Source organism: Nocardia sp. NPDC059236, from assembly GCF_042754085.1.
Taxonomy (GTDB): Bacteria; Actinomycetota; Actinomycetes; order Mycobacteriales; family Mycobacteriaceae; genus Nocardia.
In genome coordinates, this window is record NZ_JBHZAF010000001.1 from 52,693 (window position 1) to 110,363 (window position 57,671).

General features: G+C 69.2%; 49 protein-coding genes (1 of these 49 running past the window's edge). 28 read left to right on the plus strand and 21 right to left on the minus strand.

From position 1 onward, the window contains the following. Positions 1-135 carry the 3' portion of a hypothetical protein gene (locus ACFXIV_RS00355; protein ID WP_379401548.1) on the plus strand. The gene continues 120 nt to the left of window position 1, outside the view, so 135 of the gene's 255 nt are visible here — the last part of the coding sequence; its start codon lies off the left edge, out of view; its stop codon occupies positions 133-135. Positions 136-165: 30 nt separating this feature from the next. Here ACFXIV_RS00355 and ACFXIV_RS00360 read toward each other — a convergent pair whose 3' ends face one another. Next, positions 166-1,203: a YbhN family protein gene (locus tag ACFXIV_RS00360; protein WP_379401549.1), complete on the minus strand. Its 1,038-nt coding sequence runs from the start codon at positions 1,201-1,203 to the stop codon at positions 166-168. A 505-nt stretch (positions 1,204-1,708) separates the two neighbouring features. Between ACFXIV_RS00360 and ACFXIV_RS00365 the strand changes: the two genes are divergently transcribed. The 5 genes from ACFXIV_RS00365 to ACFXIV_RS00385 all read left to right on the plus strand — a co-directional run bounded on the left by ACFXIV_RS00365 (position 1,709) and on the right by ACFXIV_RS00385 (position 6,590). Further along, positions 1,709-2,656 carry an acyl-ACP desaturase gene (locus ACFXIV_RS00365; RefSeq protein ID WP_379401550.1) on the plus strand — a complete coding sequence of 316 codons (948 nt, stop codon included), beginning with the start codon at positions 1,709-1,711 and terminating at the stop codon, positions 2,654-2,656. Positions 2,657-2,760: 104 nt separating this feature from the next. Beyond that, the gene (locus ACFXIV_RS00370; protein ID WP_379401551.1) at positions 2,761-3,069 is read left to right on the plus strand and encodes a hypothetical protein; all 309 of its coding nucleotides are present in this window, start codon (positions 2,761-2,763) and stop codon (positions 3,067-3,069) included. A gap of 279 nt (positions 3,070-3,348) precedes the next feature. Then, positions 3,349-4,947: an alpha/beta hydrolase gene (locus ACFXIV_RS00375; RefSeq protein ID WP_379401552.1), complete on the plus strand. Its 1,599-nt coding sequence runs from the start codon at positions 3,349-3,351 to the stop codon at positions 4,945-4,947. Between the two features lie 256 nt (positions 4,948-5,203). After that, positions 5,204-5,995 (plus strand): hypothetical protein, encoded by a 792-nt coding sequence (locus ACFXIV_RS00380; protein WP_379401553.1) that lies wholly within the window; start codon positions 5,204-5,206, stop codon positions 5,993-5,995. Between the two features lie 130 nt (positions 5,996-6,125). Further along, complete coding sequence (locus ACFXIV_RS00385) at positions 6,126-6,590, plus strand: DUF2231 domain-containing protein (protein WP_379384090.1); 465 nt, start codon at positions 6,126-6,128, stop codon at positions 6,588-6,590. Between the two features lie 70 nt (positions 6,591-6,660). On the opposite strand, the gene lexA is transcribed toward ACFXIV_RS00385, so the two are convergent. Then, a complete protein-coding gene (gene lexA, locus ACFXIV_RS00390) occupies positions 6,661-7,449 on the minus strand; it encodes a transcriptional repressor LexA (protein ID WP_379401554.1) in 789 nt (262 codons plus the stop codon). 221 nt (positions 7,450-7,670) lie between these two features. Between lexA and ACFXIV_RS00395 the strand changes: the two genes are divergently transcribed. The 3 genes from ACFXIV_RS00395 (at position 7,671) to nrdR (ending at position 10,068) form a co-directional block, all read left to right on the plus strand. After that, entirely contained in the window at positions 7,671-8,075 is a 405-nt protein-coding gene (locus ACFXIV_RS00395) for a hypothetical protein (protein ID WP_379401555.1), read from the plus strand. A 186-nt stretch (positions 8,076-8,261) separates the two neighbouring features. Next, a complete protein-coding gene (locus ACFXIV_RS00400; RefSeq protein ID WP_379401556.1) occupies positions 8,262-9,485 on the plus strand; it encodes a hypothetical protein in 1,224 nt (407 codons plus the stop codon). A gap of 106 nt (positions 9,486-9,591) precedes the next feature. Continuing rightward, positions 9,592-10,068: a transcriptional regulator NrdR gene (gene nrdR, locus ACFXIV_RS00405; RefSeq protein WP_354848181.1), complete on the plus strand. Its 477-nt coding sequence runs from the start codon at positions 9,592-9,594 to the stop codon at positions 10,066-10,068. A gap of 187 nt (positions 10,069-10,255) precedes the next feature. Here the strand turns inward: nrdR and hrpA are convergent, their stop codons facing one another. Continuing rightward, positions 10,256-14,665, minus strand: coding sequence for an ATP-dependent RNA helicase HrpA (gene hrpA, locus ACFXIV_RS00410; RefSeq protein ID WP_379401557.1), 4,410 nt, complete (start codon positions 14,663-14,665; stop codon positions 10,256-10,258). 137 nt (positions 14,666-14,802) lie between these two features. On the opposite strand from hrpA, the gene ACFXIV_RS00415 reads away from it, so the two are divergent. Further along, complete coding sequence (locus ACFXIV_RS00415) at positions 14,803-15,426, plus strand: Pr6Pr family membrane protein (RefSeq protein ID WP_379401558.1); 624 nt, start codon at positions 14,803-14,805, stop codon at positions 15,424-15,426. A 7-nt stretch (positions 15,427-15,433) separates the two neighbouring features. On the opposite strand, the gene ACFXIV_RS00420 is transcribed toward ACFXIV_RS00415, so the two are convergent. Together ACFXIV_RS00420 and ACFXIV_RS00425 are read right to left on the minus strand one after the other, a co-directional pair. After that, positions 15,434-15,889: a GNAT family N-acetyltransferase gene (locus tag ACFXIV_RS00420; RefSeq protein WP_379401559.1), complete on the minus strand. Its 456-nt coding sequence runs from the start codon at positions 15,887-15,889 to the stop codon at positions 15,434-15,436. Positions 15,890-16,266: 377 nt separating this feature from the next. Next, positions 16,267-17,784 carry an APC family permease gene (locus ACFXIV_RS00425; protein WP_379401560.1) on the minus strand — a complete coding sequence of 506 codons (1,518 nt, stop codon included), beginning with the start codon at positions 17,782-17,784 and terminating at the stop codon, positions 16,267-16,269. 278 nt (positions 17,785-18,062) lie between these two features. Here ACFXIV_RS00425 and ACFXIV_RS00430 point away from each other — a divergent pair, with 278 nt between their 5' ends. The 4 genes from ACFXIV_RS00430 (at position 18,063) to ACFXIV_RS00445 (ending at position 23,231) form a co-directional block, all read left to right on the plus strand. Then, on the plus strand, positions 18,063-19,502 hold the full coding sequence (locus tag ACFXIV_RS00430) for an APC family permease (protein ID WP_379401561.1): 1,440 nt from the start codon (positions 18,063-18,065) through the stop codon (positions 19,500-19,502). 5 nt (positions 19,503-19,507) lie between these two features. Beyond that, on the plus strand, positions 19,508-20,236 hold the full coding sequence (locus ACFXIV_RS00435) for an IclR family transcriptional regulator (RefSeq protein WP_379401562.1): 729 nt from the start codon (positions 19,508-19,510) through the stop codon (positions 20,234-20,236). Positions 20,237-20,338: 102 nt separating this feature from the next. After that, positions 20,339-21,397, plus strand: a complete 1,059-nt coding sequence (locus ACFXIV_RS00440; RefSeq protein WP_379384109.1) for an ATP-binding protein — start codon at positions 20,339-20,341, stop codon at positions 21,395-21,397. A gap of 4 nt (positions 21,398-21,401) precedes the next feature. Next, positions 21,402-23,231 (plus strand): hypothetical protein, encoded by a 1,830-nt coding sequence (locus ACFXIV_RS00445; RefSeq protein WP_379401563.1) that lies wholly within the window; start codon positions 21,402-21,404, stop codon positions 23,229-23,231. A gap of 31 nt (positions 23,232-23,262) precedes the next feature. Here the strand turns inward: ACFXIV_RS00445 and ACFXIV_RS00450 are convergent, their stop codons facing one another. After that, positions 23,263-24,357 carry an MspA family porin gene (locus ACFXIV_RS00450; RefSeq protein WP_379401564.1) on the minus strand — a complete coding sequence of 365 codons (1,095 nt, stop codon included), beginning with the start codon at positions 24,355-24,357 and terminating at the stop codon, positions 23,263-23,265. A 377-nt stretch (positions 24,358-24,734) separates the two neighbouring features. On the opposite strand from ACFXIV_RS00450, the gene ACFXIV_RS00455 reads away from it, so the two are divergent. Both ACFXIV_RS00455 and ACFXIV_RS00460 read left to right on the plus strand, forming a co-directional pair. Then, positions 24,735-25,355, plus strand: coding sequence for a DUF5134 domain-containing protein (locus ACFXIV_RS00455; protein ID WP_379401565.1), 621 nt, complete (start codon positions 24,735-24,737; stop codon positions 25,353-25,355). Between the two features lie 105 nt (positions 25,356-25,460). Then, the gene (locus ACFXIV_RS00460; protein WP_379401566.1) at positions 25,461-26,687 is read left to right on the plus strand and encodes an aspartate aminotransferase family protein; all 1,227 of its coding nucleotides are present in this window, start codon (positions 25,461-25,463) and stop codon (positions 26,685-26,687) included. Positions 26,688-26,713: 26 nt separating this feature from the next. Here ACFXIV_RS00460 and ACFXIV_RS00465 read toward each other — a convergent pair whose 3' ends face one another. Continuing rightward, positions 26,714-28,273: an MFS transporter gene (locus tag ACFXIV_RS00465; protein WP_379401567.1), complete on the minus strand. Its 1,560-nt coding sequence runs from the start codon at positions 28,271-28,273 to the stop codon at positions 26,714-26,716. A gap of 126 nt (positions 28,274-28,399) precedes the next feature. On the opposite strand from ACFXIV_RS00465, the gene ACFXIV_RS00470 reads away from it, so the two are divergent. Then, positions 28,400-28,765 (plus strand): VOC family protein, encoded by a 366-nt coding sequence (locus ACFXIV_RS00470; RefSeq protein WP_379401568.1) that lies wholly within the window; start codon positions 28,400-28,402, stop codon positions 28,763-28,765. A gap of 46 nt (positions 28,766-28,811) precedes the next feature. Here ACFXIV_RS00470 and ACFXIV_RS00475 read toward each other — a convergent pair whose 3' ends face one another. The 3 genes from ACFXIV_RS00475 to ACFXIV_RS00485 all read right to left on the minus strand — a co-directional run bounded on the left by ACFXIV_RS00475 (position 28,812) and on the right by ACFXIV_RS00485 (position 30,826). Beyond that, positions 28,812-29,504: a PhzF family phenazine biosynthesis protein gene (locus ACFXIV_RS00475; RefSeq protein ID WP_379401569.1), complete on the minus strand. Its 693-nt coding sequence runs from the start codon at positions 29,502-29,504 to the stop codon at positions 28,812-28,814. Positions 29,505-29,675: 171 nt separating this feature from the next. Further along, a complete protein-coding gene (locus ACFXIV_RS00480; protein WP_354848140.1) occupies positions 29,676-30,215 on the minus strand; it encodes a carboxymuconolactone decarboxylase family protein in 540 nt (179 codons plus the stop codon). A 23-nt stretch (positions 30,216-30,238) separates the two neighbouring features. Then, positions 30,239-30,826, minus strand: a complete 588-nt coding sequence (locus tag ACFXIV_RS00485; protein WP_379384129.1) for a peroxiredoxin — start codon at positions 30,824-30,826, stop codon at positions 30,239-30,241. Between the two features lie 108 nt (positions 30,827-30,934). Here ACFXIV_RS00485 and ACFXIV_RS00490 point away from each other — a divergent pair, with 108 nt between their 5' ends. The 4 genes from ACFXIV_RS00490 to ACFXIV_RS00505 all read left to right on the plus strand — a co-directional run bounded on the left by ACFXIV_RS00490 (position 30,935) and on the right by ACFXIV_RS00505 (position 34,863). Then, on the plus strand, positions 30,935-31,843 hold the full coding sequence (locus ACFXIV_RS00490; protein ID WP_379401570.1) for a hydrogen peroxide-inducible genes activator: 909 nt from the start codon (positions 30,935-30,937) through the stop codon (positions 31,841-31,843). 113 nt (positions 31,844-31,956) lie between these two features. Continuing rightward, on the plus strand, positions 31,957-32,733 hold the full coding sequence (locus tag ACFXIV_RS00495; protein ID WP_379401571.1) for an MBL fold metallo-hydrolase: 777 nt from the start codon (positions 31,957-31,959) through the stop codon (positions 32,731-32,733). Beyond that, positions 32,730-33,233 carry a gamma-glutamylcyclotransferase family protein gene (locus tag ACFXIV_RS00500; protein WP_379401572.1) on the plus strand — a complete coding sequence of 168 codons (504 nt, stop codon included), beginning with the start codon at positions 32,730-32,732 and terminating at the stop codon, positions 33,231-33,233. Before ACFXIV_RS00495 ends, ACFXIV_RS00500 begins: the two co-directional genes overlap by 4 nt. Before the next feature lie 34 nt (positions 33,234-33,267). Continuing rightward, a complete protein-coding gene (locus ACFXIV_RS00505; RefSeq protein WP_379401573.1) occupies positions 33,268-34,863 on the plus strand; it encodes an acyl-CoA synthetase in 1,596 nt (531 codons plus the stop codon). Here the strand turns inward: ACFXIV_RS00505 and ACFXIV_RS00510 are convergent. The 3 genes from ACFXIV_RS00510 to ACFXIV_RS00520 form a co-directional block, all read right to left on the minus strand. Next, on the minus strand, positions 34,825-35,301 hold the full coding sequence (locus tag ACFXIV_RS00510; RefSeq protein ID WP_379401574.1) for an RpiB/LacA/LacB family sugar-phosphate isomerase: 477 nt from the start codon (positions 35,299-35,301) through the stop codon (positions 34,825-34,827). The two genes, ACFXIV_RS00505 and ACFXIV_RS00510, sit on opposite strands and share 39 nt — an antisense overlap. A gap of 34 nt (positions 35,302-35,335) precedes the next feature. Then, the gene (locus tag ACFXIV_RS00515) at positions 35,336-36,319 is read right to left on the minus strand and encodes an aldo/keto reductase (RefSeq protein ID WP_379401575.1); all 984 of its coding nucleotides are present in this window, start codon (positions 36,317-36,319) and stop codon (positions 35,336-35,338) included. 112 nt (positions 36,320-36,431) lie between these two features. Further along, positions 36,432-37,016 (minus strand): TetR/AcrR family transcriptional regulator, encoded by a 585-nt coding sequence (locus ACFXIV_RS00520; protein ID WP_379401576.1) that lies wholly within the window; start codon positions 37,014-37,016, stop codon positions 36,432-36,434. Positions 37,017-37,113: 97 nt separating this feature from the next. On the opposite strand from ACFXIV_RS00520, the gene ACFXIV_RS00525 reads away from it, so the two are divergent. Next, positions 37,114-38,151 (plus strand): beta-ketoacyl-ACP synthase III, encoded by a 1,038-nt coding sequence (locus ACFXIV_RS00525; RefSeq protein ID WP_379401577.1) that lies wholly within the window; start codon positions 37,114-37,116, stop codon positions 38,149-38,151. Between the two features lie 113 nt (positions 38,152-38,264). Here the strand turns inward: ACFXIV_RS00525 and speD are convergent, their stop codons facing one another. The 4 genes from speD to ACFXIV_RS00545 form a co-directional block, all read right to left on the minus strand. Beyond that, positions 38,265-39,479 (minus strand): adenosylmethionine decarboxylase, encoded by a 1,215-nt coding sequence (gene speD / locus ACFXIV_RS00530; RefSeq protein ID WP_379401621.1) that lies wholly within the window; start codon positions 39,477-39,479, stop codon positions 38,265-38,267. A gap of 12 nt (positions 39,480-39,491) precedes the next feature. Beyond that, positions 39,492-40,592 (minus strand): type III PLP-dependent enzyme, encoded by a 1,101-nt coding sequence (locus ACFXIV_RS00535; RefSeq protein WP_379401622.1) that lies wholly within the window; start codon positions 40,590-40,592, stop codon positions 39,492-39,494. 228 nt (positions 40,593-40,820) lie between these two features. Continuing rightward, positions 40,821-43,289: a DEAD/DEAH box helicase gene (locus ACFXIV_RS00540; RefSeq protein WP_379401623.1), complete on the minus strand. Its 2,469-nt coding sequence runs from the start codon at positions 43,287-43,289 to the stop codon at positions 40,821-40,823. Between the two features lie 88 nt (positions 43,290-43,377). After that, complete coding sequence (locus ACFXIV_RS00545) at positions 43,378-44,331, minus strand: PAC2 family protein (RefSeq protein ID WP_354837060.1); 954 nt, start codon at positions 44,329-44,331, stop codon at positions 43,378-43,380. Positions 44,332-44,535: 204 nt separating this feature from the next. On the opposite strand from ACFXIV_RS00545, the gene ACFXIV_RS00550 reads away from it, so the two are divergent. Further along, positions 44,536-45,243, plus strand: coding sequence for a sensor domain-containing protein (locus ACFXIV_RS00550; RefSeq protein ID WP_379401578.1), 708 nt, complete (start codon positions 44,536-44,538; stop codon positions 45,241-45,243). Positions 45,244-45,288: 45 nt separating this feature from the next. Here ACFXIV_RS00550 and ACFXIV_RS00555 read toward each other — a convergent pair whose 3' ends face one another. Together ACFXIV_RS00555 and ACFXIV_RS00560 are read right to left on the minus strand one after the other, a co-directional pair. Then, positions 45,289-45,861: a hypothetical protein gene (locus ACFXIV_RS00555; RefSeq protein ID WP_379401579.1), complete on the minus strand. Its 573-nt coding sequence runs from the start codon at positions 45,859-45,861 to the stop codon at positions 45,289-45,291. Positions 45,862-45,985: 124 nt separating this feature from the next. Continuing rightward, positions 45,986-46,933 carry a helix-turn-helix transcriptional regulator gene (locus tag ACFXIV_RS00560; RefSeq protein ID WP_379401580.1) on the minus strand — a complete coding sequence of 316 codons (948 nt, stop codon included), beginning with the start codon at positions 46,931-46,933 and terminating at the stop codon, positions 45,986-45,988. Positions 46,934-47,030: 97 nt separating this feature from the next. Between ACFXIV_RS00560 and ACFXIV_RS00565 the strand changes: the two genes are divergently transcribed. Beyond that, on the plus strand, positions 47,031-47,435 hold the full coding sequence (locus ACFXIV_RS00565) for a VOC family protein (protein WP_356998227.1): 405 nt from the start codon (positions 47,031-47,033) through the stop codon (positions 47,433-47,435). 310 nt (positions 47,436-47,745) lie between these two features. Continuing rightward, positions 47,746-48,963 (plus strand): DUF4192 domain-containing protein, encoded by a 1,218-nt coding sequence (locus tag ACFXIV_RS00570; protein ID WP_379401581.1) that lies wholly within the window; start codon positions 47,746-47,748, stop codon positions 48,961-48,963. A 22-nt stretch (positions 48,964-48,985) separates the two neighbouring features. On the opposite strand, the gene galE is transcribed toward ACFXIV_RS00570, so the two are convergent. Both galE and ACFXIV_RS00580 read right to left on the minus strand, forming a co-directional pair. Next, a complete protein-coding gene (galE, locus tag ACFXIV_RS00575) occupies positions 48,986-49,966 on the minus strand; it encodes a UDP-glucose 4-epimerase GalE (protein WP_379401582.1) in 981 nt (326 codons plus the stop codon). Between the two features lie 3 nt (positions 49,967-49,969). After that, positions 49,970-50,656 (minus strand): iron dependent repressor, metal binding and dimerization domain protein, encoded by a 687-nt coding sequence (locus ACFXIV_RS00580; protein WP_354837046.1) that lies wholly within the window; start codon positions 50,654-50,656, stop codon positions 49,970-49,972. Positions 50,657-50,875: 219 nt separating this feature from the next. On the opposite strand from ACFXIV_RS00580, the gene ACFXIV_RS00585 reads away from it, so the two are divergent. The 3 genes from ACFXIV_RS00585 to ppc are packed head-to-tail and all read left to right on the plus strand — an operon-like array spanning position 50,876 to position 57,665. Beyond that, positions 50,876-52,150: an acetoin utilization protein AcuC gene (locus tag ACFXIV_RS00585; protein ID WP_379401583.1), complete on the plus strand. Its 1,275-nt coding sequence runs from the start codon at positions 50,876-50,878 to the stop codon at positions 52,148-52,150. After that, complete coding sequence (locus ACFXIV_RS00590; RefSeq protein ID WP_379401584.1) at positions 52,143-54,845, plus strand: GNAT family N-acetyltransferase; 2,703 nt, start codon at positions 52,143-52,145, stop codon at positions 54,843-54,845. Before ACFXIV_RS00585 ends, ACFXIV_RS00590 begins: the two co-directional genes overlap by 8 nt. Before the next feature lie 57 nt (positions 54,846-54,902). Further along, positions 54,903-57,665, plus strand: a complete 2,763-nt coding sequence (gene ppc / locus ACFXIV_RS00595; protein WP_379401585.1) for a phosphoenolpyruvate carboxylase — start codon at positions 54,903-54,905, stop codon at positions 57,663-57,665. The last annotated feature ends 6 nt before the right edge of the window (positions 57,666-57,671 follow it).

The following is a 57,671-nucleotide window of genomic DNA, read 5'->3' on the forward strand; positions in this document are numbered from 1 at the left end:
ACGTGGGCGGGGGAGCAGTTGCCCGCCGTGACGGTGGAGGCCAAACACGGGAAGTATCAGGCGCAGGGCGTCGCACAGACCATGTGGGGCGGGGTCGCCAAGTTCGCGACCATCGACTGCAAGACCGGCAACTGATACCGCGAGATCGGTAACCGAGGGCCGCGCTCAGATGGCGCGGCGATGGTTCAGGTAGGCGAAGGAGGCGAGGCCCAGCGGGATCTGGCACCAGAAGGTGAGGAGCCGGAATCCCAGGGCCGCGCCGACCGCCACCCCGCCGGTCAGGCCCGCGACGGCGGTGAGGCCGGCCGCGATGGTGATCTCCTTGGTGGCGACCCCGTTCGGAGAGGGCAGCAGCGGGGCCAGGGCCACGGTCACCAGTTCCACCACGAACGTGTCGGGCAGGCTGAGGTTCGCGCCGACCGCGTGCAGCACCGCCCACAGCGCCACCACCATGAGCAGCGGCTGGATCAGCGCACAGATCCAGAGGGCCGCCGCGCGGCGGGGACGGACCGCGGTGGCAGCCACCGATTTCCAGGCCAGTTCGGCGTCCGAGCGCGCGTGCCGCATGCGGGCGGGCAGCTGCCGCCAGCCGCCGTGCGCCTGCACCCGGCGGTTCATCGCCCGGCCGGCCACCGCCAGGACGATGCCTCCCACGAGCACGGCGATGATCATGATCGCCGCTGTGTGCCAGAGATTTCCGCCGATCAGGTGGTGCCACCACGCCGAAGCGCGGGTACCCAGGTCGTGCCACGGGGGTTGCGCGCCATTGCGGCTCATCAGGCCCGGCGCGGCCAGCGCCGCGATCACCACCAGCGGAACCCGCACCACCAGCGCGGCGAAACCCATCAGCGCGATGGACGCCACCGCGCCGGCATGACTGAGTCCGGTGCGGCGCAGAAACCGCATCCGCAGCAGCAGTGAGGCCGCGGGCACCAAGCCGATGGCCGGCACGGCGAGCTGGAGGGCGAACAGCTGCCGGGCGGAGGTGTCGGCGGGTATCGAACCACGCAGCATGAAAACCGAGGTGGGCCAGAGGGCGAGGGTGGCGAGCGCGGCCAGGAGCAGCCAGCGCGGGTCGGCTCCGGCGAGGGCGTGGACTCCGGTCAGGACCGCATCCCGCTGCCAGAACGCCGCGGCCATCACCAGCACGGTGAAGACGATGGTGGGTAGTGCCTTTCTCGCAGATGCGGGAACGGCCGCCATCTGCCCTCCTAGGTATCGCAGATATCTTCTTTCGCCGGTGAATCGCATTTGCACAGATCAACATCAACCCGGTCGGTGGCGCGTCGACTCGCGTCGCCCGATTGGTCCGTGGCGTGTTGCCGGGGACCAGCCTCGTGATCACGGCGCTGCCGGACCGGCGCTTCCTATCGGGCTGGTCGTTCTGCTGGCGTTGGGTGTAGCCGGCACCTGGCGGGCGAGGACTACCTGGTCCGGACCACAGTCGCGGACCCATCGGTGATTCGAACCGAAGGCAATGGATTGCCGGGTTCATTGAACACGATTTGAAGATCGAAAACGAGTGCGGTGTTGCAGACGGAGAAAATCTTTACAGGCCATCGGTATCGATCACCCGGGTTCCGCTAATCGACAGAACGGTCGTCTTCCAAGAGCGCCAGGGCGATTCACCGCAGATCCGGGTAGGCTCGCTGGCAATGGGGAGTGCCGAGATCAAGTCGTAGGGCAGGGACACGACGTGGCGAATTCCATGACCGCGAGCGCAGTGCTTGCCGAACTCGAACCGGTGGCGGAAGCGAATCTGAACCGGCATCTCTCGGTGGCCAAGGAGTGGCATCCGCACGACTACGTGCCCTGGAACGAGGGGCGCAACTTCGCCGCCCTGGGCGGAATCGACTGGGAACCCGGGCAGTCCCGGCTCAGCCCGGCGGCACGGGCCGCCATGATCACCAATCTGCTCACCGAGGACAATCTGCCCTCCTACCACCGGCTCATCTCCGAATCGTTCACCCGCGAGCGCGCCTGGGGCACCTGGGTGGACCGCTGGACCGCCGAGGAGAACCGGCACGGGATCGCCATGCGCGACTACCTGGTGGTCACCCGCGGCGTCGATCCGGTGGCGCTCGAGCACGCCCGCATGATCTGTGTCGGGACCGGTGTAGACGACCCCACCGGCACCGGTGACCACGCCGTTCTGCACGGCGTCGCCTACGTGACGTTCCAGGAGCTGGCCACCCGTGTCTCGCACCGCAATACGGGCAAGGCCTGCCACGATCCGGTCGCCGACCGTCTGCTCGCCCGTATCGCCACCGACGAGAACCTGCACATGGTCTTCTACCGCAATATCTGCGGCGCGGCCCTGGACCTGGTCCCCGACGACGCCCTCGCGGCGATCGCCGCGGTCATCGAGAACTTCCGCATGCCCGGCGCCGGCATGCCCGACTTCCGCCGCAACAGCGTCCTCATCGCCAAGCACGGCATCTACGATCTGCGCCAGCATCTCGACGAGGTGATCCTCCCGGTGCTGCGCAAATGGAACATCTTCGAGCGCACCGACTTCACCGCGCGCGGCGAGCGGATCCGGGACAGCCTGGCCACGTACCTGGACAAACTCGGCAAGGACGTGGTCCGGTTCGAAGAGCAGCGCGACCGTGCGCTGGCCCGCGATGCCGCCCGCCGGGCCGCCGCGACCACCTGAACCCACCCATGTGAACAGCCACCGCGCTGTCCACAGCCCCCGTCTTTTCGCCGAGCCCTCCCGTCCCGCCGCCGCTAGGGTGTGGTCCACACGAAGGGGGAGGCATGACAGACATGCTGCGCGCCGACATCACGGCGCTTCGAATCATGGCGGCGGGCATCCACTCCGAAGCCGGGGCCATCTCGGCCATCGACCCGGTCGACCTGATCGCGAAAGTCGGTCGGGCCATGCCGAATTCCGCGATCGGCGCTGCCGCCGTCACCGTCGGCGACCCACTCCTCGCTACCCTCCGCAGGCTGGCCAACCACCTCCACACCTTCGCCGACACCACCGCCCGTACCGCAACCACGTATGAGGCCACCGAACTAGCCCTCGAAACCCAGCTGGACGGCTACCTGCACGGCGCTTCCTGACCGGCCCCGCCGGTCCGGCGGCCGCACGAACAACGAACTCGCCTCCTGCTGAACGGTATTCGCCGTTGGCACCTACCGATGCGGCGTTCCTCGCCGAGGGTGACCAGTGGCGCGCTGGACGGAGTCGGGCGCCCAGCGCGGGACGCTTGCGCCCGGCGGCAGTGCAGGTTTCGTGAATCGGAAGAGATTGTGTGGGGAGGCGCGTTGGTGCGAGCGGGGTTTTCGCAAGTGCGAGGGTGGGAGCCGGGAGCTGCGATCCGCGCCAGTTCCGGTGTGGCGGTGGCTGATTCGGCGTTCTCCGGGGCGATGACGCGGGTGGGGCGCCTGGCCGATGTCACCGTCGCCGGGTGGCAGGGGGCGGCGGGGACGGCGGCCGCGCTGCGGGCATGGGAGTCGCAGCTGGCGGCGAACCATATCGGTGCGGCACTGCTCGACATCGCCGACGCGTTCGCCGAGGCGGGCGCGCTCGAGCGAGTGTGCGCGCTGGTCGGGCAGCTCGCGGACGAGGCGCGGGCCACCGGCTGCCGGATCGCGGAGGACGGCACGGTCCGCGGGCCGCGCTCCGATACCGGGAACTCGGCGCTGGACTTGATCTTCCAGGCGGGCTTCGACGCGAAGGCGAAGCAGGTGCAGGCCCGGCTGGTGCCCCTGCTGGATCTCGCGGGGGAGATCGACGAGCGGGTTGGGGCCCGCCTCGGCGCGGTGGCGGAGGCGCTGGCGGGGTTGGCCGTGGATCCGACGGGTGGCGGGCCGAGCACTCGGGTCGCCGGGATTCTCGACGGGACCGCGAGTCTTCCGGAAGACCCCACAGTGCTCTGCGCGCTGTGGAAGTCGCTGACACCCGCGGATCAGGACGCGCTGTTCGCCGCCGATCCGTTGCTCGGGGACCGCGATGGGATGCCGGCGTTGGCCCGCGACCACTACAACCGGATCGCCTTACAACGGTTGCGGGCCGAGGCCGCGGCGGAGGATCGGCGGCTGGCCGACCGGCACCGGGACTGGACGCGGCACCAGAACCTGCCGACCACCAGCGCGGGCTGGATTCGGTTGCGGGAGTGGGAAGCCGCGCGGGAGGAGGCGCAGCAGCGCGATGCCGGGTACGCGGCGCTCGCCAATCAGGCCGGGGATCCGGGCTCGGGCCGATTGGTGCTGGCGGTGGACCGGCACGGGCACGGCGCGATCGCACTGAACAATCCGGATCTCGCGGTCAATGTCGCGACCTTCGTTCCCGGTACCGGATCGTCGCTGACCGATATCGGTGTCGGGGTCGACCGCGCGCGGGCGCTACTCGATGCGGCCGAGCGAGCCGATCCGGCCGCGCGGACATCGGTCATCGCGTGGTACGGGTACGACGCACCGCCGGATCTGGCCGAGGCGGTGCGTGATCGCCGGGCTCGGGCGGGCGCGCCCGCGCTGGATCGGTTCGAGAGTGGCCTGCGGGCCGGCCACCCGGGACTCGCGGCCCATCAGACGGTCGTCGGGCACAGCTACGGGAGCGCCGTGATCGGAGCTGCGGCCAGCGGAGCGAACTCTCTGGCGGCCGACGATGTGGTGTTCGTGGGAAGTCCTGGGGTGGGTGTTGATGATGTTTCGAAATTGCGTTTGACGGGTATTCCTGCGGGCCACAACGGTGCGCATGTCTATGCCACTGCCGACCCCGCTGATCCGGTGCCCAAGTTCGGACAGTTTCTCCATGGGGTCGATCCGGTCGATCGCGAATTTCGCGCAACGGCTTTCACTTCTTCCGGGGCCACTATCGACCTTCCCGTGTTGCGGGCCCTGCCGTTCGATGTCGTGTCACACGGAAACTACTGGGAGCCTGCGAATCCGGGCCTGTGGCATCAGGGGGAAATCATCGCCGGACGCTATGGCCAATGATCCCGAACGGGCGGTTCGTTGCGTCGTGATAGCCGTAACTACTGGTTGCGGATTGGTTGCGGGAGTGTCCGTACCATGGCTCTGGGCGGCCGACCAAACTGGTTTGAAACGGTCGGGTTCATGCTAGGGTTCCGTCCAGGTTGGAATGGGAAGTCGGAGACAAATGCGCACTGAGAACATCAATAGAAAGTTCAAACTGCACGACGAGCGCAGGATCGCCGCCCAACTTCCAGAGCAACTTCTTGGTTTAGATGTCGTGGGTTTTGGGAAGTTAGAAGAGTTTCCGGGTGAGTTGCTGAACTCCTTCGGGGAATTCGCGAACGGTTCCGTGCCCCCGCAGTCCCGCATCTATCGCAATGCGCAGCCGAATCTCATCGATGCCTGGCTGCTGGAGCTGTTGCGCGGTGCACGCATCGGCGACCGCTTCTATCTACGGACCGGGCTGGAGTACTTCCCCTGGGCCGACTGCCGGGTCCTCGACCATCGCTGGCTGGAGTCGCTGCGCCGCGTCATGGGCACCAACCAGGGATACATTGCGCACGATAAGAACTCGGCCGTCATGACGATCGGCACGCAGTACGAGGTGCTCGGCTTCGTCGCCGGCACCGGCCTGCCGAGCGGGGCCGAGGCCGCGCCGGTCGAGGACGTCCCTACCCGCCGTATCGTCCAGGCCCCCGCCGCATCGCCGGATCAGGTGACCACGGCGCTCAGCGGCGACCTGCGGGCCCGCCGCCTGGCCGCGCTGAACTCCGACGCACCCGCCGCCCGCGACCTGGACCCGGCCGCTGCGCTGGCCTCCATGCCGGATCTGCCCGCGACGCCCGCCCAGGACAAGCCGGCCCCCCAGATCGTGGATGTGCTACCGGTTCCCGCGCCGGAGGCGGTCGCCGCCCCCGAGCCCGCGGCGCTCAAGCCTGCCGCGTCCGCGGCGCCCGAGACCGTCGCCCCGAAGGGCGCCGCGCCGGTCGCCGCCCAGCCGATGCCCGGACACGACGAGGCGCCCACTCAGCTCATCTCCCGCATCGTGGTGCCCACCGAAACCGACTGACTGCTCGCGCGACCCACGGTCCCGATCCGAACTCGCCGGACGACCGTGGGTCCGAACCGAACCGGCCGGGCCCGGCTTACGTTGTTCTGGTACGCCGGGCTTCGTTCGCCGAGTTCGAAAGAGCCGATATATGTCGACATTCAATGGGCTGCCCGCCCATGTCCTGCTGGTGCACGTGATTGTCGTGCTGGTCCCGCTGACCGCGGGGCTGCTGATCCTGTGCGCACTATGGCCCGCGGCCCGCAGCCGGTTGATCTGGCCGACGGCCGTCCTGGCGGTACTGGTGACGGCGTTGACGCCGGTGACCGTGGAGGCGGGGGAGTGGTTCCAGCGGCAGCTCGGTAATCCCCCGGTGGTGGACGAGCACGCACGGCTCGGCCATCAGATGCTGTATTTCGTTGCGCCGCTGCTGGTTTCGACCGTGCTACTGGTCTTCGTGCACCTGCGGCGCGGCCGCGGGAAGCCCTTGGGCCGGGCGGTGCCGGCGGTGATCGCACTGCTGGTGATCGCGAGCGGCGCGGCGGCCGGGTGGCAGACCTACCGGGTCGGGGACTCGGGGGCGCACGCGGTGTGGAACGGCGTGCTCAACCACTGACGGAGACGACTGTCGTGACCCGGCGGCCGGTCTGCGGGGCGGTCGCCGGGCCACGGCAGTGCGGGCACGGTCAGATCTTGCGGATGACCGTGACGACCTTGCCGAGAATCTGGGCGTCATTGCCCGGAATCGGCTCGAACAGGGGGTTGTGCGGCATCAGCCACACCTGGGATCCGGTGCGCTTGAAGGTCTTCACGGTGGCCTCGCCCTCGATCATGGCGGCCACGATGTCCCCGTTGTCGGCCACGTTCTGCTGACGCACGACCACCCAGTCACCGTCGCAGATGGCGGCGTCGATCATGGACTGGCCGACGACCTTCAGCAGGAACAGCGAACCCTCGCCGACCAGTTCGCGCGGCAGCGGGAAGACATCCTCCACGGCCTGCTCGGCCAGGATCGGGCCACCGGCGGCGATCCGGCCCAGCACCGGGACGTAGGTCGGAACGGGGTGCTCGTCGGAGGCGTCGGCCTCGGTATTGACCGCGCGCAGCTGTGACACGCCGGCGGTGGCGCGCATCGCCGTCTCGTCCAGGCCCCGGACATCCACGGCGCGTGGGCGATTGGGGTCGCGGCGTAGATAGCCCTTGCGCTCGAGCGCCCGGAGCTGGTGTGCCACCGAGGAAGTCGAGGTGAGGCCGACGGCATCGCCGATCTCGCGGATGCTGGGCGGATAGCCGCGGTCGTGCACCGAGGTGCGGATGACGTCCAGCACCTTGCGCTGGCGCACGGTCAGATCGGCGCCGACACCGGACGATTCGGACAGGGGGCCGTCACCGTCGCGACCAAGGGGTCCGTTCTCACCATCCGCGCCGCCGTGTTCGCTCACCGCCGCCGTCCTCCGTTCACTGCTGTCGCTCACCGGAATTCGTTCCCGGATGCAGTTCATCGTGCGTCCGGGGAACTCGTGTCTCGACTGTAGTCCGTGTGACGCGTGTGATCAAACATCTGTTCGACGCATGTCGGGAAATCAGTGACATTGTCGATGGGCCGTGGTAGAAATTCGAACATCAGTTCTTCGAACACATGATCGAGTCAGTTGTCCAGCATCATTCGGTCCGCCCTACTTTGGAGGTTTCTTCGATGCGCGCCGTGGTCAGCGAAATCGACACTCTGGGAAGCGATCTGGGATTCGACAGCATCCCTTCGGAGCTGCGTTCGGATCGGTTCCGGACCGGCACGCCCGCGGCCGCGGGCCGTCCCGCCCTGGACCGCCGCCCCTGCCGCGCGCGGGTCCGGCCCGCCGCCGGCGCAGGTGTTCGACGCGACCATGTCGTCGTGCGACACGCGGCCCGGCGCGCCCGTGGTGCGCATCCGCTGGATCGGGTGCAGCGCGCCCAGATCGGTCTCGCGGCCCTCGCCGTCACCGCGTTGATGAGCGCGCTGGCCGTGGCCGGTCTGATCGGCCTGGCCCACTTGCGTTCCGGCGACTTCGATTCGCAGACCACCCCGTCCTCGGTCCAGTTGGTCCAGGCGCCGGTGCGATAGCGGGCCTGCTGCTGCGGTATTTGCCCGGTCATAGCCGTTATTCGGGATAGAGCTCGACGGCCATGGGCGTGGCCGAAAATGCAGATTGAAAACTGAAACGTGTTGCTAGCGTCCCCCTGGATGTGACAGAGGCTACATCCGCGCGGTCCGTGCTCCGGCCCGCGCGCACAGCGACAGGGGGCGTCAATGCCGAGAGTTCGAGGGCTGATCCGGGTGGCCGGTGTCCTCACCTGCCTGATGGTCGGGCTGGTGACCGCACCGGCCGCGCATGCGGAGTCCGCCTATGCCGCGTACCTGGATCTGCCGTCGGTCAATGGTGACGGCGCGGGCGGCGGCGGATTGAATCCCGCACTGCCCCTGGATCCGGACACCCTGCGTGCCGCGCTCGACGACGCGCGCGCCGCGGGTGTCGAGCCGCGGCACTACGCGACCCTGCTGCATCAGTACTGGCTGGTCACCGCGACCCAGAATGCCGATATCGACCTGGCGGCCTGGGATCCCGGGCGCGGCGTCGCGGCGAATACCCGCACCTTCACCCAGGTCTATGTGAACTACCTGCGGCTCAACAACGCGCACCCGGACTACTGGTGGACCGGACTGGCCGGGCTGGCCGGCGGGTCGTTCGCATCGGGCTTCTTCGACATGGGCGATGTGTCGGCGATTCTCACCGTGCCGGGCATCCATCAACTCGGTGACTCGGTGGCCGATCTGCTGCGCGGCACCCCGCCGCAGCTGCTGGACATCCTGCCCGCCGACATCCGGACCCTGGGCACCGCGGGCGAGCGGCTCACCGCCGACGATCTGGCCTGGTACCAGACCCGGCTGATGATCATGCAGAAGCACATCTTCATCGACCAGGTGCCCATGCACGAGGCCTACGCGGCCGCGGGCCTGGCCGGTGTCGAGGAGATGTACCGGGCCGGCGTGCTGGACGAGAACGCCGCCACCGCCTGGCGCGAGATCGATTCCGGCACCCCCGACGGCCTGGCCGACGCCGCGCTGCGCATGACCGACCGGGAACAGAACCAGATCATCGCCGACCAGTGGGATGTCACCTCGCACGGCCGCGGCGACCTGGGCCGGGTCATGACCTACGTGAGCACGATCGCGGGCAAGGCCGCCGTTCCCGGCGTCCGCGCGCCCGGCGTCTTCGCGCCCACCACCCTCACCACGGGCGCGATGTCGCTGCGTGCCCCGCTGCCCGACTTCAACTGGGCCGACCGCGACACGCGGTGGAACTACATCACCCACGATCTGCTGCCGCGCTACCTGGAACTGTGCGCGAATCCGGCCGCCGCGAGACCGATTCTGGCCGTGCCGTTCCCGGTCATGCTGACCAATGGGCGGCTGGTGCAGCGCTTGCCGGATCTGCTCGCCGACCTGACCTCCCAGTGGCAGGTGACCACCTGATTCAGGCCTGCGGACCCGGGCGGACGCCGCCGATCGGGTCCGTCACGGTATCCTCGAGATTGCTCGAGGTTGCTGTGGAAGCCCAGGCATCGACGAAGGATCCCGGATGCATTGCCCGTACTGTCGTCATCCCGATTCGAGGGTGGTCGACTCGCGTGAGGCCGAGGAAGGCACCGCCATCAGGAGGCGACGTGCCTGCCCGGAGTGTGGGCGCAGGTTCACCACGGTCGAAACCGCGATCCTGTCGGTCGTGAAGCGTAGCGGTGTCACCGAGCCGTTCAGCCGCGAGAAGGTCATCCGCGGCGTCAGCCGCGCCTGCCAGGGCCGCGAGGTCGATTCCGATGCGCTGAACCTGCTCGCCCAGCAGGTGGAGGATGCGGTGCGCGCCAAGGGTTCCCCCGAGGTGCCCAGCCACGAGGTCGGCCTCGCCATCCTCGGCCCGCTGCGTGATCTCGACGAGGTCGCCTACCTCCGCTTCGCCTCGGTCTACCGATCCTTCAGCTCCGCCGAGGATTTCGAACGCGAGATCGCCGACCTGCGCAAGCACCGCGCCGACCACACCGTGGGCGCGGCAACCAAGTAAACGGGCGACCGCTACCGGTCACCCCCACATCGATTCCCGGTCCGGCCCCGAGCAATTCGGAGCCGGACCGCTTCATTTCCTGGCATCTCGTGCCCGGCGGAGGGCGATGAGCCGGCCCGCAACCGGTTTCCGAGAAGGCCTGTGCGCCAGTGCATGCCCGTGGTGTTGCGCGGAAGATCGCGCCCTGTCAGCGCTTTTGCTGGGGTGGGCGGCGGGCGATGTCGATCGCCTTCTCGATGCGCTTCGCCGACACCGGGTAGGGGGTGCCGAGCTGCTGGGCGAAGAGGCTGACGCGGAGTTCCTCGATCATCCACCAGATTTCGACGATGTCGCGGCCGCCCCGGCGCGCCTCGGGGAGATTGCCGACGAGGCGGTCGTAGGCGGCGTGGACGCGGTCGAGTTCGGCCAGGCCGGCGCGGTCGCGGTTGGCGGAGGCGGGGAGCGCCTCCAGGCGCAGGCGGGCGGCTTCCAGATAGCGGGGGAGTTCCCGCAGCCGGGCGCTGCCCCACTCGGCGATGAATCCGGGGAAGATCAGGTCGTCGAGCTGGTGCGAGACATCGTCGGTGGCGTCGCGGTCGCGGGATTCGGCGAGGGCGGCGCGCAGCCGGTGCGCCTCGGCGAGAACCGGGACGACCGAGCGGACGATGGTCGCGACGGCCGTGGTGAACTGCGGGCGGACCTTCTCCACCAGCGCCTGGAATTGCTCGGGGCTGCGCACCGGTCCGCCATTGGCGGCGATGAGTTCGTCGGCGGCGCAGGCGCGGCAGTCCTCGACCAGGGCGTCGAGGGTGCCGTACGGATTCTGGCTCAGCGCAAGGCGATCGGTGGGCGGCAGGCCCGCGGTGACGGCTCGGGTATTGGTAGTGATCGCGCCCAGCAGCAGGGCGCGGGTGCCGGTGCGCATGGCGGTGGCCTGGGCGGCGGGGGAGCTGAGGACGCGCACCGCCACGCCGTCCGCTTCCGCGACCAGGGCCGGATAACCGGTAATGGTCTGACCGCTGACCTGGCGCTTCACCGAGGATGGCACGGTGCCCAGGGATTCGGAGGTCCACACCGTGGACGGGGCCCGCTCGGCGGCGTTGTTGGCCCGCGCCACCGACTTCGAGACCTGTTCCGCCAGGGTGGATTTCAGTTCGGCCAGGCTCTTGCTGCGGGCCACGACGGCGCCGGTCGGGTCGATGGCGGCGAAGGTCATGCGCAGGTGGTCGGGCAGACCCGCCGGATCGAGCATGGTGGCGGCGATGGTCACCGAGCCGAGCTGCGACAGCTCCCGGGCCAGTCCGGTGCGCAGTGGTTCGGCGCGCGGGGTGAGGCGGTCCAGGGCGGCCTTGGCGAAGTCGGGTGCGGGAACCACGGTGCGGCGCAGCTGTTTCGGCAGCGTCTTGATGAACGCGGCGGCCAGCTCCTCACGCATGCCGGGGACCAGCCAGTCGAAGCCGACCGAGCGCACGTGCGCGAGCTGGGCGATCGGAATGTGCACGGTGACACCGTCGTCGGCCTGACCAGGCTCGAACTGGTAGGTGAGCGGGAAGGTCAGCTCGCCCTGCCGCCAGCTGTCGGGGTAGGCGGTCGGATCCAGCAGTGCCGCATCCTCGTTCACCACCGTGGAGGCGGTGAAGTCCAGCAGGTTCGGATCGGCGCGCTGGGTCTTGCGCCACCAGCTGTCGAAGTGCCGCACCGACACGATGTCCGACGGGATGCGCTGGTCGTAGAAGTCGAACAGCACCTGGTCGTCGACCAGGATGTCGCGCCGTCGCGCCCGATGCTCCAGATCCGCGACGTCGTCCAGCAATTCGCGGTTCCGCGCGAAGAAGTCGTGCTTGGTCTGCCACTCACCCTGCACCAGCGCATGCCGGATGAACAGCTCCCGCGACAACTCCGGATCGATCCGCCCGAAGTCCACCCGTCGCTGCGTCACCAGCGGAATGCCGTACAGCGTCACCCGCTCGTAGGCCGCCGCCGCACCCCGTTTCGCCGACCAGTGCGGTTCGGAGTACGTGCGCTTCACCAGGTCCCCGGCCAGCCGCTCGGCCCACTCGGGTTCGATCCGTGCCGCCGTCCGCCCCCACAACCGCGAGGTTTCCACCAGCTCGGCCGCCATCACCCACCGCGGCGGCTTCTTTGCCAGCGACGATCCGGGGAAGATCATGAACTTGGCATTGCGGGCGCCCAGGAACTCCCGGGTCTCCGCCTCCCGCACGCCGATATGCGACAGCATGCCGGCCAGCAACGCCTGGTGGATCGACGTCACATCCCACGGCAGCGAGTCATTGTCCAGTCCTGCCTTCGCCGCGAGTGATTCGGCCAGGCCCGACTGCCCGCTCGATCCCGCGCCGCCCCGGCGGCCCGAATCGTTGCCGCGTCCGCTGGAACTGCCGCGCCCGCTGTCATCCGCGCGGCGCGAATCCCGGCCGCGCACTGATCCGCTGCGGCGCGTGTCGTCAGCGACCGGTGCCGACTCCGCACGCCCGGCCTCGGAGCTCTGCCCACCGCGCTGAGTGGCATTGCCGCCGTTGATGTTGCGGCCCTGCACTGAGCTTGCGGCGGCACCGCCGCGCTCGGCGGATTCGGTTCCGGAGCCGTTCCCGTCGCGCTCGGCACTGCCGGTACCGCTGCCACGGCCTGGGTTACGGCCGCGGCGGTTGCGCGGGTTGTTTCCGGCTTCGTCGGAAGGCATTGCGGTGCGGTCGAATTGGGCGTCCGAGCCCGCGGTGTTCCAGCCGAGACCGCGGGTGATGGTGCGGAGCTGGCCGTGCAGGTCCTGCCATTCGCGAATGCGGAGGTAGTGCAGGAACTCGTCGCGGCACAGGCGGCGGAACTGGTTGGAGGAGAGGGCGTTCCGCTGTTCGCGGAGGTAGTCCCAGAGGCGCAGGTAGGCCAGGAAGTCGGAGCCCTCGACGATGAAGCGCGCGTGTTTGGTGTCAGCGGCCTGCTGATGTTCGACGGGGCGTTCGCGGACGTCCTGGATGGACAGGGCCGCGACGATGATGAGGACCTCGGCGAGGCAGCCGCCGCGGTTCGCCTCGACCAGCATGCGGGCCATGCGCGGATCGACCGGGATCTGCGCCATTTCGCGGCCGATGGGGGTGAGGATCAGACCGGCGTCGGGAATGTCCGTGCGCGCACCGGCGTCGGCCTCCGCGCGGGCCAGCGCGCCGAGCTCCTCGAGCAGCGCGATGCCGTCGCGAATGGCGCGGGCGTCGGGGGCCTCGACGAACGGGAAGCTCTCGATATCGCCGAGCCCGAGCGCGGTCATCTGGAGAATGACGGCGGCCAGGTTGGTGCGCAGGATCTCGGGTTCGGTGAACTGCGGCCGGGATTCGAAGTCGTCCTCGGCGTACAGCCGGATGGCGATACCGTCCGCGACACGGCCGCAGCGACCGGACCGCTGCCGCGCCGATGCCTGCGAGATGGACTCGATGGGCAGCCGCTGCACCTTCGTGCGCATGGAGTAGCGCGAAATGCGTGCGGTGCCAGGGTCGATCACGTAGCGGATGCCCGGCACCGTGAGCGAGGTCTCGGCCACATTGGTGGCGAGCACCACGCGCCGGCCGGTGTGCGATTCGAATACCCGGTGCTGTTCGGCCGCCGACAGCCGCGCGTACAGCGGCAGAATCTCGGTGCGCGGCAGCCGCATATCCCGCAGCGAGTCCGCGGTATCGCGGATCTCGCGCTCGCCGGAGAGGAAGACCAGAATGTCGCCGTCGCCCTCGGCCTGCAGTTCCCGCACCGCGTCGCCGATGGCGTCGGTGGGGTCGCGGTCCACGATCCGGGTGTCCTCGTCGTCGGGGTCCTCGGAGGTGACCGGAAGCTCCAGCGACAGCGGCCGGTATCGGACCTCCACCGGATACGACCGTCCCGACACCTCGACAATCGGTGCGGGCGTGCCGTTCTCGTCGGAGAAGTGCCGTGCGAACAGCTCCGGGTCGATGGTCGCGGAGGTGATGATGATCTTCAGATCCGGCCGCTTGGGCAGCAGTTGCTTGAGATACCCGAGCAGGAAGTCGATATTGAGGCTGCGCTCGTGCGCCTCGTCGATGATGATCGTGTCGTAGCGGCGCAGCAGCCGGTCGCGCTGGATCTCGGCGAGCAGGATGCCGTCGGTCATGAGTTTGACCAGCGTGCGGTCCGACGCCTGATCGGTGAAGCGGACCGTGTAGCCGACCACGTCGCCCAGTTCGGTGCCGAGTTCCTCGGCGATTCGCTCGGCCACGGTGCGTGCGGCCAGTCGCCGCGGCTGGGTGTGGCCGATGGTGCCGCGGATCCCGCGCCCGAGCTCGAGGCAGATCTTGGGGATCTGGGTGGTCTTGCCGGAGCCGGTCTCACCGGCCACGATCACGACCTGGTGTGCGGCGATGGCGTCGGCGATGTCGTCGCGGCGCGCGGAGACCGGTAGCTGCTCCGGATACCGGATGGTAGGGACGCCGGCGCGGCGGGCGTCCACCCGGCGCTGTGCGGCGTCGATATCTGTTTCGAGGTCGGTGAGATCGCCGCCGCGGGCCTTGTCGAGCCTGCGACGCAACCGGTGCTCGTCGCGGATCGAGAGATCGGCCAGGCGGGAACGAAGCTCGCGAGAGGTGGCGGCGGTCCTGGTCATTGCATCGTCAACGATAGCGAAGAGTCGGTCCGGGCCGGTCGGCGCGGTATCCGGCGGCCCGATCTCGCGCTTGCCGGAAGTGTGCCGCACCGGCGTATCGTCCGCGTTCGGGTGGTTCGGCATGCGACCATCGGGCCATGGCCGGCAGAGGTGGAACGCCCGCGTGGATCCGGGTGCTGCGCATCGTCTTCGGAATCCTGGGCTTGGTCGCGCTGGTCTGGATTCCGCTGCGCAATGTGGGCAACCCGAACTATTCGTATCCCAACTTCTTCAGCTACTTCACCATCCAGTCCAACATCCTGGGCATCATCGTGCTGCTGGTCGGCGGGCTGCGTGACCCGGCCGGCCGGCGCTGGCAGGTGCTGCGCGGCGCGGCCACCCTCTACCTCGCCATCACCTTCGTCATCTACGCGGTGCTGCTGGCCGATATCGATGTGCAGCTGACCGAGCGGTGGATCAACGACACCCTGCACCGGGTGATCCCGATCGTGCTGATCGCGGACTGGTTGCTGGTGGCCGCCGGTCTGAAGCCGACCATCCGGCTCATCTTGGGCTGGCTGGCCTACCCGCTGGCCTACGGCGCCTACACGCTGTTGCGCGGGCCATTCGCCGATTGGTATCCCTACCCGTTCATCGACCCCCGTGACCAGGGCTACGCCCAGCTGTCCGGCGGGCTGGTGATCATGGCCGTGATCTTCGCCATCCTGGGCGTGATCGCGGCGGCGCTGAACGGGCTGGTACCCAGGGCCGTCGGCCGCTGACTCCGGCTCAGAGCGCCCGGGTCATGAAGACGCTGTGCGGGTCCGCCGCGTAATCCGCGAACGGCCCGCACTCTTCGAACCCGTAGCGCTCGTACAGCCGCACCGCGGGCAGATAGAACTCCGCGGCTCCGGTCTCCAGGCTCAACCGCGCGTATCCGCGCGCGGCGGCCTCGGCGAGGATGTGCCGCAACAACTGTGACGCCACCCCGCGCCCCCGGTGACTCGCCGCGGTCCGCATGGACTTGATCTCACCGTGCATCGGATCCAGCTCCTTGAGCGCCCCGCACCCGGCCAGTTCCGTGCCCTCCCACGCCGACCAGAAGGTGATCTCCGGCTTGCGCAGCGCCGCCACATCGAGCGCGTGCATGCTGTCCTCGGGCGAGTTCGCCAGCATCTCGGCAACGTGGGCCTCGAGCAGTCCGATCACCTCGTCCCCGCTCAGATCGTCGATCACAATGCGCATGCCGCCAGGCTATCCGCCGAGCTCGAGACCCTGACGGCACGGGCCGTGCCGCCGGTTCCGGGTACTGACCGCACGCGCCAACCCGCCGACCTACCGTGCCGTCCGTTCCGGTGTGGTGCGTGTGCACTCCTGCGACCGGTGAGACTCGGTGTGGTCGGCCGGGTTTCGTGATCATTTCGGGTTATCCGGCTCGGCTGTTCGGGCCGTCGTGGGGCGAACCGCAATGGCACGGTTCCGAGGGTGCTATCGCGGGGCGTCGGATACGTGCACGCCGACTCGAAGCTGAAGACGGCCCGGAAGCCGCAGGGCTCCGGGCCGTTTCCACGCCGCCGGACCTCACATACCGCGAGTTCCGGAAGGGCCCCGATCAGGGCGGGTCAGCGTTCGTGGGTTTCCTCCAGGACGGTCCGGCCGACCCGCGCGTATCGGGCGGGGGAGCGACGCTTCAGATATTCGGCGAAACCGAAGCCGCCCAGTGCGATTGCGGCGACCAGCCACGGGGTGGCCTTCAGGACCAGGGAGCTGGATTCGGCGCCCGCGGCGGTACCCATATTGAGGACCAGCAACCCGACCACGCCGGCCATGGCGAGGCCGCCCAGCAGCGGAGCCAGCACGGTGCGGAACCAGTGCCGGCTCTCGGGGTGATGGGTGCGGAAGTAGTTGAGTACCGCGAAGGAACAGGCGGCCTGGACCACCAGGATGGCCATGGTGCCGAGGATCGCCAGCAGCGTGTAGGTGCCGGAATAGGGATCCTTGCCCGCGATTCCGAAGCCCGCGACCAGCGCGCAGGCGATGACCGTCTGGACCACGCCCGCGATGTGCGGTGACCCGTGCCGAGGATGGGTGCGGCCGACGGTGCGCTCGAGCACGGGGAAGACGCCCTCCCGGCCGAGCGCGTAGAGGTAGCGGGCGGCGCAGTTGTGGAATGCCATGCCGCAGGCCAGGGATCCGGTCATCATGAGCCACTGCATGGCGCTCACCGCCCAATGCCCGACATAGGTCTGGGTGGGGTGGAAGAACAGGTCCATCGGGTTGTCGGAGGACGCCAGCGCCGCCGATTCCCCGATGCCGTTGCCGGACATGGCCATCCACGACACCAGCACATAGAACACGCCCACGCCGATGACCGCGATCATGGTGGCCTTGGGGATGATCCGCTTGGGATCACGGGATTCCTCGCCGTACATGGCCGTCGACTCGAATCCCACCCACGACCAGAACGCGAAGAACAAGCCCAGCCCCGCCGACGGCCCGGTGAAGGCATTGACCGGATTCAGCGGCGCGAACGAGAATCCGTGCGGCCCACCGCCGTGCAGCGCCACCGCGATACCCATGATGGCCAGCACCGCGCACTCGGTGCCCAGCAGCACGACCAGGAACTTCTCCGCGACGGCCACCCCGAACCAGGTGCCCAGGGCATTGATCGCCAGCATGACGATCGCGAACACCCACCAGGGCACGTGCACGCCGAACTGTGCCGCAACGGTATTCGTGCCGAAGCTGGAGAAGATCCCGACCAGCGATCCCTCGAACACCATGTACGCGAAGGTGGCCAGCAGTCCCGCCGACAGCCCGGCCGAGCGGCCCAGCCCGAACGAGATGAACCCGTAGAACGCGCCGGTCGCGGTGATGTGCTTGGACATGGTGGTGAAGCCCACCGAGAACACCGCGAGCACCACCATGGCGATCAGGAACGCGGCGGGCGTGCCCGTCCCGGTCCCGGCCGAGATCATGAACGGCACATTGCCGGTCATGGCGGTGATCGGCGCGGCGGTGGCGATGGCCATGAACACCACCCCGAGCAAACCAACGGCATTGGCTTTGAGGCGGTGCACCCCGTCGGGTGGATTGGCGCCGGGCGGCGCGGCGGTGGCGCGTTCTATCTGCTGCGTCATGGATCCGTCTCTCTGCTGCGCCCGCCCCGGAATCACCGGGTGGCGGGGTCTTTTCCGATGGCGCGGAACGCTATAGACGGTCTGTAACAGTGGCGGGTGTGCGACGGTGACCGCCGGCGGGAAAGGCACAAGATTTTTCTCTCGCCTCGAGACAAGCCGATGTTACCTGTGTTTACGCCCGTGCAATACGGATCGGCGACGCTGTGGCAACCCGTTGTCAGGGAACAGGTCCAGAGAGAGGCGCACGTATGAGATCGGCTGCGCCGAGTCGGCCCCCGGTGTCCGGACGTTCGCCGGTGCGCGGATTGACCCGGCGCGAACTGCCTTTCGTGCCGGTGTTCGCGCAGTCGGTCGCGGCCATCGCTCCGTCGGGAACGGCCGTGGTCACCCCGGCGTTCGTGATCGGCGCGGCCGGGGGCGGGGCGAGCGTGGCCGCGTTCCTGGCGGCGGCGCTGCTGGCCTGGGGTGTGGCGCTGGTGATCCGGCCGATGGCGCAGCGGCTGGCGGTGACCGGCGGGCTGTACACGTATGTGGCCAAGGGGCTCGGCCCCGCGGTGGCCGTGCCGGTCGGCTGGTCGGCGATCGCCGGGTACGCGAGCGTCAGCGTGGCGGGGCTGATCGCGGTCGGCACGTATCTGGACCAGGTCGCGGTGACCGTCGGACTCGCCGGATTCGGCGGGACCGCAACGATTGTCGCGCTGCTGCTGATCGCGGCCTCGGCCGCGGCCGTGCTCATGGTGCGGGGGATCCGGCTGTCCGCCTCGGTGACCCTGCTGATCGAATGCGTCTCGGTGGTCACGGTCCTGGCCCTGATGGGCTACCTGCTGACCCGCGACGGCGTCGGCGCGCAGGCCGGCCGGGCCTTCGAATGGCACGGTGGCACCGGTGGTCTCGCCATGAGTGCGGTGGTGGCCATCAGCGCTTTCGTCGGGTTCGAGAGTGCGACAACGCTGTCCGCCGAGGCCTACCGGCCGTTCCGGTCGGTGCCGCGCACGCTGGCGTGGACGCCGGTCGCCGCCGCGGTCATCTATCTGATCACGGTGTCTGCGGAGGCGGTGGCGCTGGCCGCCGCGCCGCCGGGCCTGGCCGCCGGTTCCACACCGGTGACGGACCTGGTGCTGCAGGACAATTCGCGATTCCTGAGTGCGGTCCTGGATTTCGGGGTGGCAGCATCGTTCTTCGCCTGCACGGTCGCCTCGATCAATGCCCTGGTCCGCGTCCTGTTCACCATGGGCCGCGAGGGCATCGCCCCGGCCGCGGCCGGTCGCACGCACTCGCGTTTCCACACGCCCGCACCCGCGATCGTCGCGGCGGCCGGCGCGGTGACGGCCTGCGCGGTCTGGTACCTGCTGTCGGGAGCCGAACCGCAGGACGGGATTCGGAGCTTCCTCACCCTGAGCGCGCTCGGCTATCTGGGTTCGTATCTGCCTGCCTGCCTGGCCACTCCGGCGCTGCTGCGCCGCATCGGCGAACCCAGCCGTGGCATGGCGCTGCTCGGCACGGTCACCGCGACCCTGCTCGGAATCCTCATGGTCGCCGCCGCGGTGTCGGCCCGCAACGACAATGTCACCGTCGTGATCGCCTACGCCGCGGTGCTTGCGGCCGCCGCGCTCTTCACCGTCGCGCTGCGGGTCTGCGCGCCGGATCGGTTGCGCGGCCTGGGCATCTACGACGAACCGCAGCGCGCGGACCTGCTGCCCACCGCGACCTTCCGGTAGGAGCGATGAAGGACTCCCACCGCACCACCACCGTCTCCAACTCCATCGCCATTCTCGAGGCGGTCGCCGACTGCGGCGTGGGCGTCACCGCCAAGGAGATCGCCGAACGCCTCGGCATCGCCCCCGCCACCACCTACCGGCTGCTGAATTCCCTTGTCGCCGACGAGTATCTGGTCCGCACTGCCGATCTGCGCGGCTTCGCGCTGGGTGCGCGGCTGCACGGGTTCGCCGCCGCCATCCGGATGCCGGTGGTGCCCGCGGCCGCGGACGGGCTGCTCGGCGAATTCCGTGCGTCCACCCGATTCGCGGTGCACCTCATGAACTTCCGCCCGGCCGCGGTCCAGGTGCTCAGCGAGGACCCGGACCATCCGATTCCGGGCGAGCGGGAGCTGTCACGGCATCTGCACGCCTCCGCCGCGGGCAAACTGCTGCTCGCCGCCCGGACCGAATGGCGCACACTGGTCGCGCACCCGGTGCGGATCGCGGCGCGTACCAAGATCGATCACACCGCCCTCGCCGAGGATCTGCGGACCGTCCGCCAGTCCGGATACGCCAGGGCCGCAGACGAACTCGTGCCCGGCGTCGCCTGCCTGGCCCTGCCCATCTACAACGCCCTGGGCAGTCTCGCGGGTGCACTGTGCCTGAGCGGCCCGAGCAACCGGCTGCCGGCGCTCGAGACCCACCGCGATCCGGCCCGTGATTGCGCCGCCCGCCTGGGCCCGCTGCTCTACTGACTCGCCCCGCTGCTCCAGCGACGTCGTCCCGCGCCGAAAATCATTGGCCGCCCTCGGGTGTGCGCTCCTAACCTGGGTCCACATCCGAGCCGAAAGGACGATTTGGAAGCGACTGTCACGGTGACTCCGGACCAGTTGCCGGAGCTGCTGCTGCACGTCGCGGTGGTGCGTCCGGTATTTCTGTGGGGAGCGCCCGGAATCGGGAAGAGCTCGCTGGTGCGCGGTTTCGCCGAGGCCCTCGGCCTGGACTGCGTCACCCTGCTGGGCACGCAGCTGGCCCCCGAGGACCTCATCGGCGTGCCGCAGATCGTCGAGAATCGCAGCCGGTTCGCGCCGCCGGAGATGATCGCCCGCGAGCAGCCGTACTGCCTGTTCCTCGACGAACTCAATGCCGCGCCCGCGGAAGTCCAGAAGTCCTTCTACTCACTGATTCTCGACCGGCGCGTGGGCGCCTACGAACTGCCCGCCGGATCGGTCGTGATCGGTGCGGGCAACCGCGCCACCGACAACGCCCTCGCCCGCCCCATGGCTTCGGCGCTGGTCAACCGCATGGTGCATGTGCACTTGCGCGCCGACGTCGATGACTGGCTGAAATGGGCTGCCGGCAATGACATTCATGCCTGGGTGATCGAGTACGTCATGCAGCGGCCCGACCATCTGTGGGCGCAGCCGCCCAAGACCGAACAGCCGTTCTCGACCCCGCGCGGCTGGCACATGCTCTCCGACGCCCTGCACTCCTACGGCGACGACATCGACGACACCACCCTGGCGGTGCTGTCGTCCGGAATACTCACCGCCGCACACGCTTCCGGCTTCCGTGCCTTCGTCAAGACCGTGCGACACGCCTACGACCTGGAGGCGGTCGTCAAGGGTGAGGCGGGCTGGCCCCGCAATCCCGCCGATCGCGACCTGCTGTATTTCCTGTCGGAGGCGTTCCGGGCCCGGCTCGTCAAGGAACTCCCCGCATCCCGCGAGCACGCGTCGCCCGGGGTGAAGCGGTTCTCGCTGCGCGCCAAGACCATGCTCACCGAACTGGCCGAGATCTCGGTCGAGTGCGCGCAGCTGGTCATTGCCGCCGACGACGATGGGCTGCCGGTCCTGCCGTCCTGGTTCCTGGTCGAGGTCACCCGCGATCTGCCGCGGCTGGCGGCGCGGCGGTAGCCCCGTGGCCGGGCGCTCGAATCGCAAGCGCGGCAAGGTGATCGACCCGTGGCGGGAGAATCTCGACACCGGGTGGCGGCAGGTGTGTCAGCATCCGATGTTCCGGCGGATCCAGAACGGGTCCATCGACATCGACGGCCGCCTGCCCGAAGATGTATGGGCGGTCGTATCGCCTTGGGGCACTGTCTATTACGACTCGAATCGGCGTGGCTCCGCCGAGGAATGGGCGTGGGTCTTCGCGCATCTGCTGCTGCATGCGGGGTTCGGCCACCTTGATCCACGCGTCCTGCCGGAGCGCGCCCTGTTGCCGAACGTCTACGCGCGCACCTGGATCACGGCATCGAGTCAGCCCCATCCGGTCTATCGAGCCGCCTGCTGCGCGATGGTCGACCAATATCTGCTGACCCTGAAGATCGGCCGCCCGCCGCACGAGTTGCCGCCCCCGCCCGGCGGGTCGGATGAACGGGGGCTGGCCGAGCGCTGGTGGCAGTCGAGCGTCCCGGAGCCCTACCGCCGCACCGAGTTCCCGGACTTCTTCGTCGACACGCCCGAGACGGCCGGCAAGCGCGATCATCAGGCGCGCTTCGCCGCCGGTATCGGCGAGGCGGCCCGGGAGGCGCTGGCCGAGGCCGGCCGCGATGTCACGCACGGGCAGGCCCAGACACTGCGGGTCTGGGACCGGGCGCTCAACTGGTTCGTCTCGTCCTATCCACTGCTGGGCGCGCTGGCCGCGGGCATGACGATCGTCGCCGGCGCGGATCTCGCGCGCGGCTGGGACATTTCGATCGCCGCGGTGAATGCCGAGGCGGCCGAGATCTACATCAATCCGTTCGCGGCGCTGTCCGGTGAAGAGTGGCGTTTCGTCCTCGCGCACGAAATGCTGCACGCGGCGCTGCGGCACGGTGACCGCGCAGGCTGGCGTGACCACTACCTGTTCAATGTCGCCTGCGACTACGTGGTCAACGGCTGGCTCGTCGAGATGGGCGTGGGGGAGCTGCCCGAGGGGCTGCTGTACGACCCGCAGCTCAAAGGTCTCTCGGCCGAACAGGTTTACGACCGCATCGCGACCGATCTGCGTCGCCTGCGCAAGATCGCCACCCTGCGCGGTCGCGGCAAGAGCGACATCCTCGGAGAACCGCTGCCGCACAGCCACACTCCGGGCCGCTACCTGGACCTCGACGAGTACTACCGCAATGCCCTGCACACCGGTCTGGCCTACCACCAGTCCAGCGGCCGCGGACTGCTCCCGGCCGGGCTGGAACAGGAGATCCGCGCGCTCGACCAGCCGCCGCTGCCCTGGGATGCCCAACTGGCACAATGGTTCGACGAGCACGTCCCGGCCGTCGAGAAGCGCCGCAGCTACGCCCGCGCCTCACGCCGCCAGTCCGCGACCCCCGACATTCCGCGCCCGGCCTGGGCGCGCCCGGATGAATCGGTGCGGCTGCCCACCTTCGGCGTGGTACTGGATACCTCGGGCTCGATGTCGGAGGAGCTGATGGGCAAGGGGCTGGGCGCCATCGCGTCCTACGCCCTCGCTCGCGACGTGCCGCGTGCCCGAGTCGTGTTCTGCGACGCGGCCGCCCACGATGCCGGATACCTGCCGGTCGACGAGATCGCCTCCCGCGTTCGCGTGCGCGGTCGCGGCGGCACTGTGCTGCAACCGGGTATCCGGCTGCTCGAACGCGCCGACGACTTCCCGGGCGACGGACCGATTCTGGTCATCACCGACGGCATGATCGATGTCCTGCGCATCCGCCACGAACACGCCTTCCTGATCCCCGCTGGCGCCGCGCTGCCGTTCCGCCCCCGCGGACCGGTCTTCCGGATCCGCTGACCCCCAACACTTCTCGAATCGGCTCCGGGCCTCAGAAGGTGAACTGATCGCCGTAGGCGGTGGTCTGCACCACCCCCTGCGCGGTACTCACCGTGGTCGTGACGAAGGGGACGGCCGACACCGGCGAGGCGCATTGGGCGACGTTCAACGCGGCGTTGTTGAACGTGATGCGGTACGGGAACACGGTGGTGTTGTCCAGGGCCGACGTCGCCGTTGTCGCGATGGTGACCTGGCCGGGCCCCAAGGTGGCCGTCAAGACTTCGGTCAGGCCCAGCGCCCCGCCGACGCTCGGTCCGAGGTCGATACTGGGTGGGCTGGCACTGGTTGGGGTGGTAGTGGTAGTGGTCGTGGTCGTGGTCGTGGTCGTGGTCGTGGTCGGGGTGGTCGGGGTGGTCGGGGTGGTCGGGGTGGTCGGGGTGGTCGGGGTGGTTGGGGTGGTAGCGGTTTGGCTGGCGCTGGCTGGGCTGGTTGTGGTTGGGGCGGCGCCGGCTGGGCTGGTTGTGGTTGGGGCGGCGCCGGCTGGGCTGGTTGTGGTTGGGGCGGCGCCGGCTGGGCTGGTAGTGGTCAGGGCGGCGCGGGCTGGGTTGGTACTGGTCAGGGCAGCCCGGGCTGGGCTGGTACTGGGTGTGATGGCGCTGGGTGTGATGACGGAGGCGCTGGACGGACTCGGGATGGGCGTGACCGTCGCAATCGGCGCGCTGACGGCGCTCGCGGGGCTCGCGGGGGTCGCGGGGGTCGCGGGGCTCACTGTCGGGGCCAGGGCGCCGGCCCAGCCTTGATTGGGCTCGATTCCGACGGTGAAGCCGCCGGCCACACTGATCCCGCAGCCGAGGATGAACCCTGCGACGGCCTGACCGGCCGTGATCGGTTCACCCTCCACATTGACCGAGTAATCGCCGGACATCTGCGCGGCATGCGAGAACGTCATGAGGAAGTTCGGAGTCCGGTTGCCGGGTGCATTCACCCCGACGCTGTCGACCGATGCCGTCACATGAACTCCCGAACCGGTTACATCCGCGCCGGGTGGCTGGGCTCTGCCCACATCGGTACCCCAGGCCCACACGCCCAGGACCCCCAGAGTTGCCACGGCCGTGCCCGCCGCGGCGACGATAAGTAGACGCCGCAAACCTGGATCCTTTCTCGAAGATGTGCGCTAGCGTTTCTTCCAGAGTTCGATATCGCAGGAACAGCCGCTATTGGCTGGCAAATAGAGCGTATCGGAGACATCGGGCCGGGAAGCGAACGCGGCGATAAGGCGTGTCGACCGGGGAATTCCTGCCGACCGGGAAATACCCGCCACGAAATACATTGCCGGAAAAAGGTTTCGAGCGGCACTACTTCTTTTTCGTTGCGGGGTCGCCGATACCGGCCTCCCACCGGGTAATCGGTCACCCAGTGGCGGTGCCCGGGCGGGGGATTCGGCAGGGGAAAGGCGGGGGAGTCGGGGCCGGACGGTGTCAGCATGGAAGGGGAGCCGGTCGCCGCGGTGAGAGGTGGTGGGGTGTGGCGGTATTCGTGGAGCAGTACGGGGTGGTGCGGTGGGTCGCGGTGATCGCCTTCTGCCTGGCCGCCGCCCTGGTGGCCGCCAGGCTGGGCACGGCGCGCACGGGCCCGTGCGCCGGGTTGCGCGCGGATCGGGAGTCGGATGCCGCACACCTGGTGATGTGCCTGGTCATGCTGGGAATGCTGGTGTTTCCGACGGTCGCCGATCCGCACGCGGTGCGCGGGGTGCTGACGGCCATGGTGGTCGTGTACACGCTGTTGCTGGGAGATCGGATGCTGCGGTGGCGCAGCGGGATTTCGGACCCGGACACCGGGGGCGGCACGGTCGGCGCGTTCGCGTATCACGTGCTGGGGGCCGCGGCGATGCTGTACGCGATGACCGGGCACGGGCCGCACGAACACGGTGGGCACGGACACGCCGGGCCCGCGCCCGGTCCGGTGCTGGTGCTGGCGGCGTTGTTCGCGGCGGACGCGGCGGTTATGGCGGTGCCGGCGCTGCGCCACCGGTTGCCACGGGTGTTCCCGCATCCCATGGGCATGGCCGGATCGCTGGGCGTGGTGCCGCACCTGGTAATGGATCTCGGCACCGCCTACATGCTCGTCGCCGCCGCGACCGGGTGACCCGGGGGCCGTTCGACCTGTTCACCGTCGTGATGGTGAGATGGTGAAGAAAGGTCGGTTCGCCCGGATGGGCGTGGCCGATATCGGGTGATGGAGGTGCTCTGGATGGGTTCGCTGTGGCATGGCTTCGCCGATATGGGTGCGGTCGAGCGGGACGGGGCGTTCGTGGTGGCGCGCGGCGAGGGCGCGTACATCTGGGACGAGGGTGGGACACAGTACCTCGACGCCACCGGCGGTCTCTGGTTCGCCAATATCGGGCACGGCCGCCGCGAGATCGCCGACGCGGTCGCCGCGCAGCTGACCCAGGTCGCGCACTACTCCAACTTCGGTGATCTGGCCTCACCGGTGACCCGTGATCTGGCCGAGCGGCTCTCGGCCCTGGCGCCGGTGCCCGGCAGCAAGATCTTCTTCACCTCCGGCGGATCCGACGGCATCGACACCGCCGCCAAGCTGGCCCGCCGGTACTGGCAGGAACTGGGCCGCCCGGAGAAGACCATCCTGGTCGGCCGTCAGAAGGCGTACCACGGCATGCATGTCGGCGGCACCGCGCTGTCCGGCATCCAGGTCAATGCCGAGGGCTACACCGGCGTGTTCATGCCCGACACCCGCACCATCGAATGGGATCAGGCCAAGGCGCTGACCGCCCTCATCGAGGAGGTCGGCGCGGACCGGATCGCGGCGTTCTTCGCCGAGCCCATCATCGGCGCGGGCGGGGTGTACCTGCCGCCGGAGGGCTACCTCACCGAGGTCCGGCGGATCTGCCGCGACAACGACATCCTCTTCGTCGCCGACGAGGTCGTCACCGGCTTCGGCCGCATCGGCGGATCCTGGTTCGCCTCCTCGCGTTTCGGCCTGGAACCCGACCTCATGACCACCGCCAAGGGCCTCACCTCCGGGTACGTTCCCATGGGCGCGGTCTTCGTCGCGCCCCGCGTCGCCGAGCCGTTCTTCGCCGGCGGCGTCTGGTGGCGGCACGGCTACACCTACGGGGGCCACGCCGGCGCGGCCGCCGCGGCCATGGCCAACCTCGACATCGTCGAGCGTGAGCACCTGCTGGACGCCAGCAAGAACCTGGAATCCCTGCTGCACCAGTACTTCTCGCCGCTGGCCGAGCACCCGCGGGTCGCCGAGGTGCGCAGCGGCCTGGGTGCGGTCGCCGCGGTCCAGCTGGCCGACCCGGCCGAGGCCCTCGCCATGGTGAAAACCCTGCGCGCCCACGGTGTCTCGACCCGCGCCGCCGGTCAGGGCGCCCTGCAGATCTCGCCGTCGTTCGTCATCACCGAGGCCCAGGTCGCGGAGATGGCCGACCGCTTCGCCCGCGCCCTGGGCTGAACCGGACCGGGCGGAGTGCCCGAACGCTAGTGCCCGTGCCCGCCGGAGAGTTCACCGGCGGGCACGTGGCGTAGCTTGGCCACGGCCAGCACACCCACGAGGAGTGCGCCCACCGCCGCGACCCCCGCCGTGATGTGCACACCGTGGATGAAGGCCGTGCGGGCCGCGGTCAGGACCGCGGCGCCCATATCGCCGGGGAGCGTCGCGGTCACCTGGACCGCCTCGCCCAGCGTTTCGCGCACCGCGTCCGCGCCCGGCAGCTCGCGGGGCAGCGCGTCGGCCAGATCGGCGCGGTAGATGGCCAGGCTGATGCTGCCCAGGATCGAGATACCCAGGGCGCCACCGAGTTCCGCGCCGGTCTCGGACACGCCCGAGGCGGCCCCCGCCTGCTCCGGCGGGGCGGAGCCGACGATGAGCTCGGTGGTGATGCCGAAGACCGGGGCCAGCCCCAGGGCGATGAGCAGCGAGGCGATCACCGCCAGGACCGGGCCGCCGTGCGCCGACAGCTGGGTGAGCATGACCAATCCCAGTGCGGCCAGCACCATTCCGGCGCCGATCAGGTAGGCGGGCCGCACGACCCGCACGATACGCGGGGCCGCCTGCGAACCGATGATGAAGCCGACACTGGACGGCGCCATGGCCGCACCGGCCTGCATGGGCGTCATATCCAGAACCAGCTGGAAGTACTGGGCCACGAACAGGAAATAGCCGAACGCCACGAAGATGGCGATCACATTGATGCCCAGCGCGGTGCGGAACGCGCCCAGCCGGAACAGCCGCAGATCGAGCATGGGATCGGGACGGGTGAGCTGACGGCGCACGAACAGCGCGCCCGCGAGCAGCCCGGCCACCGCGGCCACCAGCGGCACCGTCCCCGGCCCATCCTGCGCGACCTTCTTCATGGCCAGCACCAGCGCCACCATGGTGACCACACTGAGTGTGGCACTGGTCAGATCGAGCCGCCCGGCCTCCGGATCACGGAACTCCGGCAGCACCCGCGGCCCGAGCACCAGCAGCAGCGCCATGACCGGTACGGCCAGCAGGAACACCGAACCCCACCAGAAATGCTCCAGCAGTATGCCGCCCAGCAGCGGGCCGACCACGCCGCCCGCGGAGAACGCGCTCACCCAGGTGCCGACGGCCAGCGACCGCTGCCGGGGATCGCGAAACATGTTGAAGATCAACGACAGTGTCGACGGCGCGATGGTCGCGCCCGCGATGCCCAGCAGCGCCCGGCACCCGATCAGGAATTCGGCGGTGGGGGAGAAGGCCGCGATCACCGACACCACGCCGAACAGCGCTCCGCCGAGCAGCAATAACCGCCGTCGCCCAATGCGGTCGCCGAGCGTGCCCATGGTGATGAGCAGACCGGCCAGCATGAACCCGTAGACGTCGATGATCCACAGCAGAGCGGTGCTGCTCGGATGCAGTGTCGCGCTGATCTGTGGCACGGCCAGGTGCAGCACGGTCAGATCCATGGCGTAGACCAGGCAGGCCAGCGCCAGCACCCCGAGGCCGATCCACTCGCGTCGTCCCGCCCGGTCGGACCGCTCGGGGGCGGTCGGTGACTCGACGGAGGTGTCCACGGCGAAACGTCCTTTCCAGGGGTTGATCAGCTGCGGCCGATGACTGCGGCGCGCCCCCAACCATCTCACCGCCCACCGACAGTCGCGCAACCGAATTTGCCGCGGCACCGCCGGTATGCTGCGGCAATGGCCGAGTTCGAGAGCTACCGCGCCAACCTCGAGGTGGCCGACCTCACGCCCACCGTCGACTTCCTGCGCGATGTGCTGGGGTTCGTCGTCGAGGTCCACGAGCCCGCTATGGGGTTGGCCCTGCTGCGGCGCGGCGGGGTGGGACTGGGGATCGTGCGGACGCCCTGCCCGGCCGTCAACGAGACCACCGCCGGATACGTCGGCGTGGACGATGTGGACGCGCTCTACGCGCACTGCGTGCGCCACGGCGGCGAGATCACCACCGAGCTCACCGAACACCCGTGGGGGCTGCGGGATTTCGTGCTGCGCATCCCGGGCGGCCATCGGCTCGCCTTCGGGCAGCGCATCGGCCCGGCGGTCTAGGCCGTCCGGGCCGATCGGGGCACGGTGTGCCGAAAGGGTTTTGCCGCTAGATGAGGATCGGGTGATCGGCGACCACGCGACCGCCGACCCGGGCCCAGCCGTCGGAATCCCATTCGGTGAAGATCTGGGAGCCCTCGCCCTGCGTGATGTTCAGCCCACGGGTGAGCAGGGCGGTCAGCGCGATGGCGGCCGCGCCCGTGGCCTGGTCCTCTGGAACTCCCATGGCGGGGGCGAACATTCGCGCGCGGACCGCGCCGCGCGGCTCGTCGGTCCAGGCCCAGCAGTAGTGCTGGCCTGCCGGGAAGTCGGCCGGATCCAGGGTGGCGATCTCCGCCGGATCCTCGAACTGGTGGAATTCGAAGGCCGGGGCCCATTCGGCCCGGGCCCGGGCCCAGGTCAGGCCCTCGGAGACGGTCACCTCGACCGGCCCGGCGGGCACGTCGATGATTTTGACGGGTTGCAGCTGGTCATTGAGCCACCACGCGGTGCCGACCGTGGGGTGCCCGGCGAAGGGCAGCTCGGTGGCGGGGGTGTAGATACGCATTTTCACTCGCCCGTCGACCGGGTCGTCGACCACCACGGTCTCGCTGTAGCCGACGCGGGCTGCCAGCGCCTGATGGTCGGCATTCTCGACGGCGGAGCGGCGGACGATGCCGAGCGGATTGCCGAAACGCCCGGCCGCGTCGGTGAACACGCGCACGACTTCGATCTGTGCGCCATCACTTTCCGGAACGGTCATGGCAAGCGAGCTTACCGACAGTTATTGATTCGCGGGAGGCCCGCATCTGCCTGGCTTGTCGGGGCCGGGGCGCTTTCTGATCCAACCGGCGACCGTATTGCAGCAATCGATTAGCAAATATAGATAAGGGCTGTACACCCGCAGGTGTACAGCCCTTTCGGCTGGACCCGACTAGACGGTGGCGGTGGCCAGCGCCTCGGTCGATGCCACGGCCTGGCCCACGCCCGCCACGATCGCGGCGGCGCGCAGCGCCTCGAAGATCACCTCGCGCGAGACGCCCGCCTCGCGCAACGTGTGCTCGTGCGCCTCCAGGCAGTGCTGGCAGCCGTTGATCGAGGAGACCGCGAACGACCACAGCTCGAAATCGGCCTTGTCCACGCCCGGCGTGCCGATGATCTGCATGCGCAGGCCCGCGCGCAGATCGTCGTAGCGGCCCTCCAGGAACGCCTTGCCGCGGTAGAATACGTTGTTCATGCCCATGATCGAGGCGGCGCCGAGCGCGGCGTTGTACGCCTCGGCGGACAGCACGTCGGCCGCCTCCTCGGCGATCTCGCGCAGCGTGGTCGCCGAGCGGGTGGCCGCGGCCGACGCCAGCAGGGTGCCCCACAGCTGCTGCTCGTTGAGCACGGTGGTGCGCGCCAGCGAGGACAGGTTGAGCTTCAGATCCTTGGCGTACTCGGGTAGCGAGTTCTTGAGATTTTCGATGGTCACGACGAATTCCCTTGTGAGCCTTGTTACACCGACGCGGTCATGAGCTCGCCGGCCTGAATGGTCGGGTCGCCCTTCTTCCAGTTGCAGGCGCACAGCTCGTCGGACTGCAGCGCGTCCAGCACCCGCAGCACCTCCTCGACATTGCGGCCGACCGAACCGGCGGTGACGGACACGAACTGGATCTCGTTGTTCGGGTCGACGATGAAGGTGGCGCGGTCGGCGACGCCGTCGGCATTGAGAACGCCGGTGGCGGTGGCCAGTTCGCGCTTGAGGTCGCTCAGCATCGGGAACGGGAGGGTCTTGAGGTCCTCGTGCTGGGCGCGCCACTGGAAATGGACGAACTCGTTGTCGACAGAGGCGCCCAGCACCTGCGCGTCGCGGTCAGCGAACTCCTCGTTCAGCTTGCCGAAAGCGGCGATCTCGGTCGGGCACACGAAGGTGAAGTCCTTGGGCCAGAAGAAGACGATGCGCCACTTGCCGGCGTAGTCGTCGCTCGAGATCTGGGTGAAGTAGTCGTCGGGCTGCTGAGCGTTCACCTTCGAGAGATCGCCGCCGATGACAGCCTTCAGGTTGTAGGCGGGGAACTGGTCGCCGATGGTCAGCAGGGCCATGCTTGCTCTCCTCATATGTAGTCGTGCCGATTGTGTCGAGACGTATATACGATCTTTGCCGAACTGCGGTGAGAGGTAAACGTGATCGGTCGCACTACACTGATAGGCGTGACTGATCAAACTTATCAGCCCACCCTGTCACAGCTGCGTGCGTTCGCTGCCATCGCGGAATACCGGCACTTCGGCACCGCGGCGACGCGGCTCGGCGTGAGCCAGCCCACGTTATCGCAGGCACTGGCATCATTGGAAAACGGACTGGGGCTCCAGTTGATCGAGCGCAGTACGCGCCGGGTCCTGGTCACTGCCGACGGCAAACGGCTACTGCCGCAAGCCATTGCCACGCTCGAGGCCGCTGACCGATTTGTCGCCTCCGCTGCTGGTGAGGGGCTGCGCGGCACCCTGCGGCTCGGCATCATCCCGACCATCGCGCCGTACGTGCTGCCCCGGCTGCTGCCCGAATTGCGCACGCGGGTGCCCGCTCTGGTGCCGCACGTCATCGAGGACCGGACCGCCCGGCTGCTCGACGGGCTGCGCTCGGGCATCCTGGACGTGGCGCTGCTGGCGCTGCCCACCGATGTCGCCGGACTGGTCGAGATACCGCTCTACACCGAGGAGTTCGTGCTGGTGCTGCCGCGCGAGCACGAACTGGCCGGGCGCACCGACCTGACACCGGCCGACCTGGACGCGCAGCCGCTGCTGCTCCTCGACGAGGGCCACTGCCTGCGCGACCAGACCCTGGAACTGTGCCGGGCGCACGACGCGCAGCCGGGTGCGGTCGGCGACACCCGCGCGGCCTCGCTGGCGACGGTGGTGCAGTGCGTCGCGGGCGATCTCGGCGTCACGCTGATCCCGGCCATGGCGGTGGCCGCCGAAACCGCGCGCGGCACTCTGGACATCGCGACCTTCGCGGCGCCGGCGCCGGGCCGCACGGTCGGACTGGCGTTCCGCTCCTCCACCGCCCGGGGCGACGACTACGACCAGCTCGCCGAGATCATCCGGGAATGCCGGCCGCGCTGACCCCTCGTGCAGTGCTCGGTGCTGACCCCTCGTGCAGTGCTGGGCGGCAACCCCGACAATTCCGGCAACCTGCGCGGTTGCGTCACCACAGGGTGTCTGAAACGCTCGGGCCTATGCGGATTCACCACCTGAACTGCGGCACCATGGGATTCGGCCTGATCGATCACTGCCTGCTCATCGAGACCCGGGACGCGCTCGTGCTCGTCGACACCGGGTTCGGGCTGGAGGCCGTGCGGCAGCCCGGCAAGATGGTGGGTGCCGGCCGTTTCCTGCTGGGGGCGAAGCCGGCCGAGGCCGAGACGGCGGTGCGCCAGATCCAGCGCCTGGGCTATGACCCGCGCGATGTCCGCCACGTCATCCTGACCCATCTCGACCTGGACCACTCCGGCGGGCTGTCGGACTTCCCCGAGGCCACCGTGCACGTGCACGGACCCGAATTCCGTGCCGCCACCGCCACACCCACCCTGTCCGAGCGGTTGCGCTACCGGGCCGCGCAGTGGGCGCACGGGCCCAAGTGGATGGTGAACGAGGTCGAGGGCGGCGAGGACTGGTTCGGGTTCACCGCGGTGCGTGACCTGCCCGGGCTGCCGCCGGAAATCCTGGTGGTGCCGCTGGCGGGCCACACCCGCGGGCACGCCGGGGTCGCGATCGACCACGGCAACGGCTGGCTGCTGCACGCGGGCGACTCGTTCTTCGCGGAGTCCAGCATCCATCCCGAGGAGCCGTTCACGCCGTTCTGGTGGAAGGTCTACGAGACCGGAGCCATTGCGGGCGAGGCCTATCGGGCCAATCAGCGGCGGCTGCGGGAACTCAGGAAGCTGCACGGTCACCAGGTGACCATCATCAACTCGCACGACGCGGGCATTTTCGCCCGTACGGCCGGCAGATGACCAGCCCCGACTCTCGGGAACTCCCCGCTCCGCTGCCCCGCGGTTCACGGTGGAGCCGATCGCGGTTACCGGCGGCGGGTGAGCCCCTGTTCGTCTACGGGACCCTGCAATTCGGCCCGGTGCTGACCGAATTGATCGGGCGGGTACCGGCCATGGAACCCGCGCGCTCGATCGGGCGGCGGGCGGCCGCGCTGCCCGGCCGCGCGTATCCGGGACTGGTGACCGCGACCGGCTCCGTGACCGAGGGGTACCTGCTCACCGGGCTGACCGCCGACGAGTGGCGGGTGCTCGACGCTTTCGAGGACGACGAATACGATCTGCTGCCGGTGTCCGTGCACGCGGGGGAGCGGGTCGGATACGCGTGGACCTATGCCTGGACCGCGGAGGTCGAGGACTTCGAGTGGTCGCCCGCGGCGTTCGCCTCCGAGCACCTGCCGCGTTACGTGGGGAAATGCGCTGCGTGGCGGCGAAATCTGGTCCTGCTCAGCGAGACTGTATGACGCCGGACACACTCGTGCGGTAGAAGTTGATCGCATGGATGCAGAGGGCACTGAGCTAGAAGTGGCGGGCGCGCGGTCGCAGGCGCTCGGAGATCTCCTGCGGCGCAGCGCCGCCCGGGTCCCGGACAAGACCGCGCTGGTCTGGCGGGAGCGGCGGGAGAGCTACACCGAACTCGATGCGGCGGTGAACCGGGTCGCGCACAGCCTGGCCGATCGCGGTGTGACGCAGGGCGATCGGGTCGCGATCTATTCGCACAACTGCCGTGAGTTCGTGCTCGTGTACTTCGCGCTGGCGCGGCTGGGCGCGATCTCGGTGCCGATCAACTTCATGCTCACCGCCGACGAGGTGGCGTTCATCCTCGAACACTCCGGGGCTGTCGCGCTGATCACCGAGGACGGACTGGCCGGGGAGGCCGAGGCCGCGGTGAAACAGCTGGGCGACAGCGAGATCCGGCTGTACGGCTGGATCGGGCTGGGCGGGCTGCCCGCGACGGCCGGGTGGGAGGACATGAGCGCGTGGGAACACCACCCCGACGCCTCGGCGCCGCAGGTGTTCGTCGGCGACGACGACCCCATCCAGATCATGTACACCTCCGGCACCGAGTCCCGCCCCAAGGGCGCGGTGCTGTCCAGCCGCGGGCTCATCGCGCAGTACACCAGTGCGGTGGTGGACGGGCGCATGAGCGCCGACGACATCGAGGTGCACGCGCTGCCGCTGTACCACTGCGCCCAGCTGCACTGTTTCCTCACGCCCGACCTGTGGCTCGGTGCCACCAGCATCCTGCTGCCGGGCCCCGATCCCGCGACGATCCTGCGCACCATCGAATCCGAGCGCGCCACCAAACTGTTCTGCCCGCCTACGGTGTGGGTGTCGCTGCTGCGGCATCCCGACTTCGACAGCTACGACCTGTCCTCCCTGCGCAAGGGCTACTACGGCGCCAGCATCATGCCCGTCGAGGTGCTGGTCGAACTCTCCGAGCGGCTACCCGGGGTGGGGCTCACCAACTTCTACGGCCAGACCGAACTCGCGCCGCTGGCCACGGTCCTCGCGCCCGAGGACCAGCTGACCAAGCCCGGTTCGGCGGGGCGGCCGGCCCTCAATGTCGAGACCCGCGTGGTCGATGACGACGACATCCCGGTCGGTGTCGGCGTGGTCGGCGAGATCGTGCACCGCTCTCCGCAGGCCATGCTCGGCTACTGGAACGACCCCGCGAAAACCGCGGAAGCCTTCCGCAACGGCTGGTTCCACAGCGGCGACCTCGGCGTCCTGGACGCCGACGGCTACCTCAGCGTCGTCGACCGCAAGAAGGACATGATCAAGACCGGCGGCGAGAACGTCGCCAGCCGCGAGGTCGAAGAGGTCCTCTACGAGCACCCCGAGATCTCCGAAGCCGCCGTGGTGGGCATCCCGCACCCGCACTGGATCGAAGCCGTCACCGCGATCGTGGTGGCCCGCAATGGAACCGACCCCGACGCCGCCACCGTCATCGCGCACTGCAAGCAGCGGCTCGCCGGCTACAAGGTCCCCAAGTACGTGACGTTCGTCGAGGCGCTCCCCAAGAACCCCAGCGGCAAGATCCTCAAACGCGAACTACGCACCGCCCACGCCCATCTCGCCACCGAGGCCTGATCCCGCGATCCCGTCCAGGTGCGCGATATTCGCGCGATCGCCGGGGTCCGCACTAGGGGCCCCGGCGAACCAGGCATCCAGAATCTCGGCCAGCTGCGCCCGTGAGGTGAGCCGCAGACTCAATGCCAGCACGTTGGCGTCATTCCACTTCCGCGCTCCCTCAGCGGTATACGCGTCCACGCACAGCGCCGCCCGCACCCCCGGCACCTTGTTCGCCGCAATGGAAGCGCCGGTCCCGGTCCAGCAGCACACCACGGCCTGCTCGGCCCGTCCCTGCGCGACATCCTGCGCCGCAGCCTCACTGGCCCAGGCCCAGTCGTCCCGTTCGGCGGGCTCCAGCGCGCCGTGCACGGTCACCTCGTGCCCGCGGGCACGCAGCTCCTCGACCACGGCCGCGGCCACGCCGGTGTCCTCGTCAGCGGCAACCGAAATCCTCATGGATGCAGTATCCGCCGCTGCGGCGAGCGGACGGTCATCGACCGGCCGCGCGCGCCAGTTCCTCGGGGTATCGGGCGCCCGCGACGGCGCCGGAGGGGGCGGCGGCCTCGATCCGGGCCAGGTCCTCGGCGGTCAGCGTGATCTCGGTGGCCGCGACGTTCTGCTCGAGGTAGGTGCGGCGCTTGGTGCCGGGGATGGGGACCACGTCCTGACCCCGGGACTGGACCCAGGCCAGCGCCAATTGACCGGGGGTGACGCCCTTTTCGTCGGCCAGGCTGCGCAGTGCCGCGACGATGGCGAGGTTGGCGTCGAAGTTGCCGTCGGCGAAACGGGGCAGGCGGCGGCGCATGTCGTCGGCGGGGAGGTCGGCGGTCGAGGTGATCGCGCCGGTGAGGAAGCCGCGACCCAGCGGGGAGAAGGGGACGATGCCGATGCCGAGTTCGCGGCAGGCGGGAAGGATCTCGGCCTCGATATCGCGGGTCCAGAGGGACCATTCGGATTGGAGGGCCGTGACGGGGTGGACGGCGTGGGCGCGGCGGATGCTGTCGACCGAGGCTTCGGAGATGCCGAGGTAGCGGACCTTGCCCGCCTGGACCAGCTCCGCCAGGGCGCCCCAGGTCTCCTCGATCGGCACGTTCGGGTCGACGCGGTGCTGGTAGTAGAGGTCGATGTGGTCGACGCCGAGCCGTGCGAGGGATTCATCGCAGGACTGCTTCACGTAGGCGGCGTCGCCGCGGGCGCCCATCGCGCCCTTGTCGCCCCAGACGATGCCGAACTTGGTTGCGAGGACCACCTTGTCGCGGCGGTCGGCGATGGCGCGGCCCACCAGGCGCTCATTGGTTTCGGGGCCGTAGACATTGGCGGTGTCGAGCAGGGTGACACCGAGGTCCAGAGCGCGGTGGATGGTGGCGATGGACTCGGCGTCATTGTCGTGCACACCGTAGGCGTGGCTCATGCCCATGCAGCCGAGGCCCTGCGCGCCGACGGTCAGTTCGCCGAGCTTCCTGGTCGCGATCATGCGGTGAATCCTCCTCGGTAGGACTGGAATTCGCGGCGGGAGCCGCGCACGGACATGACGCTACGACCTGGAGTGTGCTCCAGGTCAACCTGGAACCCGCGGAGTCGCACCCTCACCGGCGGTTCGGCATGTGGTGATGGAGCAGGACGGTGAGCTGGGTGCCCGCGTCGGTGAAGGGCAGGGCGGATTTCAGTGCCCGGCTCTGCACGATCGCGCCCTCGATCACCGACAGTGCGAAACCCGACAGCGAGCACGCCGTCGCCCGCTCGACCCCGGCCGCCACCAATCCGTCGGCCAGCCGCGCGGTCCATTCGGAGAACGCCTGCCCGGCCGCCGACTGCAGTATCGGGTCGAGTTCGTCGAGAGCGGCGGCCATCATGAACGAGCCCGCCCGGAACTCGCTGGTCTCCAGCTGGCCGCGCCAGAAGCCGAGCAGTTCGTCCACCCACGCCGCCAGCGAGGGCGCGCCCGGCAGCGCGTCGGACATGCGGCTCACGTGCGAGTAGACCATGCGGGACACGATGCGGGCGGCGGTCGCCACCAATTCGCCCTTGCCGGACGGGAAGTGCTGGTAGAGCGAGTTTCGGGAGGCATTGCTGCGCTTGAGCAGCTCGTTCAGCCCGGCCGCGTGCACGCCGTGCTCCTGGACGGTGGTGATGGTGCTCGCGATCAATCGGGCGCGCGGTCCCGCCGTCATTGCAAATCCCTCCAGCCCTTGTGTGAACCGATCGGTCCATGTTAAACCTTTCCCATGTGGACCGATCGGTTCATATGGGAAAAGAGGAATTCCGCGCATGTCAGCCCAGATCGCCACCGCCACCCCGGTCGCCCACGCCGCGCTGCTCGGCCTGGGCGTGTACCGACCACGCCGGGTGGTCCCCAATGCCGAGATCGTCGACCGCATCAACTCCTCGGACGAATGGATCCGGACCCGCTCCGGCATCCAGGCCCGCCACTGGGCCGAAGCGGACGAGACCATCGTGAGCATGAGCACCGCCGCCGCCGTCGACGCGCTCGAGGCCGCGGGCGTCACCGCACAGCAGATCGACGCGGTCATCCTGGCCACGTCCTCCCAGATGGTGCTGGGACCGTCGGCCGGCGCCGTGGTCGCCACCGAACTCGGCATGCACGACACCGCCGCCTTCGACGTCTCGGCCGGCTGCGCGGGCTTCTGCTACGCGCTGGCCAATGCCGCCAACCTGGTGCGCGCCGGACAGGCCCGGCATGTGCTGGTGATCGGCGTGGAACGGCTCTCGGACCTGCTCGACCAGGAGGACCGGACCTGCGCGTTCATCTTCGCCGACGGCGCGGGCGCGGTCGTGGTGGGACCGTCGGAGGCCGAGGGCATCGGGCCGGTGGCCTGGGGTTCGGACGGCAGTCAGACCGCGGCGATCAAGCAGGACAAGGACTTTCAGCAGTACTTCGCCGAGGTGGCCGAGGCCGAGGCGACCGGCGGCACCACGGTGCGGCCGTACATCCGGATGAACGGTACGGCCGTATTCCGTTGGGCCGTCACGTTCTTGGAGAAGGCGTGCCGCGACGCGCTGGATCAGGCGGGCGTCACCGTCGAGGATCTGGACGCGTTCGTGCCGCATCAGGCCAACAGCCGCATCACCGATGCGCTGGTGCGCACCCTGCACATGCCCGAAAGCATCGCTGTCGCAAGGGATATCGCCGAGACCGGTAACACCAGCGCCGCCTCGATCCCGATGGCCATGGAGCAGCTGCTGCGCTCCGGCGCGTCCCGGCCGGGCGACACCGCGCTGCTGCTGGGTTTCGGTGCGGGCCTGGCCTACGCCGGTCAGGTGGTCAAACTCCCCGCCATCGCCTGACGATCGGACCGCGGACAACGAAATCCGTTGTGTGAAACGACGGAAACCGTAGCAATGAGAAGCGCCCCCGCACGAAGGTCCGTGCGGGGGCGCTTCGGGGTGGAGCTGATCGACTAGACGCTCACGCCCACACGCAGCGCGTGCGGCTCGATCGCGCCGCGGACCAGGGCCTGCGCGTCGATGGTCTCGGCCCGGTAGGGCAGGGTCGCCAGGGTGGCGGTCATCTTGGCCACCGGATCCGCGATCGCCTTCGGGGTGCCGAAGATGAAGGTCCACTCGTGCTCGTCGCTGACGTAGGGCACGACGGTCTCGAACAGGTTGTGGAACCGGGTCCACGAGCGCTTCAGGGTCTCGTTGCGCCACATGGTCTGACAGCCGGCCTGCGCGGCGAGCACGCCGCCGTCGGCCAGCAGCGCCTTACAGCGGTTGAGGAAGTCGTCCTCGTAGAGGCGGTTGTGCTGCGCGTCCTCGACCCGCTCGTCCGGCAGGTCGATGCAGATCATGTCGTAGCGCACGCCGGCGGCCTCGGCCTTGGCCAGGAAGTCCCAGCCGTCGGCGTAGTGCATCTTGATCGGGCCGGTCTGTGCGACCGCCGCGGCCAGATCGGCCTGGCTGTAGCCGTAGGGGAGGTGCTCGGCGCACAGCTCCACCTCCAGCTGGTCGATGTCGACGTGATCGACGAGCGAGGCGCCCGCGGCCACCGACATCTGCGAGGCGACACCCTCACCGGAACCGATGATCAGTACCTTGTCCAGCTTCTCGGCCAGCGCGTAACCCGGGACCAGCATGGCCTCGTGGTAGGTGAGCTGCGAGAACTCGGTGGACTGGCGGTCGTCGTCGGAGAACAGGGAGATGCCCTGCTCGGTGCGCGCGATCACCATGTGCTGGAACGGGGTGTTGGTGTCCACGATGGTTTCCGTGGTGTTCCACACCCGGGTCAGGCCCTCGCCGACCGGCTCGTGGATCCGGCGGGCGGTGTGACCGCGCTGGATGACCTCGATGTTCACCGAACCCGGAGACAGCTCCTGCTGCAGCAGTTCGACGGCCTTGGTGGCGCCGGAACCGATGCTGCCGCAAGTGAACACGTCGACGAAGATGTCGCCGGACTCAGGGTAGGTGTGGATCGAGGCATGCGACTCGGCCAGGAGGGCCAGGATGGTGACACCCTGCGGCTCGAACTTCTTGCTCACGACATCGCAGATGGTCACCCCCGCGGCGACCAACGATTTTCGAAGCGCGGTTTCGAGTCGTTCGAGGTCGTCGCAGAGGCTGGCGTCGACACCACCGAACTCGGCCAGCACGTGCCAGCCGGTGAATTCTGCCGTGATCATGGCTAAAACTCACTCTCGCTCAGCGCCAGTGACATGGACAGTCAAAGGCGGAAAACCGTTGAAGGACACCGACGAATAGCTCGCCGTATAGGCGCCGGTCTCGAGGATCCGAACGGGATCACCGGCTCGCAACGTGGTCGGAAGGAGGACACGCGTGCGTTGATAGAGTACATCGTCGCCATCACACGTAGGACCGGCTACCACAGCTTCGTCCTTCGGATCCGCGTCCCGATCGGTTTGGAATCGGTAGGCGATGTACTCGTTCTCGGTCTCGGCCATGCCGTTGTAGCGGCCGATGTCGAGGTATACCCAGCGCCGCCCGTCCGGCGCTACGCGAACATTCACCACTTCGGCGTGGATCACACCGGTGTTGCCCACCAGGGCGCGACCGGGTTCCACGACGAGTCCGGTGTGTTCCGGGAGACAGCGGCTCGCCGCCTCGGCGATGGCCGCGCCCAGCTCCGCGAGTCCGGGAGCCGGATCGGCGTACGAAATCGGAAGTCCCCCACCGATATTCACCGCCGTGACTGGAATGTCCTTGACCGCCAACGCTTCCGCGATGGCGCCTGCCTGCTCGATCCCGATGCCCCAGGCCTTCGGGTCCAGCTGCTGCGAGCCGACGTGGAAATAGGGGCCGACCACGGTCAGGCCGAGATCGTGCGCCCGCACCAGCAGCCGCTTGGCCTCACCCGGCGCGCAGCCGAACTTGGTCCCGAACGGCGTCTGCGACTGCGGAGCCGACGACAGGAACCGGCACTCGACCTCGGAACCCGGCGCGTGCTCGGCGATGCGTTCCAGGTCGTCCTCGGTGTCGAAAGCGTAGCGCCGCACGCCCGCCGCGTAGGCGGTGGCGATCTGGGAAGCCTTCTTGATCGGGTTGCCGTAGCACATGACGGCCGGATCGACACCTTGCGCCAGGCAGAGCTCGATCTCACCGACGCTGGCGACGTCGAACTCCGCGCCCTCGTCGTTCAGCAGCCGGATGATCTCCGGCACGGGACTCGCCTTGACGGCGAAGCGAATTCGTGCCGCGGGAAGTGCGGCGTGCAGTGCGCGGTAGTTCGCGCGGACCTTGTCGAGGTCGATGACCAGACAGGGTGACTCGGGCAGGTTTCGACCGGGCAATCTAAGGGAACTCTTTTCTGTCGGCCGCAACGGCAGGGACTCAGGCAACCTGCGAGACGATACACGCGTTGGGCCTCGAAAAACGAACCGGTGGACGATCGATTACGTCACTCTAACGCCGGGATTCGTTCGGCTGCCCCGCGCGTCGTCTTACGGGAGTGTGACCACGGACCGCCGGGAGCGGCCCGCCGCTCATCCCACCGTCACCGAAAGTCAGCCCGCGGTGACCGAAAGGTCGTCGAACACCACTTCACCCGCGGCGTCGGACTCGGCCAGATCCACGATGGCGTCGATGGACCAGCCGTGGTCGCCGTTGGGGTCGTCGAGCACCTGCCGGACATCCCAGAATCCCGGCCGCTGCTCGACCCGGAACAGCTGTGGTCCACGGGCGTTCGGACCGGTCCCGATGGTCTGGTATTCGTCGAAATAGGGGCCGAGTTCGGCCGCCCAGTCCAGTTCGTCGCCCAGCTCGGCCAGCGCGTCCCAGCGCCGCAGCGCGGCCAGGTCCACCCGCCGGAACATGGCATTGCGCACCAGCACCCGGAACGCGCGCTCATTGGCGGTGATCGGCCGTACGGTCTCGGCCCCGAACGCCACCTGCTGATCGTCGGACTCCGCACCGGGATTGGTGAGCTGCTCCCACTCGTCGAGCAGGCTGGAGTCGACCTGCCGGATGAGTTCGCCGAGCCATTCGGTGATGTCGTCGAGTTCCTCGGTGCGCGCCTGCTCGGGCACGGTCCGCCGCAGCGCGCGATACGCGTCGGCCAGATACCGCAGCACCACGCCCTCGGAGCGGGCCAGCTCGTAGCCCGACACCAGTTCGGCGAAGGTCATGGATCGCTCGACCATCTCGCGCACCACGGATTTGGGGGAGGGCTCGAACTCCGACACCCAGGGGTGCCCGGCCTTGTAGGTCTCGAACGCGGGCTCGATGAGTTCGGCGGCCAGAGGCTTGGGCCAGGTGACTTCTTCGAGGAGTTCCATGCGCTCCTCGTATTCGATCCCGTCGGCCTTCATCTCCGCGACCGCCTCGCCGCGCGCCCGGTGCTGCTGGGCCATGAGCAGCTGGCGCGGATCCTCGAGGGTGGACTCGATCAGTGAGATCACATCGAGGGTGTAGGCCGGCGACTCCTTGTCGAGCAGTTCCAGTGCCGCCAGCGCGAACGGCGAGAGCGGCTGGTCGAGCGCGAAATCGCGCTGCAGGTCGACCATGAGCCGGGCATGTCGTCCGTACCGGTCGGGTTCGTCGAGCTGCTGGACCACGCCCGCGTCCCGCAGCGCCCGGTACAGCCGGATCGCCTTGAGGATGTGCTTGCGCTGCGCGGCCCGCGGCTCGTGGTTCTCCTCCAGCAGGTGTCGCATGGCGTAGAAGCAATTGCCTTTGCGCGCAATCACATTCAGCAGCATGGAGTTGGTCACGTTGAACCGCGACACCATGGGCTCGGGCGAGGCCGCCACCAGCCGGTCGAAGGTGTCCTCCGACCAGGACACGAAACCCTCGGGCGGCTTCTTCTTCTGGACCTTCTTCAGCTTCTTGGGGTCGTCGCCCGCCTTGGCGATGAGTCGCGCGTTCTCCACCTCGTGCTCGGGAGCCTGCACGACGACCGTGCCCAGGGTGTCGTAGCCCGCGCGCCCCGCCCGGCCCGCGATCTGATGGAACTCACGGGCATTGAGCCGGCGCGTGCGCACGCCGTCGAACTTGGTGAGCCCGGTCAGCATCACGGTGCGGATCGGCACGTTGATGCCGACACCGAGGGTGTCGGTGCCGCACACCACTTTCAGCAACCCGTCCTGGGCGAGCTTCTCGACCAGTCGCCGGTACTTGGGCAGCATGCCCGCGTGGTGCACGCCGATGCCGTGGCGGATGAACCGCGACAGCGTCTTGCCGAAGCCGGTGGCGAAGCGGAACTCGCCGATGGCCGCGGCGATGGCCTCCTTCTCGGCCTTGGACGAGACATTGACGCTCATCAGCGCCTGCGCCCGCTCCATGGCCGCGGCCTGGGTGAAGTGCACGACGTACACCGGCGCGAGGCTGGTGGTCACCAGATCCTCGAGCGTCTCGGTGATGGGTGTGCGCACATACGAAAAGCTCAGCGGCACCGGCCGTTCCGAACCGGACACCACCGCGGTCTCGCGGCCGGTGCGCCGGGTCAGATCCTCGGCGAAGAAGTCGACCTCGCCGAGCGTGGCCGACATGAGCAGGAACTGCGCGCCGGGCAGTTCGATCAACGGCACCTGCCACGCCCAGCCGCGATCGGGATCGGCGTAGTAGTGGAACTCGTCCATGATCACCTGGCCGATATCGGCGGAAGCGCCCTCGCGCAGCGCCAGATTCGCCAGGATCTCCGCGGTGGCGCAGATGATCGGCGCGTCCGGGTTCACCGCGGCGTCGCCGGTCACCATGCCCACCCGGTCGGCCCCGAAGACGTCGCACAGCGCGAAGAACTTCTCGCTCACCAGCGCCTTGATCGGCGCGGTGTAGTAGCTGCGCTGGCCCCGGTTGAGCGCGGCGAAGTGCGCGCCCAGCGCGACCAGCGACTTCCCGGACCCGGTCGGGGTGTTCAGGATGACGTTCGACCCGGTGACCAGCTCCAGCAGCGCTTCTTCCTGCGCCGGATACAGATTCAGGCCGGCCGAGCTCGCCCAATCGGCGAAGGTCTCGTACAACCAGTCCGGGTCCACGTCGGATACGGCACGGTCGGGAACCAATTCGGACAGCTGCACGCCGCCCAACGTTACCGGTCGCCACCGCGGACGCCGGTAGCGACCACTACCGCAGCGGCGGGTTCTCCGGTCCGTCGCCGTCGGCGTAGCCGGCCTGCTCGGCCAGGAAGCGCTCGAACTCCGCGCCCAGCTCGTCGCCGGTGGGCAGGTCGTTCTCGCTGGCCAGCAGGCTGGACTGGCGTTCCTGGGCGGTGACGAAGCTGTCGTACTGGCGTTCCAGCGCCGCCACCACGGTCTCCACCTCGGAGTTGCCGGCGATCTGCTCGTTGACCTGTTCGCGCACCCGCGCGGCAGCGTCGGTGAGCGCGGCCAGCGGTAGTTCGAGGCCCGCGTTCTCGGCGACGTTCTCCAGCAGCGTCTGCGCGGCCTCCGGGTAGGCGGTCTGGGTCAGGTAGTGCGGCACATGGACCGAGAAACCGACCGACTCGTGCCCGTGCTGGGCCATCCGGAACTCCAGCAGCGAGGACGCGCTGCCCGGCACCTGCAGCTCACCCGGCCAGCGCTGATGATCGCCGATCAGGTCGGAGTCGGAGGCGTGCGCGGTGACGCCGAGGGGGCGGGTGTGCGGAATCGCCATGGGAATCGCGCTCAGACCGATGGTCCGGCGCACGCCCAGCTGCTCGGCGAGCAGGCGTACCGCGGTGACGAACCGCTCCCAGCGCAGGTCCGGTTCCAGCCCGGCCAGCAGCAGGAACGGCGTGCCGGCGGTGTCCTTGAGCGCCCACAGGCTCAGTTCCGGCTCGGTGTAGTCGGAGAAGTGGTCGGTCTTGAAGGTCATCAGCGGCCGCCGCGAGCGGTAGTCGAGCAGCTCGTCCATGTCGAACGAGGCGACCAGTTCGTGCTCGAGGCTTTCCTTCAGATGCGTGGTGGCGAGGCGTACCGCGTGCCCGGCATCGGTGAAGCCCTCGAGACCGTGCACCAGCACCGGACCCGAGCCGTCGGCGGACGACAACTGCGGAGCCGGGAACTCCAGCTCGTACATTCGCGACTCGTAGTCCATCGCGTACTCCTTCCTGCGTGGCCCACTTTCGCGACCAACCCACATTGTCCCTCATGCGCATGACAGGTGTGCACCACCCGCATTGGGTGTGCAACACGCTGGGCCCGGACACGCATTCCCGGCAGTGCGCCGCGCGGCGTGGCATTCGGTGTGACGCGGCGTGGCATTCGGTGTGAACAGCCGATTTTCGGCATAGTGGGCGGAGTGATCGCGCCCTTCCGCACCCCCGCACGCAGCAGCCTCAGGACCGCGCGCACGGTGGGGATCGTGGCGCTGGGCGGGTTGCTCGCCGCATGCGGGACCACGGTTTCGGGCCATCCGATCGCCGCCCGCAATCCGGTGCCGGCGGCCGGCTCCGACACCGGTCTGACCAAACTGCTGCCGGTTCCCTCGCAATTCCCGTCGCGGTACACCGCGATCGTGCTGCCCGCCGAGGCCGCGAGCCAGGCCGCCAATGATCTCGAGGGCTACCTGCCGGGGGCGCAAGTGGATCCGAACACCTGCGCACCGGCCACGCCCACCGCGGGCCCGGCCGTGGCCGTCGGCACCGACGACACCACCCGCGCCACCCTCACCGTGGCGCTCACCCGGTCGGGTCGACCGCTGTCGGCACTGCGAGATCAGTTGCAGCGCTGCGGAACCGTGCGTGTCGGGCACTCCGGCGTCACCTCGGTGGTGACCACGCAGCTGGATCCGCCGCCGCCGGTCGATGCCGATGACTCACTCGCGCTCCGCCGCACGGTCGGCACCGACAAGAGTGCGACCGGTCTCACCAGGACCATGCAGACGCTGGTGGGTCAGATCGGCGATGTGCGAATCGCGGTGACGTACATGACCTCCGGGTCCACCTCCGACAGCGAGGCCCTCGACGCCCTGTTCACCTCCGCGGTGCGCAAGGTTCGCAAGGGCTGAGACCCGAGGGAGCCGACCTCTGCCCATTTCGGCTCCCGGGCCCGATCAGCAGACGGGAAGCGGGGTGGCCGACCCCGACGCGGAACCGCTGCCCGCCGAACCGCTTCCGCCCGAGCCGCTGGCCGAGCCGCTGCCCGCGGAACCGCTGCCGCCGGAGCCGCTGGCCGAGCCGCTGCCTGCGGACCCGCTGCTCGACGAGCCCGGGAACAGCGAGGAAACCGGCGGGCAGGAACCACCCTGGCCGACGACGTAGACGATGGTCGCCTGGGCCAGGCCCTGCCGGACGCCGATGGTGTAGGTGCCGTCGGAGGTCGGATGCCAGGGCATGTTCGCCGCGGCGCCGGCGCCGTACGAGGTCGGGGTGAGGGTGCCGATGACCGCGCCGTTCACCAGGAAGTCGACCGGGCTGAGCTGGTCGGAGCCGGACAGCGAGGCCTGGATGGAGCAGCCGTTGGTGACAGAGCACGTCTTGTCGCTGGTGAGCCCGGCGACATTGATGTTGTCGACCGCCGCCCCGGCCGGGGCGGCCAGTACCGACCCGGCCACGACCGCGAGCGCCGCGGCCGCGCAGGCGCCGGCGGCGGACCGTCGCAGATCCGGGGAGAGCTGATTACTCATGGGTGAATCCTTTCGGCGCGTTGAAGGGGTCGCGCCGGGCGGACTGTAACAGTGGCGGGCCGCTCGATTGAGCGAAATCGCCACTGCTGCAACATGATTCGGTTATCGCATAACAGGGAAGCGGTTACTCGCCGGTTCGGTAGCGCTGCACCAGCTCGGCGCCCAGCCGGGCGAGTTCGGCGCGCACCGACTCCGGCTCGACCACTTCCAGGGCCGCGCCCCAGCCCGCCAGCTGCTGGGCGATCATGAGCGGCGTCGGCGCGGTGATCCGGGCCCGGACCCGCCCGTCGCCGGTCGTGCCGTCCAGAACGCAGTGCCGCCCTTGCTGTTTGCGCAGCACCGGCGCGAGCGCGGCTTGGATCAGCACGGTGGCCGAGAGGGCGGAGCGCTGCCGTTCGACCTCCTCGACCACCTTCGACCAGGCCGTCGACAGGTCGAAATCCTCCGGCCGGCGGGCGATCTCGTCGGTGATCGCCAGGGTGGCGATCCGGTCCACACGGAAGGTCCGCTGCCCGTGTTCGGTTCCGGCCACCAGGTACCAGTTGCCGTCCTTGTCCACCAGGCCCCACGGATCGACCGCCCGCTCGGTCCGCCGCCCGGCTCGGTCGTAGGCGAACCGGATCCGGCGGCGGCGCACCACCGCTCGCTGCAACTCGTCCACCAGCGCGGGCGGTCGCTGGTCCGATTCGCCCCAGCGGGCCGGGTCCACCACGATCGCGCCCGCCGCCGCCTCGGCCTCGGTACGGAAGGGTTGCGGCAGGGCGCGCAACAATTTCCGCAGGGCCGACTTGGTGGCGGGTGTGGCCGTCGCCACCGGGCCCAGCAGCAGGAACAGGGCTTGGGCCTCGGCGGCGGTGAGGCCGCTGAGATCCGTGCGCGCGCCGCCCACCAGGGCCCAGCCGCCGCCGCGTCCGGGCTGCGGGTAGATCGGAATCCCGGCCGTGGACAGGGCCTCCAGGTCCCGGCGCGCGGTGGCCACCGACACCTCCAGCTCGGCCGCGACCTCCGCCGCGGTCACCCGGCCCCGGGTCTGCAGGAACAGCAGGGTGGCCACCAGTCGATCCGCGCGCATATCTGGAATTCTGCCGGGAAAAGTGCTCATTCGGTGAGCACTTTGAGCGCGATGATGGATTCAGATCGAGAACCACCCCCGACCCAGGAGAACGACCATGTTGCGTGGAATGGCCACCGTCAACTACTTCGCCGACGATCTGGAGGCGGCCAAGGACTGGTACAGCGAACTGCTCGGTGTCGCACCGTATTTCACCGTGCCGGGCGGGTACTACGAGTTCCGCATCGGCGACTACCAGGCCGAGCTCGGGATCATCAACAGGAAGTTCGCGCCTTCCCACCCGGATGTCCCGGGCGGCCAGATCGTGAACTGGCATGTCGACGATGTGGCGGCCACCTTCGGTCGGCTGCTCGACATGGGAGCCACCGTCTACGAGCCGATCATCGAACGCGGCGAGGGGACCGGGTTCGTGACCGCCTCGGTGGTGGACCCGTTCGGCAATGTCCTGGGCATCATGTCCAATCCGCACTACCTGGAGATCCTGGGTGAGTCCCGGCCGTGATGAATCGTGCTCGGCATGGCGCGATACTCCTTCCGGCACTGTGTAGGACGCTCCTTCCGGCACTGCGCAGGACAGTGCCGAGGCGGACTTTAACAGCGTGACCGCGCCCGCTCGGTCAAAATGAAACGAATCCATTTCAAGTTCAGGTCCGGCGGTCCGGGCGCACGGTAGCAGCGGGCACCGACAGCTCGTGGCCGTACCCGCCCGGGGCTCGCCGAGTAGTCCACGGCGCGCCGAAACATCCACAGCCTCAGCGAAACCCGAGGTCGGCCGCCCGGGGCGGTCTGCGGCGCGGCGCACTCTCGACGGCATGAACGCACCGAGCGAGCCCACGCCACCCGTCGAGCCCACGCCACCCGTCGAGCCGAAGTCGGCCGTCGAGCCCGAGCCACCCGATCGCCCCGAACCTGCCGCCGATCCTCCCTTCGAAGATCCCGGCGAGCCCGGGGCGCGGCTGCGGGCGCCCGGCGATCTGATCGCGGCCGTCCCGGCCATGCTCGGATTCATGCCCGCACGGTCGCTGGTGGTGACGGTGCTCCGAGCGGATCAGGTGTCGCCGGATATCGCGGCGGTCGAGGTGGTGACCCGGATGGATCTGGACAATCCCGGGCGGAGTGCGATGGGGATGCTGGTCGAACGGGTCGCGGGCATCTGCGTGCGGCACCGGGCCGTCGCGGCGCTCGCCCTCGTCGTCGACGACCGGGCCACGGTGCCGACCCGCAAACACCGGGGCGTGCGGGCGCGCAAGCACCACGATCTCGTTGCGGCGCTGGAACATCGGCTCGATGTCGACGCCGTGCCGCTGGCGGGGGCCTGGGCGGTGCAGGCCATCGGCGCCGAACTGCCGTGGTGGACGGTGTCCGGACCGTGGTCGCGCGGGCTGCAGCCGGATCCGGCGGCCTCGATGGTGACGCTGCGGCATGTGCTGGAGGGCCGGCCGCTGCGCGGTTCCCGGCGGGAGCTGACCGATATCCTCGCCGTCGATCCGGTGGCACGCGATGCCACCGCCGCCGCCCTGGAGGTGGCGGTCGCCGCCGCGGCCCGGCGGCTGGCCCGGGTTGTGCAGCACGGCGATCCGCGCGTGCAGCTGCGGCTCGAGGTGTGCCGGGTGCTGCGCTACCTGGAACGCGTCGAGGCCGGTGCCCGGCTCACACCGGCCGAGGTGGCGGATGTGGCCGTGGCCCTGCGAGATTCGGCGCTGCGCGACATCATGTTCGGGCTCGCCCCGGGCCCGCGCGCCGACGGTGCGGAGGCGTTGTGGCTGCAGCTGGCGCGGGCGCTGCCGGATCCGGATCGCGCCGAAGCGGCGGCACTGCTGGGCTATTGCGCCTATGCGCGCGGGGACGGCCCGCTCGCGGGCGTGGCGCTGGACGCCGCGCTGGCCGCCGATCCCAAGCACCGCATGGCGATGCTGCTGGACCTCGGCTTACAGACGGGTCTGCGACCGGAGCGGCTGGGCCGCCTCGCGGACTCCGGCCGGGAGGCGGCGGCCGAACTCGGCATCCACCTCGGGCCGGAGCCGCGATGACACTGCGGCCGGCGCGACGGACTCAGCGCGCGCTGTGCGCGCGGTCACCCAGCGAGCGCAGGAAATCCCAGGCGTCGGAGACGATCTCGTCGAGATCGGTGTGCTCGGGCCGCCAGCCGAGTTCGGCGATGGCCTTGGCGCTGGAGGCGATCAGCACGGCGGGGTCACCGGCACGGCGCGGCGCGTCCACCGAATTGATCGGCAGGCCCGTCACCCGCGCGCACGCCGAAATGACCTCGCGCACCGAGAAACCGGTGCCGCTGCCCAGGTTGAAGATGCGGTGCACGCCCGGCTGCGACTGCGCCAGCGCCCGCAGGTGCGCCTGCGCCAGATCGCGAATGTGGATGTAGTCGCGCACCGCGGTGCCGTCCGGCGTCGGGTAGTCGGTGCCGAACACCGAGATCGACTCACGATGACCCAGTGCGGTCTGCAACACCAGGGGGATGAGATGGGTTTCCACCACACGGTTCTCGCCGAGCCCGGCGTACGCGCCGGCCACATTGAAGTAGCGCAGGCTGGTCGCGGCCAGACCGTGCGCCGCCGCGTACGAGGTGATGGCGTAGTCGATGGACAGCTTCGACGCGCCGTAGGGGTTGGTCGGCTGCTTGGGTGCGTCCTCGACGATCGGCACCTGCTCCGGCTCGCCGTACACGGCCGCGGTGGAGGAGAACACCAGCCGCGGGGTGCCCGCGTCGCGCATCGCCTCGAGCAGCGCGAGGGTCTTCACCACATTGCCGTGCCAGTACTTCTCCGGCGCCACCACCGATTCGCCGACCAGCGACTGGGCCGCGAAATGCAGCACGCCGTCGAAGGATTCGGCCGCGATGAGCTCGGCGCCCGCAGTGGCGATATCGCCCTCGACGAACTTGGCCCCGGCCGGGACGCCGTCGGCATTGCCGGTGGACAGATCGTCGACGACCACGACCTCGTGGCCGTCCTCGAGCAGAACCTGCGCGCAGACGCCACCGACGTAGCCGGCGCCTCCGGTAACCAGAAGCTTCACGTATCAGACCAACTTCACTTGGACGGCGTGCGCCATCTCGTCGGACAGTTCGAATCCCTCATGGCCGGGCACCGAGATGATCACCGCACCCGGTTTGGTCTCCACGGTCACGCGGGCATCGGGCACCACGCCCGCCTCCCGGAGCTGATTGATGGTCTCCGGATCGGTCTGGATGTGCTCCGAGAGCCGGCGCACCACCACGGCCTGCGCCTGCCCGGTCGGCAGATCGCTGAGCCGGACCAGCTTCTCGTCGGCGGAGGCATTGGCCTGCAGGCCCAGTTCGTCCAGACCAGGAATGGGATTGCCGTAGGGGGAAGTGGTGGGGTGGTTGAGCACCTCGACCAGGCGGCGCTCGACCTCCTCGCTCATCACGTGCTCCCAGCGGCACGCCTCGGCGTGCACGTTCTCCCACTCCAGCCCGATGATGTCGACCAGCAATCGCTCGGCGAGCCGGTGCTTGCGCATCACGGCGACCGCCATGGCGCGGCCCTTCTCGGTCAGTTCGAGGTGGCGATCACCGGCGACGGTCAGCAGGCCGTCGCGCTCCATCCGCGCGACCGTCTGGCTCACCGTCGGGCCGCTCTGCTCGAGACGTTCGGCGATGCGCGCGCGCAGCGGCGTGACACCCTCCTCCTCGAGGTCGTAGATGGTACGGAGATACATCTCCGTGGTGTCGACCAGATCCTTCACCTGTTAAACCCCTTCGTCGGCACGAATTCTACCCATGCACGGCGGCTGCACCGGGCGACAGCTTATTTCGCGAACTCATTGTCAACACCCAGGACGGGCAGCGTGTTCCCTGCGGGTTCTCCGTGCGCACACAGCGTCGTCGATACCCTGCCATCCCGGTACGACAGCATTGCGGTGTCCAAAGCCTACGAACTCGTGCGACGCATTAGCGTGGCAGGTATGCCTGGCCGAGTTCGTGGTGACGGAACCCCCATTGGCGATGGAACCGTTGCCGGCGATGGAACCATCGTCTGGTCCGATCGGTTCCTCGATTACACCTGGACCCCGGAGCATCCCATGCGGCCGGTGCGGCTGCAGTTCACCATGGCGCTCGCCGAGGGGCTCGGACTGCTCGACGGAGTGGAGCGGATCACACCCGGGGCGGCCGCGGAATCGGAACTGCTGCGGGTGCACACCCACGATTACATCGAGGCGGTCAATCACGCTCAGCAACCTCCCGGACCCGCTCCGACCGCACCGCCCTACGGACTCGGCTCGGCCGACAACCCGGTCTTCCCGCACATGCACGAGGCGGCGTCGGTGATCGTGGGCGGCACCCTGGCCGCGGCGCAGGAGATCGCGGCCGGGCGCACCCGGCGGGCGGTGAGCATCGGTGGTGGTATGCATCACGCCATGCCGGCCTCGGCAGCGGGGTTCTGTGTGTACAACGATGTAGCGGTGGCGATTTCGTGGTTGCTGGACAACGGGTTCGACCGCATCGCCTATGTCGATGTGGATGTGCACCACGGTGACGGTGTGCAGCGGGTGTACTACGGCGACCCGCGCGTGCTGACCATTTCGGTGCATCAGCACCCGGCGACGCTGTGGCCCAACACTGGATGGCCGGAGGAGACGGGCTCGGGTCCGGCCGAGGGGACAGCCATCAATCTGCCCATCATGCCCGGCACCCGGGACCCGTTGTGGCTGCGCGGTTTCCATGCCGTGGTGCCGGGTGCGCTGGCGGCGTTCCGGCCGCAGATCGTGATCAGCCAGTGCGGGGTCGACACCCATCGCGAGGATCCGCTGGCGGATCTGGAACTCACGGTGGACGGTCAGCGCGCGGCCTTCATCGCCATGCGCGATCTGGCCGACCGGTATGCCGAGGGCCGCTGGCTGGCGGTCGGCGGCGGCGGGTATGGGCTGATCCGGGTGGTGCCCCGGGCCTGGACCCATCTGCTGGCAACAGCTCTGGACCGCACCATCGATCCCGCCACCCCGACGCCGCCGCAGTGGCGTGAGCAGGTGGGCGCCTACGCGCCCATGGTCGCCGTGCCCGAGAGCATGGGCGACGGCGCGGATATCGGCTTCGCACCCTGGGACGGTCCCGGGGGCGGCCGCGACACCGGCGACGAGCGCGCCGACCGCGCCCGCCGGGCTCTCGACATATCCGTATTGGCTACGCGCCGGGCGAGTTTCGGCCTGCTCGGCCTGGATCCGGAGGATCCCCGTGACTGACTCCGCCGCCCCGCCCCTGCCCTCGGACACGCCCGGCACACCCGTGAATCCGCCTCCGCCGCCGGAGCATTGGTTCGCCGACGTGCTGGCCTCCGACGGTGGCGTGGTGGGATTGCGGCCGATCACCCCCGACGACGCGGAGGCGCTGGAGCGTTTCCACGAGGGGTTGTCGGACCGCACCCGGTATCTGCGGTACTTCGGTCCGTATCCGCGCATGACGCCGAAGGATCTGTACCGGACCACGCACGTCGACTATCGGGACCGGGTCGGGCTGGTGACCGAGCTCGGCGACGAGATCATCGCGGTGGGCCGCTACGAGTACCTGGCCGATCGGCCGGGACCCCGGGCGGCCGAGGTGGCCTTCGTGGTCGCCGACGGCCATCAGGGGCGTGGGCTGGGTTCGATCCTGCTCGAGCATCTGGCGGGCGCGGCGGCCGAGAACGATTTCGAGACCTTCGTGGCCGAGGTGCTGGCCGAGAACAATGCCATGGTGCAGGTGTTCCGGGACGCCGGATATCAGGTGCAGCGCAGCCGCGACGGGTCGGTGCTGCATCTGGAGTTCGCCATCGACCCCACCGAGGCGCTGCTGTCGGTGCGGGATTCGCGGGAGCGGGCCTCGGAGGCGCGCAGTGTCGGGAACCTGTTGTCGCCCAAGTCCATCGCGGTGATCGGGGCCACGCCGTCGACCAGCCGGGTGGGTGGCGCGGTGCTGGCCAACCTGCTGTCGGGGGGCTATCAGGGGCCGGTGTTCCCGGTGAACCGCAATCGCACGGCCGTGCGCGGGGTGCGGGCGTATCCGACGGTGCGCGACATTCCCGACGAGGTCGATCTGGCGGTGATCGCGGTGCCCGCCACCGAGATCGGGTCGGTGCTCGACGATTGCATGGCCAAGGGCGTCAAGGGTCTGGTGGTGCTGACCGCCGGATTCTCCGAGACCGGTCCGTACGGCTATCAGGCCGAGCGGGAGCTGGTCGACGCCGCGCGGGCGCACGGTATGCGGGTGGTGGGGCCGAGCGCGCTCGGTATCGCCAATACCGATCCGCGGATCGCGCTGAACGCCACCCTCGCACCGGTGCTGCCCGGGCGCGGGCGCGTCGGATTCTTCTGCCAGTCCGGACCATTGGGCGCGGCTATTCTCGGTGAGGCGGCGGCGCGGCAGCTGGGACTGTCCACCTTCGTCTCCGCCGGCAACCGCGCCGACGTCTCCGGCAACGACCTGCTCCAGTACTGGGACAGCGATCCGGACACCGATGTGGTGCTGCTGTACCTGGAGACCTTCGGCAATCCGCGCAAGTTCTCCCGCATCGCGCGGCGGGTCGCGCACACCAAACCCATTGTGGCCGTGAACAGCGGCCGCAATGCCGCGCGGGTGGAGGGGGACCGGGACCTGGACCGGTCGCTGGTGCGCAATCTGTTCGCGCAGGCCGGGATCATCCAGGTCGATTCCATCACCGAGCTTTTCGACTGCGCCATGCTGCTGGCCTATCAGCCGCTGCCCGCCGGGCCGCGCCTGGCGGTGATCGGCAACAGCGCCGCGCTGAGCTGGCTGGCGGTCGACGCGGCGCGGGGGGAGGGACTCGAGGTCGATGAGCCCACCGACCTCGGGCCGCAGGCGAGTCCGGCGGACTACCTGACCGCCGTCGCCGCGGCGGTCACCGACCGGGCCGTGGACGCGGTCATCGTCATCTATTCGCCGCCGGTGCCGGCGGCGGTCGCCTCCTTCGCCGAGGCCATTCGCTCCGGCGCCCAATCCGATCCGGCCACACCGGTTCTCACCACCTTCGTCGCCGATCAGGGCATGCCCAACCTGCTCGCCATGCGCGGGCTGGGCGGAATTCTCGAGCGCGGTTCCATTCCCTCCTACGGGGATCCGGAACGGGCCGCGCGGGCGCTGGCCCGGGCGCGCCGTTACGCCGACTGGCGTACCCGACCGCTGTCGCCGGTCGTCCGTCCGGGCGGTGTCGATACCGCGCGGGCACGGGAACTGGTGGCGGAGTGGATGAACGCGGACTCGGCGCACTGGCTCACCGACCTGCAGGCCGCGGAACTGCTGGGCTGCTACGGAATTCGCGTGGTGGAGTTCCGCGAGGTGCTCGACGCCGACGCCGCGGTGCACGCGGCCGAGGAGCTGGGTTTTCCGGTGGCGGCCAAGGCGACCGGCGAAATGTGGCGCAATCGGCCGGATCTCACCGGGGTGCGGCTGGATCTGTGGCGCCCGGACGCGGTGCGGCGCGCGTTCACCGACCTGAGCGAGATCTCGGGCAATCCGGTGCACATTCAGCGCATGGCGACCAAGGGCGTGGGCTGCACCTTCCGGGTGCAGGACGACCCGTCGTTCGGTTCGGTCATCAGTTTCGGGCTCTCCGGCACCATCATCGATCTGCTCGGCGACCGCGTCTACCGGGCGCTGCCGCTGACCGAGGCGGAGTCGGCCGAACTCATCGACGCGCCCCGCGCCGCCCCGCTGCTGTCGGGCACCGTTGGCGGCCGCGATATCGGCAAACCGGTGGACAAGGGCGCGCTGGCCGAACTGGCGCAACGGATCTCGGCGCTGTGCGACGACCTGCCGGAGGTGCGGGAGCTGCAGTGCGAACCGGTACTGGCCTCGCCGGAGGGCGCGGCCGTGCTGTACGGACGGGTGCGGATCGGGCCGGAACCCAACAGGTTCGACATCGGTCCGCGCCGGATGGGTTGAGCAGCCGCCCCGAGCGGCCCGGGACACCAGAAGCAGTGCTTCGGAGAGGTGAACGTAGTGCAGGCAAACCAGATCGAGACAGCGACCGCGCCACTGCGCGACGACATCCGGTTCCTCGGCGGGATCCTCGGTGACACCATTCGCGACCACGAGGGTGCGGAGATCTTCGACCTGATCGAGCGGGTCCGGGTGGAGGCCTTCCGGATTCGCCGCTCCGAGGTGGAGCGCAGCGCGGTGGCCGACATGCTGCGCGATGTCGACATCCGCACCGCCATCCCGGTGATCCGCGCCTTCAGCCACTTCCTGCTGCTGGCCAATCTGGCCGAGGACCTGCAGCGGGATCGGCGGCGCGCGGTGCACGTGGCGGCGGGGGAGCCGCCCCAGGAATCCAGCCTGGACGCCACCTACCGCAAGCTCGACGCCGCCGGACCGGACGGGGACGTGGTGGCCGACCTGCTCGCCGACGCCCTGGTGTCGCCGGTCATCACCGCGCATCCGACCGAGACCCGGCGCCGCACCATCTTCGATGTGCAGGCCCGGATCACCGAGCTCATGCGGCAGCGGCAGCGCTACAACAAATACGAGCCGGAGTTCGCCGAGCTCGAGGTCGACATCCGCCGGCAGGTGCTGCAGCTGTGGCGGGCGGCGCTGATCCGGCTGGCGCGCCTGCGGATTCAGGACGAGATCGAGGTCGGGCTGCGCTACTACGACCTGACGCTGTTCGATGTCATCCCGCGCATCAACGATCAGGTGCGGGCCGCGCTGCGATCGCGGTGGCCCGGACACGAACTGCTGGCGCGCCCGATCCTGCGGCCCGGCTCGTGGATCGGCGGCGATCGCGACGGCAATCCCTTCGTCACCGCCGACGTGGTGCAGCGGGCCACCCACCGCGCGGGTGCCGTCGCCTTCGACCGGTACCTGAAATCGTTGCTGGAACTGGAGAAGACGCTGTCGCAGTCGGCGCGACTGGTGCCGGTGACCCCGGAGCTGTCGGCCCTCGCCGACGCCGGATTCGACGATTCACCGCAGCGCGCCGACGAGCCGTACCGCCGTGCCCTTCGCGGTATCCGTGCGCGGCTGAGCGCCACCGCGTGCCGGGCGCTGGGGGAGATCCCCACGGACGGTATCGATGTCGGCGCGCAACCGTACGCCGGGCCCGCCGAGCTGCTGGCCGATCTGGGCGTGGTCGACGCGTCCATGCGCGCATCCGGCGACGGGCTGCTGGCCGATGACCAGCTGGCCGCGCTGCGGGCCGCGGTGCAGACCTTCGGGTTTCATCTGCAGGGCCTGGACATGCGCCAGAATTCCGAAACCCACGAGCAGGTCGTGGCCGAGCTGTTCGCCTGGGCCGGAGTGCATTCCGACTACGCCTCCCTCGACGAGGCGCGGCGGGTCGAGCTGTTGTCCGCCGAATTGACCACGCGCCGGCCGCTGGTCGGGCCGAACGCGGCGCTGAGCGAGCTCGCTGCCAAGGAACTCGGAGTGGTCCGCGCCGCCAAGGCCGCGCTCGACGATCTGGGCCCGGACACCGTGCCCAACTACATCATCAGCATGTGCACCTCGGTGAGCGACATGCTCGAGGCCGCCCTGCTCCTGAAGGAGGCGGGCATTCTCGATCCGGGCGACGCGGACACGCCGCCGTCCAGTCCGGTCGGGGTGGTGCCGCTGTTCGAGACCATCGACGACCTGCGCGACGGCGCCGAAATCCTCGGCGCCGCACTGGAAGTGCCCGCCTATCAGCGGCTGGTGGCCGCGCGCGGCATGCAGCAGGAGGTCATGCTCGGCTACTCCGACTCCAACAAGGACGGCGGGTATCTGGCCGCCAACTGGGCGCTGTATCGCGCCGAGCTGAACCTGGTGGAGGTGGCCCGCAAGACCGGAATCCGCCTGCGGCTCTTCCATGGTCGCGGCGGCACAGTCGGCCGCGGCGGCGGCCGCAGCTACGACGCCATCCTGGCCCAGCCCGCAGGTGCGGTGCGCGGTGCGCTGCGCCTGACCGAGCAGGGCGAGGTCATCTCCACCAAGTACGCCGATCCCGGCACCGCCTACCGCAATCTGGAGGCGCTCGTCGCGGGCACCCTGGAGTCCACCCTGCTCGATGTCGAGGGCCTGGGCGCGGATGCCGAACCCGCCTACGAAATGCTGGACGAGTTGGCCGAATCGGCCCGCGCGGCGTACTCGAAGCTGGTTCACGAGACCCCCGGCTTCGTCGACTACTTCCGGGCCTCCACCCCGATCGCGGAGGTCGCCGACCTGAACCTGGGCAGCCGACCCGCCTCCCGCAAGCCCACCAACTCCGTCTACGACCTGCGCGCCATCCCGTGGGTCATGGCCTGGAGCCAGTCCCGCGTCATGCTCCCCGGCTGGTACGGCACCGGCACCGCGTTCGAGCAGTGGATCGGCGACGACCCGGCCCGCCTGGCCGCCCTCTCCGACCTCTACCGCCGCTGGCCGTTCTTCCGCACCGTCCTCTCCAACCTGGCCCAGGTGATGGCCAAGGCGGACATGGACATCGCCGCCTCCTACGCCGGCCTGGTCCCCGATAAAACCCTGCGCGACACCGTCTTCCACATGATCTGCGACGAGTTCACCCGTACCGCCCGGATGCACGCCGCCATCACCGGCACCGACGAACTCCTCGCCGACAACCCGGCCCTGGCCGAGTCCATCCACAACCGGTTCCCGTACCTCGAACCCCTCAACCAGCTCCAGGTCGAACTGCTACGCCGCCGCCGGGCCGGCGACACTTCCGAACTGGTCGAGCGCGGCATCCTGCTCACCATGAACGGCCTGGCCACCGCACTCCGCAACTCCGGTTAGCCGCAC

Coding starts and splice junctions, on each gene's coding strand:
- ACFXIV_RS00360 (WP_379401549.1), bottom strand. CDS start 1,203: ATGGCGGCCGTTCCCGCATCTGCGAGAAAGGCACTACCCACCATCGTC.
- ACFXIV_RS00365 (WP_379401550.1), top strand. CDS start 1,709: ATGACCGCGAGCGCAGTGCTTGCCGAACTCGAACCGGTGGCGGAAGCG.
- ACFXIV_RS00370 (WP_379401551.1), top strand. CDS start 2,761: ATGACAGACATGCTGCGCGCCGACATCACGGCGCTTCGAATCATGGCG.
- ACFXIV_RS00385 (WP_379384090.1), top strand. CDS start 6,126: ATGTCGACATTCAATGGGCTGCCCGCCCATGTCCTGCTGGTGCACGTG.
- ACFXIV_RS00395 (WP_379401555.1), top strand. CDS start 7,671: ATGCGCGCCGTGGTCAGCGAAATCGACACTCTGGGAAGCGATCTGGGA.
- ACFXIV_RS00400 (WP_379401556.1), top strand. CDS start 8,262: ATGCCGAGAGTTCGAGGGCTGATCCGGGTGGCCGGTGTCCTCACCTGC.
- nrdR (WP_354848181.1), top strand. CDS start 9,592: ATGCATTGCCCGTACTGTCGTCATCCCGATTCGAGGGTGGTCGACTCG.
- hrpA (WP_379401557.1), bottom strand. CDS start 14,665: ATGACCAGGACCGCCGCCACCTCTCGCGAGCTTCGTTCCCGCCTGGCC.
- ACFXIV_RS00415 (WP_379401558.1), top strand. CDS start 14,803: ATGGCCGGCAGAGGTGGAACGCCCGCGTGGATCCGGGTGCTGCGCATC.
- ACFXIV_RS00420 (WP_379401559.1), bottom strand. CDS start 15,889: ATGCGCATTGTGATCGACGATCTGAGCGGGGACGAGGTGATCGGACTG.
- ACFXIV_RS00425 (WP_379401560.1), bottom strand. CDS start 17,784: ATGACGCAGCAGATAGAACGCGCCACCGCCGCGCCGCCCGGCGCCAAT.
- ACFXIV_RS00435 (WP_379401562.1), top strand. CDS start 19,508: ATGAAGGACTCCCACCGCACCACCACCGTCTCCAACTCCATCGCCATT.
- ACFXIV_RS00460 (WP_379401566.1), top strand. CDS start 25,461: ATGGGTTCGCTGTGGCATGGCTTCGCCGATATGGGTGCGGTCGAGCGG.
- ACFXIV_RS00470 (WP_379401568.1), top strand. CDS start 28,400: ATGGCCGAGTTCGAGAGCTACCGCGCCAACCTCGAGGTGGCCGACCTC.
- ACFXIV_RS00475 (WP_379401569.1), bottom strand. CDS start 29,504: ATGACCGTTCCGGAAAGTGATGGCGCACAGATCGAAGTCGTGCGCGTG.
- ACFXIV_RS00485 (WP_379384129.1), bottom strand. CDS start 30,826: ATGGCCCTGCTGACCATCGGCGACCAGTTCCCCGCCTACAACCTGAAG.
- ACFXIV_RS00495 (WP_379401571.1), top strand. CDS start 31,957: ATGCGGATTCACCACCTGAACTGCGGCACCATGGGATTCGGCCTGATC.
- ACFXIV_RS00500 (WP_379401572.1), top strand. CDS start 32,730: ATGACCAGCCCCGACTCTCGGGAACTCCCCGCTCCGCTGCCCCGCGGT.
- ACFXIV_RS00505 (WP_379401573.1), top strand. CDS start 33,268: ATGGATGCAGAGGGCACTGAGCTAGAAGTGGCGGGCGCGCGGTCGCAG.
- ACFXIV_RS00510 (WP_379401574.1), bottom strand. CDS start 35,301: ATGAGGATTTCGGTTGCCGCTGACGAGGACACCGGCGTGGCCGCGGCC.
- ACFXIV_RS00515 (WP_379401575.1), bottom strand. CDS start 36,319: ATGATCGCGACCAGGAAGCTCGGCGAACTGACCGTCGGCGCGCAGGGC.
- ACFXIV_RS00520 (WP_379401576.1), bottom strand. CDS start 37,016: ATGACGGCGGGACCGCGCGCCCGATTGATCGCGAGCACCATCACCACC.
- ACFXIV_RS00525 (WP_379401577.1), top strand. CDS start 37,114: ATGTCAGCCCAGATCGCCACCGCCACCCCGGTCGCCCACGCCGCGCTG.
- ACFXIV_RS00545 (WP_354837060.1), bottom strand. CDS start 44,331: ATGGACTACGAGTCGCGAATGTACGAGCTGGAGTTCCCGGCTCCGCAG.
- ACFXIV_RS00555 (WP_379401579.1), bottom strand. CDS start 45,861: ATGAGTAATCAGCTCTCCCCGGATCTGCGACGGTCCGCCGCCGGCGCC.
- ACFXIV_RS00560 (WP_379401580.1), bottom strand. CDS start 46,933: ATGCGCGCGGATCGACTGGTGGCCACCCTGCTGTTCCTGCAGACCCGG.
- ACFXIV_RS00565 (WP_356998227.1), top strand. CDS start 47,031: ATGTTGCGTGGAATGGCCACCGTCAACTACTTCGCCGACGATCTGGAG.
- ACFXIV_RS00570 (WP_379401581.1), top strand. CDS start 47,746: ATGAACGCACCGAGCGAGCCCACGCCACCCGTCGAGCCCACGCCACCC.
- ACFXIV_RS00585 (WP_379401583.1), top strand. CDS start 50,876: ATGCCTGGCCGAGTTCGTGGTGACGGAACCCCCATTGGCGATGGAACC.